General features: G+C 41.5%; 52 protein-coding genes and 2 tRNA genes (1 of these 54 running past the window's edge). 7 read left to right on the forward strand and 47 right to left on the reverse strand.

All coding sequences use genetic code 11. The features are described from left to right. Positions 1-145: 145 nt before the first annotated feature. The 8 genes from M2273_RS26490 to M2273_RS26525 form a co-directional block, all read right to left on the reverse strand. Complete coding sequence (locus tag M2273_RS26490) at positions 146-2,131, reverse strand: M1 family metallopeptidase (RefSeq protein ID WP_429400794.1); 1,986 nt, start codon at positions 2,129-2,131, stop codon at positions 146-148. Positions 2,132-2,335: 204 nt separating this feature from the next. Next, positions 2,336-2,686: a Spx/MgsR family RNA polymerase-binding regulatory protein gene (locus tag M2273_RS26495; protein ID WP_429400795.1), complete on the reverse strand. Its 351-nt coding sequence runs from the start codon at positions 2,684-2,686 to the stop codon at positions 2,336-2,338. Positions 2,687-2,756: 70 nt separating this feature from the next. After that, complete coding sequence (locus tag M2273_RS26500; protein ID WP_429400796.1) at positions 2,757-3,473, reverse strand: SDR family NAD(P)-dependent oxidoreductase; 717 nt, start codon at positions 3,471-3,473, stop codon at positions 2,757-2,759. A gap of 103 nt (positions 3,474-3,576) precedes the next feature. Beyond that, the gene (locus tag M2273_RS26505; protein WP_429400797.1) at positions 3,577-6,033 is read right to left on the reverse strand and encodes a TonB-dependent receptor domain-containing protein; all 2,457 of its coding nucleotides are present in this window, start codon (positions 6,031-6,033) and stop codon (positions 3,577-3,579) included. A 109-nt stretch (positions 6,034-6,142) separates the two neighbouring features. Next, positions 6,143-6,703: an aminoacyl-tRNA hydrolase gene (pth, locus tag M2273_RS26510; RefSeq protein WP_429400798.1), complete on the reverse strand. Its 561-nt coding sequence runs from the start codon at positions 6,701-6,703 to the stop codon at positions 6,143-6,145. Positions 6,704-6,844: 141 nt separating this feature from the next. Beyond that, the gene (locus M2273_RS26515; RefSeq protein ID WP_429400799.1) at positions 6,845-7,429 is read right to left on the reverse strand and encodes a 50S ribosomal protein L25/general stress protein Ctc; all 585 of its coding nucleotides are present in this window, start codon (positions 7,427-7,429) and stop codon (positions 6,845-6,847) included. A 72-nt stretch (positions 7,430-7,501) separates the two neighbouring features. After that, positions 7,502-8,446 carry a ribose-phosphate pyrophosphokinase gene (locus M2273_RS26520; protein WP_429400800.1) on the reverse strand — a complete coding sequence of 315 codons (945 nt, stop codon included), beginning with the start codon at positions 8,444-8,446 and terminating at the stop codon, positions 7,502-7,504. A 163-nt stretch (positions 8,447-8,609) separates the two neighbouring features. Beyond that, positions 8,610-8,680 (reverse strand) — tRNA-Gln (locus M2273_RS26525). Positions 8,681-8,896: 216 nt separating this feature from the next. On the opposite strand from M2273_RS26525, the gene M2273_RS26530 reads away from it, so the two are divergent. Further along, positions 8,897-12,034, forward strand: coding sequence for a protein O-mannosyl-transferase family (locus M2273_RS26530; RefSeq protein ID WP_429400801.1), 3,138 nt, complete (start codon positions 8,897-8,899; stop codon positions 12,032-12,034). 137 nt (positions 12,035-12,171) lie between these two features. Here M2273_RS26530 and M2273_RS26535 read toward each other — a convergent pair whose 3' ends face one another. From M2273_RS26535 to M2273_RS26555, 5 genes are all read right to left on the reverse strand, one after another. Continuing rightward, positions 12,172-12,321, reverse strand: coding sequence for a hypothetical protein (locus tag M2273_RS26535; RefSeq protein WP_429400802.1), 150 nt, complete (start codon positions 12,319-12,321; stop codon positions 12,172-12,174). Between the two features lie 67 nt (positions 12,322-12,388). Further along, on the reverse strand, positions 12,389-12,478 hold the full coding sequence (locus M2273_RS26540; protein WP_429400803.1) for a GIY-YIG nuclease family protein: 90 nt from the start codon (positions 12,476-12,478) through the stop codon (positions 12,389-12,391). A gap of 236 nt (positions 12,479-12,714) precedes the next feature. Then, positions 12,715-13,671, reverse strand: coding sequence for an acetyl-CoA carboxylase carboxyltransferase subunit alpha (locus tag M2273_RS26545; RefSeq protein WP_429400804.1), 957 nt, complete (start codon positions 13,669-13,671; stop codon positions 12,715-12,717). A gap of 47 nt (positions 13,672-13,718) precedes the next feature. Further along, positions 13,719-14,222 carry a hypothetical protein gene (locus tag M2273_RS26550; RefSeq protein ID WP_429400805.1) on the reverse strand — a complete coding sequence of 168 codons (504 nt, stop codon included), beginning with the start codon at positions 14,220-14,222 and terminating at the stop codon, positions 13,719-13,721. A 71-nt stretch (positions 14,223-14,293) separates the two neighbouring features. Then, positions 14,294-16,051, reverse strand: a complete 1,758-nt coding sequence (locus M2273_RS26555; protein WP_429400806.1) for a family 43 glycosylhydrolase — start codon at positions 16,049-16,051, stop codon at positions 14,294-14,296. Between the two features lie 237 nt (positions 16,052-16,288). On the opposite strand from M2273_RS26555, the gene M2273_RS26560 reads away from it, so the two are divergent. Continuing rightward, the gene (locus M2273_RS26560; protein ID WP_429400807.1) at positions 16,289-18,373 is read left to right on the forward strand and encodes a beta-galactosidase; all 2,085 of its coding nucleotides are present in this window, start codon (positions 16,289-16,291) and stop codon (positions 18,371-18,373) included. Positions 18,374-18,596: 223 nt separating this feature from the next. Here M2273_RS26560 and arsB read toward each other — a convergent pair whose 3' ends face one another. The 18 genes from arsB to M2273_RS26650 all read right to left on the reverse strand — a co-directional run bounded on the left by arsB (position 18,597) and on the right by M2273_RS26650 (position 37,404). Further along, positions 18,597-19,670, reverse strand: coding sequence for an ACR3 family arsenite efflux transporter (arsB, locus tag M2273_RS26565; RefSeq protein WP_429400808.1), 1,074 nt, complete (start codon positions 19,668-19,670; stop codon positions 18,597-18,599). Positions 19,671-19,716: 46 nt separating this feature from the next. Further along, the gene (locus M2273_RS26570) at positions 19,717-20,046 is read right to left on the reverse strand and encodes an ArsR/SmtB family transcription factor (protein WP_429400809.1); all 330 of its coding nucleotides are present in this window, start codon (positions 20,044-20,046) and stop codon (positions 19,717-19,719) included. 46 nt (positions 20,047-20,092) lie between these two features. Further along, positions 20,093-20,506 (reverse strand): arsenate reductase ArsC, encoded by a 414-nt coding sequence (locus M2273_RS26575; RefSeq protein ID WP_429400810.1) that lies wholly within the window; start codon positions 20,504-20,506, stop codon positions 20,093-20,095. A 2-nt stretch (positions 20,507-20,508) separates the two neighbouring features. Next, entirely contained in the window at positions 20,509-20,940 is a 432-nt protein-coding gene (gene arsN2, locus M2273_RS26580) for an arsenic resistance N-acetyltransferase ArsN2 (RefSeq protein ID WP_429400811.1), read from the reverse strand. A gap of 12 nt (positions 20,941-20,952) precedes the next feature. Further along, positions 20,953-21,516: a DUF6428 family protein gene (locus tag M2273_RS26585; protein ID WP_429400812.1), complete on the reverse strand. Its 564-nt coding sequence runs from the start codon at positions 21,514-21,516 to the stop codon at positions 20,953-20,955. Positions 21,517-21,694: 178 nt separating this feature from the next. Then, positions 21,695-23,410 (reverse strand): ATP-binding protein, encoded by a 1,716-nt coding sequence (locus tag M2273_RS26590; protein WP_429400813.1) that lies wholly within the window; start codon positions 23,408-23,410, stop codon positions 21,695-21,697. Position 23,411: 1 nt separating this feature from the next. Beyond that, positions 23,412-24,542 (reverse strand): sensor protein KdpD, encoded by a 1,131-nt coding sequence (locus M2273_RS26595; protein ID WP_429400814.1) that lies wholly within the window; start codon positions 24,540-24,542, stop codon positions 23,412-23,414. Between the two features lie 182 nt (positions 24,543-24,724). Beyond that, positions 24,725-25,774 carry an outer membrane beta-barrel protein gene (locus M2273_RS26600; protein WP_429400815.1) on the reverse strand — a complete coding sequence of 350 codons (1,050 nt, stop codon included), beginning with the start codon at positions 25,772-25,774 and terminating at the stop codon, positions 24,725-24,727. 139 nt (positions 25,775-25,913) lie between these two features. Next, the gene (locus M2273_RS26605; RefSeq protein ID WP_429400816.1) at positions 25,914-26,480 is read right to left on the reverse strand and encodes a K(+)-transporting ATPase subunit C; all 567 of its coding nucleotides are present in this window, start codon (positions 26,478-26,480) and stop codon (positions 25,914-25,916) included. Positions 26,481-26,502: 22 nt separating this feature from the next. Then, on the reverse strand, positions 26,503-28,533 hold the full coding sequence (gene kdpB, locus M2273_RS26610; RefSeq protein ID WP_429400817.1) for a potassium-transporting ATPase subunit KdpB: 2,031 nt from the start codon (positions 28,531-28,533) through the stop codon (positions 26,503-26,505). 13 nt (positions 28,534-28,546) lie between these two features. Further along, complete coding sequence (gene kdpA / locus M2273_RS26615) at positions 28,547-30,262, reverse strand: potassium-transporting ATPase subunit KdpA (RefSeq protein WP_429400818.1); 1,716 nt, start codon at positions 30,260-30,262, stop codon at positions 28,547-28,549. Positions 30,263-30,273: 11 nt separating this feature from the next. After that, positions 30,274-30,351: a K(+)-transporting ATPase subunit F gene (gene kdpF, locus M2273_RS26620; protein ID WP_169611101.1), complete on the reverse strand. Its 78-nt coding sequence runs from the start codon at positions 30,349-30,351 to the stop codon at positions 30,274-30,276. A gap of 260 nt (positions 30,352-30,611) precedes the next feature. Next, complete coding sequence (locus M2273_RS26625; RefSeq protein ID WP_429400819.1) at positions 30,612-31,958, reverse strand: sigma-54-dependent transcriptional regulator; 1,347 nt, start codon at positions 31,956-31,958, stop codon at positions 30,612-30,614. A 132-nt stretch (positions 31,959-32,090) separates the two neighbouring features. After that, positions 32,091-32,294, reverse strand: coding sequence for a YqaE/Pmp3 family membrane protein (locus M2273_RS26630; RefSeq protein WP_310102883.1), 204 nt, complete (start codon positions 32,292-32,294; stop codon positions 32,091-32,093). A gap of 75 nt (positions 32,295-32,369) precedes the next feature. Next, entirely contained in the window at positions 32,370-32,909 is a 540-nt protein-coding gene (locus M2273_RS26635) for an acyl-CoA thioesterase (RefSeq protein WP_429400820.1), read from the reverse strand. 220 nt (positions 32,910-33,129) lie between these two features. Continuing rightward, entirely contained in the window at positions 33,130-34,386 is a 1,257-nt protein-coding gene (locus M2273_RS26640) for a type IX secretion system plug protein domain-containing protein (protein WP_429400821.1), read from the reverse strand. 125 nt (positions 34,387-34,511) lie between these two features. Next, the gene (gene abc-f, locus M2273_RS26645) at positions 34,512-36,434 is read right to left on the reverse strand and encodes a ribosomal protection-like ABC-F family protein (RefSeq protein WP_429400822.1); all 1,923 of its coding nucleotides are present in this window, start codon (positions 36,432-36,434) and stop codon (positions 34,512-34,514) included. Between the two features lie 199 nt (positions 36,435-36,633). After that, positions 36,634-37,404, reverse strand: coding sequence for an SGNH/GDSL hydrolase family protein (locus M2273_RS26650; RefSeq protein WP_429400823.1), 771 nt, complete (start codon positions 37,402-37,404; stop codon positions 36,634-36,636). A 169-nt stretch (positions 37,405-37,573) separates the two neighbouring features. On the opposite strand from M2273_RS26650, the gene M2273_RS26655 reads away from it, so the two are divergent. Beyond that, entirely contained in the window at positions 37,574-38,617 is a 1,044-nt protein-coding gene (locus tag M2273_RS26655; protein ID WP_429400824.1) for a quinone-dependent dihydroorotate dehydrogenase, read from the forward strand. A 228-nt stretch (positions 38,618-38,845) separates the two neighbouring features. On the opposite strand, the gene M2273_RS26660 is transcribed toward M2273_RS26655, so the two are convergent. The 3 genes from M2273_RS26660 to M2273_RS26670 form a co-directional block, all read right to left on the reverse strand. Next, positions 38,846-39,019: a spore protein gene (locus tag M2273_RS26660; protein WP_429400825.1), complete on the reverse strand. Its 174-nt coding sequence runs from the start codon at positions 39,017-39,019 to the stop codon at positions 38,846-38,848. 33 nt (positions 39,020-39,052) lie between these two features. Next, a tRNA-Cys gene (locus M2273_RS26665) sits at positions 39,053-39,123 on the reverse strand. A gap of 50 nt (positions 39,124-39,173) precedes the next feature. Beyond that, entirely contained in the window at positions 39,174-39,923 is a 750-nt protein-coding gene (locus tag M2273_RS26670; protein ID WP_429400826.1) for a TrmH family RNA methyltransferase, read from the reverse strand. Here M2273_RS26670 and M2273_RS26675 point away from each other — a divergent pair. Continuing rightward, complete coding sequence (locus M2273_RS26675) at positions 39,914-42,265, forward strand: BamA/TamA family outer membrane protein (protein ID WP_429400827.1); 2,352 nt, start codon at positions 39,914-39,916, stop codon at positions 42,263-42,265. The two genes, M2273_RS26670 and M2273_RS26675, sit on opposite strands and share 10 nt — an antisense overlap. 163 nt (positions 42,266-42,428) lie before the next feature. On the opposite strand, the gene M2273_RS26680 is transcribed toward M2273_RS26675, so the two are convergent. Continuing rightward, positions 42,429-42,962: a hypothetical protein gene (locus M2273_RS26680; RefSeq protein WP_429400828.1), complete on the reverse strand. Its 534-nt coding sequence runs from the start codon at positions 42,960-42,962 to the stop codon at positions 42,429-42,431. 62 nt (positions 42,963-43,024) lie between these two features. Next, complete coding sequence (locus tag M2273_RS26685) at positions 43,025-43,522, reverse strand: TspO/MBR family protein (RefSeq protein ID WP_429400829.1); 498 nt, start codon at positions 43,520-43,522, stop codon at positions 43,025-43,027. A 193-nt stretch (positions 43,523-43,715) separates the two neighbouring features. Here M2273_RS26685 and M2273_RS26690 point away from each other — a divergent pair, with 193 nt between their 5' ends. Continuing rightward, on the forward strand, positions 43,716-44,087 hold the full coding sequence (locus M2273_RS26690; RefSeq protein WP_429400830.1) for a hypothetical protein: 372 nt from the start codon (positions 43,716-43,718) through the stop codon (positions 44,085-44,087). Between the two features lie 2 nt (positions 44,088-44,089). On the opposite strand, the gene M2273_RS26695 is transcribed toward M2273_RS26690, so the two are convergent. Beyond that, on the reverse strand, positions 44,090-44,494 hold the full coding sequence (locus M2273_RS26695; protein WP_429400831.1) for a hypothetical protein: 405 nt from the start codon (positions 44,492-44,494) through the stop codon (positions 44,090-44,092). Between the two features lie 141 nt (positions 44,495-44,635). Between M2273_RS26695 and purU the strand changes: the two genes are divergently transcribed. Beyond that, positions 44,636-45,460 (forward strand): formyltetrahydrofolate deformylase, encoded by an 825-nt coding sequence (purU, locus tag M2273_RS26700; protein ID WP_429400832.1) that lies wholly within the window; start codon positions 44,636-44,638, stop codon positions 45,458-45,460. Between the two features lie 106 nt (positions 45,461-45,566). Here purU and M2273_RS26705 read toward each other — a convergent pair whose 3' ends face one another. The 5 genes from M2273_RS26705 to M2273_RS26725 form a co-directional block, all read right to left on the reverse strand. Then, the gene (locus M2273_RS26705; protein ID WP_429400833.1) at positions 45,567-47,027 is read right to left on the reverse strand and encodes a glycoside hydrolase family 30 protein; all 1,461 of its coding nucleotides are present in this window, start codon (positions 47,025-47,027) and stop codon (positions 45,567-45,569) included. A 572-nt stretch (positions 47,028-47,599) separates the two neighbouring features. Then, on the reverse strand, positions 47,600-47,980 hold the full coding sequence (locus M2273_RS26710; protein ID WP_429400834.1) for a chorismate mutase: 381 nt from the start codon (positions 47,978-47,980) through the stop codon (positions 47,600-47,602). A gap of 112 nt (positions 47,981-48,092) precedes the next feature. Continuing rightward, positions 48,093-48,455, reverse strand: coding sequence for a hypothetical protein (locus M2273_RS26715; protein WP_429400835.1), 363 nt, complete (start codon positions 48,453-48,455; stop codon positions 48,093-48,095). 26 nt (positions 48,456-48,481) lie between these two features. Next, complete coding sequence (locus M2273_RS26720; protein ID WP_429400836.1) at positions 48,482-49,087, reverse strand: DUF998 domain-containing protein; 606 nt, start codon at positions 49,085-49,087, stop codon at positions 48,482-48,484. Positions 49,088-49,360: 273 nt separating this feature from the next. Continuing rightward, positions 49,361-49,774, reverse strand: a complete 414-nt coding sequence (locus tag M2273_RS26725) for a pentapeptide repeat-containing protein (protein WP_429400837.1) — start codon at positions 49,772-49,774, stop codon at positions 49,361-49,363. Positions 49,775-50,034: 260 nt separating this feature from the next. On the opposite strand from M2273_RS26725, the gene M2273_RS26730 reads away from it, so the two are divergent. Beyond that, positions 50,035-50,277 carry a hypothetical protein gene (locus M2273_RS26730; RefSeq protein ID WP_429400838.1) on the forward strand — a complete coding sequence of 81 codons (243 nt, stop codon included), beginning with the start codon at positions 50,035-50,037 and terminating at the stop codon, positions 50,275-50,277. 56 nt (positions 50,278-50,333) lie between these two features. Here M2273_RS26730 and M2273_RS26735 read toward each other — a convergent pair whose 3' ends face one another. From M2273_RS26735 to M2273_RS26755, 5 genes are all read right to left on the reverse strand, one after another. After that, a complete protein-coding gene (locus M2273_RS26735) occupies positions 50,334-51,845 on the reverse strand; it encodes a RagB/SusD family nutrient uptake outer membrane protein (protein WP_429400839.1) in 1,512 nt (503 codons plus the stop codon). A 75-nt stretch (positions 51,846-51,920) separates the two neighbouring features. Beyond that, the gene (locus M2273_RS26740) at positions 51,921-55,019 is read right to left on the reverse strand and encodes a SusC/RagA family TonB-linked outer membrane protein (protein ID WP_429400840.1); all 3,099 of its coding nucleotides are present in this window, start codon (positions 55,017-55,019) and stop codon (positions 51,921-51,923) included. A gap of 212 nt (positions 55,020-55,231) precedes the next feature. After that, positions 55,232-56,530, reverse strand: a complete 1,299-nt coding sequence (locus M2273_RS26745; RefSeq protein WP_429400841.1) for a hypothetical protein — start codon at positions 56,528-56,530, stop codon at positions 55,232-55,234. Between the two features lie 428 nt (positions 56,531-56,958). Then, positions 56,959-57,381, reverse strand: coding sequence for a DUF4267 domain-containing protein (locus M2273_RS26750; protein WP_429400842.1), 423 nt, complete (start codon positions 57,379-57,381; stop codon positions 56,959-56,961). A 76-nt stretch (positions 57,382-57,457) separates the two neighbouring features. Further along, positions 57,458-57,671 carry the 3' end of a Crp/Fnr family transcriptional regulator gene (locus M2273_RS26755; protein WP_429400843.1) on the reverse strand. The gene runs 362 nt beyond the window's last position, so 214 of the gene's 576 nt are visible here — the last part of the coding sequence; its start codon lies off the right edge, out of view — the gene reads right to left on this strand; its stop codon occupies positions 57,458-57,460.

A 57,671-nucleotide genomic window follows, 5' to 3' on the forward strand; every position in this document is an offset into this window, starting at 1 on the left:
ATTCCGTTTCAGGGTGAGGTCGTTCGTGTTGATGCGCATAGCTCTTAATTTAGCTATTCTTGTCCTCGAATTATCTGACCTTTACAGCAATGACGATGTTTTTTTTGATTCAAACAAAAAACCCGGCGTTAACCGGGTTTTGTATTTATTTTTTCCAAACGTTATTGTCAGGGTTATAATCAGGCAATACATTGTCAGGATCATAAGTAACCGATTCAATTTCTTCGGTTGATGGGTACTTAAATGTCCATGAAGCATAGCGCTCCCAAATTTCTACCGGTAATTTAACGCGTTCGGTTTTGCCGCTTTTGGTTTTTATCTCCAATATAACCGGCATAGCCATTTTACCCAAATTATCCAGGGTTATCAATGCTCCTTTTGATGCGATATTATCTACATATTTAACATCACTAACGGCAACATCCAGGCGCCAGTCGTTCACAAACCAACCTCTCCAAAACCACTGTAAGCTTTCGCCTGCGGCATTTTCCATCGTACGGAAAAAATCCTCGGGAGTTGGGTGTTTAAATGCCCATCTGTTGATATAGGTTTTAAAGGCAAAATCAAAACGCTCAGGGCCTAATATCTGCTCGCGCAGTAAAACAAGGCCTGCACTTGGTTTTATATATAATAAAGTTCCTGTATTTCTTTCTTTTAAATTATTCGGCTGGCTCATTATCGGCTCCAGTTCGGGCTTGGTAAAAAAGTCGCCAGAACGGTGCATATCTATAGTACGCCTATTTTTATACTCACCATTATTAAAATCGGCGGTTGAAAGCGTATTAATAAAAGTATTAAAGCCTTCATCCATCCAACCATATAAACGCTCGTTTGAACCTACTATCATCGGGAACCAGGTGTGCCCAAATTCGTGATCATTTACTCCCCACAGGCTTGCATTTTTAGCTTTGAATCCGCAAAAAACAATACCCGGATACTCCATACCACCTACTACGCCGGCAACAGCTGTAGCGGCTGGATAAGGGAATTCAAACCATTTTGCCGAATTATATTCAATTGATTTTTTTACATATTCGGTTGAGCGGCCCCAGGCACCATTGCCATCGCTCTCAACCGGGTAAGCCGATATAGCCATAGATTTTTTGCCGCTTGGCAGATCCATTTTAGCTGCATCAACAATAAATGCGGCCGATGAAGCCCAGGAAGCATCTCTCGCGTTTTTTATTTTAAAGTGCCAGGTAAGCTCAGTTTTGCCAGCCGGACGTGATGCCGGGTTGGTAACCTCTGATGCCGTACGGATCATTACCGTTTTTTCGCTTTTTTCGGCTTCGGCCCAGCGTTTTTGCTGTTCAGGGGTATATACTTCCTGCGGGTTTTGCAACTCGCCCGATGCTACCACAATGTGATTGGCTGGCGCGGTTATGCTCAGGTCAAAATCGCCGTATTCCAGGTAAAACTCACCTGGCCCGGTATAAGGCAGCGTATTCCAGCCCATTACATCATCGTACACACACATACGCGGGTACCATTGCGCAATGGTGTAAATTCTGCCATTTTTAGTGTTCAGGTACCCCATACGGTCTGATCCGTAATTTGGCGGGATAAATGAATATTCAATTTTAAGCTTAACCTGCCCGCCATTTGCCGTTACCTCTTTGGGTAAAAAAACCTGCATACGGGTATCGTTGATGATAAATTTAGCTTCGGCAAATTCACCTTTAGCGCTTGCGTATTTTACTGATTTTATTTTGTAGCCTGCATCAAATGCCTCACCACGGCCCCAGTTGCGGCTGCCTGACGGTGGCACTATGGCTGTTCCTCTTGAATCTAACTTAAAAAGGTTTTGGTCAAGCTGCATCCATAAAAAACCCAGGTTTTGCGGACTGTTATTTGTATATGTTAATACTTCAGAACCAGTAATTTCATTGGTTTGATCATTTAGTTTTGCGGCCAGTTGATAATCGGCCCGGTTTTGCCAGTATTTAGGGCCCGGTTCGCCACTTGCAGCGCGATACTCTGTTCCATTTTTAGTGTAAAACAAGGGCCCAAAAGTTTCGTGGTAGTTGTAATCAGAAGCGGGCGCATTAGTTGGAGCCGCTTGCTGCGCATCACCTACACTAACTGCCAACATAAAGGCCATGCTGAAACCGGCCATCAGTTTTAAATTCATTTCAATATTTTTTGTATGTATAAAGCAAGTATACTACAAAAAACACGCATGAAAGTTCTGGTAAAACGATTGTTACGCGAATATTAAATAATGATTTAGTGTGTTGTAGATTAGGAGTCAATTATACACAAAGCCTATAAATCAGGTAGATATACAGGATTTACAGGCTTTGTTTATGGCGGTTGGTATTACCCAATCAGGCTGCTATTTATTCAAAAAGTGGTTTTCATAAACCTTTTCGTCAAAACCAAAAAACAGGAAATCGCCATCCTCAATTACCGGTCTTTTTATCATGCTGGTTTTTTGCTGCAGTAAAGTAAGGGCATCGGTATTGGTTTTTACACTTTCTTTTACCTGTGGGTCAAGCTGTTTCCAGGTAAGCCCCTGCTTATTCATGAATTTTTCGTAGCCGGCTTTGCTGTCCCATTCCTGTAATTTTTCGGTACTTACACCCAGTTTTTTAAAATCCTGGAAATTGTAATCAACCTTATTTTCCTTTAACCAATCGAGCGCTTTTTTAACAGTATTGCAATTGGTAATTCCGTAAACTTTCATCTATCCGTAATTTATTAATGAATAGCCGAAAGTAAATCTTCTTAACTGTTTTTCATAAAATAATTGGCTGTTATAGCCGGTTATAAAAAACAGCAGGCATCAACCTAATGATATAAGCCACTAATCGCCAGCGCCTGGTAATATATACTACCTTACATTTGTTTTCAATGGCGGTATAAATTTGCATGGCCGCCTTTTCAACAGGCGCTACCCAAAACAAACCTTCGCCCTTTGCCATGGGCGTATCTACAAAACCTGGCCTGGCATCGGTTATATAAACCGGGATCTTCAGGTTTGCCGCTTTTTGTGTTAACCCTTGCAGATAATTAACCTGGTAAGCTTTTGAAGCATTGTATGCAGGAGAATGCCTGCCACCGCGGATACCGGCCACAGAAGTTATAGCTGCAAAATGTCCGGATCCCTGTTGTTCAAAAAACGTAAATGCCCAATCAGCGACAGCGGTAAAACCGGCTACATTAATAGCCACGGTCTGCAGTTCAATATCAGGGTTGAGTGATGGGTTTAGTTCACCCGTGCCGGAGCTCATGATCAGCAGGTCGAGCCCCCCCAGTTCATCGGAAAGTTTTTTTAGTTGTATTGGTATTTGAGCAATGCTGGTTACATCAAATGCTGATGCAATAAAGTTACCAGGCTTTAAATGTTGTAATTCGGTTAAAAGTTGCCCGCGCCTGCCGGTAATGCCCACCATATATTGGTTATTGGCCAGTAAAAGAGCAAGTTGTCTGCCTATGCCAGATGTGGCGCCTACAACTATTGCTTTTTTCATGGTTTATTAACAGGTTTAGATTTTAGCAAATGATCAATTAGTTGTTGTAAGGCAGGTCATTATGGCATAGTAAAATTACTATAGTTAACTATACATACAACTATTATTGATTTGTACCACTGCTTTTACCACTGTTCTTGGTATCGTCATTATTTATACTGCGCTGGTTCTTTTTAATATCGCCGTTAAGCTTGCCAAATTTATAATTAAGCCTGATGGCAAAATGACGGTAAGGGTTTTCCCTGCTCGTGATCTGGGTAAAATCAGGGGTACGGGTAGTGTTGCTAAAAGCCCTATATTTACTATAAGGATTGTTGGCCACTAATGTTACAGTGAACTTTTTATTGAAAAGATCTTTTGCAACCGTATATGAATTATAAATAAAATTGCTCGAACTGCCCTGCAAATTCACATCGCCGCTAAAGAAACCGGCGTTAAGACCTAAACGGTAGGTATCACCTAATTTATAGGTGAGGCTGGCAAATGAATTGCCTATGTACCCGTCATTTTTATAGAACTGCCCATTGTAAGTACCTTTTAACCAAACGTGTGAAACTTGTCCGTTTAAACTAATGGTAAATGCTTTGGTGACAGAAAAATTGGTATTAATATTTAACCCCAGGGTGCGGTTACTGCCCAGATTTTGGTAGGTGGTGTATGTTACCGTATCCAGCGATGTATTATCAACCTGCAGGTGACTTACATTTTGAATAGAGTTGTTGGAGAATGCATAGCTTACACCCACAGTGATCGCAGCCTTTTTAAAATTGCTGTAGGTAAGCTCAAAAGTATTGTTCAGTTCAGGGCGCAGATCTGGATTACCGGTGGAGATAAACTTGGGATTCGACCGGTCAATAAACGGGTTTAGCTGGTAAATACCAGGGCGTTGTATACGCTGCGTAAAACCCAGGTTGATACTGCTGCTTTTAAGGCTGCGCTGTATGGATACCGAAGGGATGAGGTTGTTATACCCCCTATCAAGCGGGGTACCCATAAAATCGGCACTGATTTTGGTATGTTCAATACGCAAGCCAGCTTTAGCTGTCCATTTGCTTAACTTTAACTGGTATGAGTTATAAAAGCTGGTAACATCCTGATGATAATCAAACGTGCTGGTTTGCCCGGTATCTATCACGAACTCATTAGTGGTTGGATCAAGATCCTCACGCCTGAAATCGCTGAAGTTATTACGCAGGATAGCTTTTGCGCCAGCCTCGATATTTATTTTTTTAAGCGGATACACATAATCAAGCTGAAAGGTATGCTCCCTGTTACCGGCGTTATTACGCTGACGAAAATCGGGATTGTTAACATCATCATAATTAAACCTTTCGGTAAATGAATTGCTGTTAGATTGGTCGCTTGGCGAATAACTGTATTTATACGATACGGTTAGTAACTCGTCTTTATGGTTTTTGAAACTCCGCTGGTAATTGATCGCTGCATCTGCCCCTTTGTCTTTGCTGTTGTTAGTAACGGTATTACGGTAGGCCTGATCAACTGTCCCTATGCTATTAGCCAGGTTTGATTGCTGCACACCATTCTGGTCAAAATGACCCTGAAAGATCTCAAAAGATCCGGTAAGCAGGTTCAGGGTATCAATCTCATAACTTAACTCGGCATTGGCATACTTATATTTACCTGAAAAGGTATTAGTGCCGTTTTGTGTTAATACCGATTGTGATGCTAACTGCGTGAGGTTATTATATGTTGCTGCGGTTACCTCTTTTTGCGTACCAAAACCTGCATAGCCCGAAAGACCGAACTTACCCTGTTTTACGGTACCGTTAAGGTTGTAACCCGGCCCCCATACCGTATTATAACGCATATTGATGCTACCGTTATAACCTTGATCGGCATTTTTTTTGGTAATGATATTGATGATACCCGTTAAGCCTTCGGCATCATACTTTGCAGGTGGGGTGGTGATCACCTCTATTTTTTCGATATTGGTAGCGGGCATGGCTTTCAACACATCCGACGGATTTTTGGCCATCAATGCCGATTCTTTTCCGTTTATTAATATCTTATAATTCCCGCTTCCTTTCAGCCTTATCTTATCATCGCCATCAACTGATAAAAGCGGAACTTTACGCATCATATCCAGCGCGGATACTGCCTTGCTTTCAGGATCGGCCTGCACGTCATAAGTAAGGCGATCCACCTCCTGTTTCATAACCGGCCGTACAGCTGTTATAGTAACTTCTTTTAATTCTTTACTTGCAGCAGCAAGCAAAATTTTACCCGCGTTAAATTCAGTCCCGGTAGGCTTTACAGGTAAAACCTTGGTAACATAACCAATAAAAGCGATTACCAGCTGATAGGTTTTACCTTCGGGTGCCTTTATTTCAAAACTGCCATCGTCTTTAGCGAGGGTACTTTTTACGGGGGTGCGGGTAGCTGAATCCTGAAGCGCAACGGTAACATACCCTAAGGGTTTGTTTGCTGCAGAGTCGATCACAGCCCCCTTTACCGTTATATTAGTTGGAGAGTTTTGTGTTTGTGCCATAGCTAACGCCGACAAACAACAGCAAAGCAGGATAAGTAAAAGTTGTTTCATAAGGTATTTGGCTCATAAGACGCTACAAGATAGCTAACTGTTGCACGCGCCGAAAAATATTTAACACTTTTTAACTAAAAAATTAGTTTTAGGTGATTTTAGCATATAACTACTTGTTATACCGCGTCATAGTGAGTTCTGTACCAATGGTAGTAAAGCTCTTTATCATCTCAATAGAGCGATCTATCAGGGCAGGGAGTTCTGGTTTTTCATCATCATCAAACCCGCTCAGCACGTAATCAACCTGGCGGCCTTTTGGAAAATTGTCGCCAACACCAAAACGAAGGCGGGCATAGTTATTATGGCCCAGGGTTGCTTCAAGATGTTTTAACCCGTTGTGGCCGGCGGCACTGCCCTTTGGCTTTAATCGTATGGTACCCAGTGGCAGTGCAATATCATCTACAAGCACCAATACATTTTCAAGGGGGATCTTGAGTTCCTGCATCCAGTGGTTCATTGCTTTACCGCTTAAGTTCATATAAGTAGTTGGCTTAATGAGGTGCAGTGTACACCCCTTGAACGATACTTCGCTGTAATAGGCCAGGCGCATGTGATAAAATTTGGCCCCCTCCTGTTTGGCTAATTCGTCCAATATCATAAAACCGATGTTATGCCGGGTATCGGCATACTCGGGCCCTATATTTCCTAAACCAACTATCAGATATTTCATGCCCCCTAACCCCCTGAAGGGGGAATTTTTTGATTTGTTTAAATTGAATGCGAAGATATTGTTTTTATACAAAAACAGCGATAGGTAAACCTATCGCTGTTTTAATTACCCTTTTATTCCCCCTTCAGGGGGTTAGGGGGCTTACTTTTTACCTGAAGCAGCTTCCTGCTCAGCCTGACGTAATGCACGTGAAGTAGTTACCGATACAATGGTATCTTCAATAGCATTGGTGATGATCAGTTTTTCAAGTTTCAAATCTGAAACTTTTACTGATTTACCAACCTCAAGGCTTTCGATGCTTACTTCAATAGCATCCAAATGATCTTTAGGTAATGCTTTGATGCGCAGTTTCCTTAGTTTTTGAACTAATTTACCACCCACTTTAACACCAGGAGAAGTTCCGGTTAATTTAACAGGGATCTCGATAGTGATTGGCTTTTTCTCGTCAAGCAACAAAAAGTCAATGTGGATAATTTGTTCAGTTAAAGGGTGAAACTGAATATCTTTAATAATAGCCTGTGATTTAGCACCGGCAACATCAAGATCGATGAAATGAACAACCGGAGTATAAACTACGGCTCTCAAATCAGCTGCGGACACTGCAAAGTGGGTTTGTGTTGGCCCACCGTAAAGTACTGCAGGCACTAAGCCTTGATAACGCAGTTCTTTAGCGTCTCTTTTCCCTACGTTCTCTCTTGGAGAACCGCTAATAGCAATTGATTTCATTATTTATATTTATTTATTTGTTAAGCCTCACTCTAACCAGTAATGGTTTTCATAAGATTTTCTTTATTCTATTTAATCAACCTTAAACAGCTGACTTATTGAGCCATGTTCATTTACATTACTGATAGCCCTTGCAAACAGTTCGGCAGTTGATAATACCTTAATTTTAGGGCTTTCATATTTTAACGGTATAGTATCGGTAACTATCAATTCGGTTAAAGCCGAGTTTTCAATAGTTTCATAAGCCTTGCCCGATAATACCGGATGTGTACAAACCGCACGTACGCTGCGTGCACCACGCTCCATAATCAAACCTGCCGCTTTAGCCAGTGTACCCGCTGTATCGCATATATCATCAATCAGTACAATATCCTGATCGGTAACATCACCAATAAGCGTCATGGATTCAATTTCGTTAGCGCGTTTACGGCGCTTATCGCATATTACCACTTCGGCATTAAAAAACTTGGCAAAGCTGCGTGCCCTGTATGAACCGCCCATATCCGGCGAAGCAATAGTTAAACTATCTAAATTCAGGCTTTTTATATAAGGCACAAAAATGATAGAAGCATCAAGGTGATCAACCGGGATATCAAAAAAACCCTGTATCTGCGCGGCGTGCAAATCCATGGTCATGATACGGTTAATACCCGCTGCAACCAATAAATTGGCTACCAGCTTTGCACTTATAGCCACACGTGGTTTATCCTTCCTGTCCTGACGGGCCAATCCAAAATAAGGAATAACCGCGTTTACATAATGTGCTGACGCGCGGCGGGCGGCATCAATCATCATCAGTAATTCCATCAGGTTATCAGTAGGCTGGTGGGTTGATTGTACCAGGAACACATCGCATCCCCTTACTGATTCATTAAAGTGGGGCTGAAACTCGCCATCACTAAAACGTGAAAGCACCACATCACCTAATTCGCGGCCATAAGAATCAGCAATTTTTTGAGCAAGCGCTTTTGAGCCTGATCCTGCAAATAATTTAACCGGATTAAATTGTAAGGGCATTTTTTATTTCGGATTTAGGGTTTTCGATTTCGGATTTATTAACCCTACAATTTAAACCTTTTTACACGTATTACAGATAGTATAAAAAAACAATTTCGGATTTCGATCTTTTAAGCCGGATAAATCCGAAATTGAAAATCCAAAATCCGAAATTGAAATCTTGTTGCCCGACCAGGATTCGAACCTAGACAAACGGTACCAAAAACCGTCGTACTACCATTATACTATCAGGCAATCTCCTTTGGTTTGTTTTATACTCCCCGAAAAGGAATGCAAATATAAGACGATTTTTTAACTCTCAAAACAGAATTTGAAAAAAGTATTTTTCGCCTCATTTTATGACCAAATATGGGCTAAAAAGTGTTAATGCAAAGGTTTTGGTTTCAACATCATAATACTTTTATTAATTTCGGGCTGCATTAAGCCTTTTTTCTATCGTAAAATTCAGACATGAGCTACAATAAGATCAACAATATATTCGGCTGGATAGCCTTTATCATTGCCTCGCTAACATATATTTTAACCCTGGAGCAATCCTCAAGTTTTTGGGATTGCGGCGAGTTTATTGCCTGTATTTATCGTTTGCAGGTTGCACACCAACCGGGCGCACCCCTGTTTACCATCATAGGTAAGGTGTTTACACTCCTGTCCCTTGGCGATGTTACTAAAGTGGCTTATTGGGCCAATATGGCTTCGGCACTGGCCAGCGGGGCAACTATCATGTTCCTGTTTTGGACAGTTACCGCCCTGGCAAAAAAATTACTAATTAAAAAAGCCGAAGATCTTAATCAGGCAAACCTGATTCTTATTATAGGTGCCGGCCTGGTGGGGGCCCTGGCTTATGCCTGGTCTGATACCTTTTGGTTTTCGGCGGTCGAGTCTGAAGTTTATGCACAATCATCCTTGTGCACTGCTATTGTGTTTTGGGCCATACTCAAGTGGGACGCCCATGCCGATGAGCAACATGCCGATAAATGGATAGTATTTATTGCCTATGTAATGGGCCTTTCTATAGGTATACACCTGTTAAACCTGCTGGTAATACCTGCCATAGCGCTGGTAATTTATTTCCGCAAGGCAAAAACCATTACTACAAAAGGCACTTTCTGGGCATTTTTTGCCGGTATTGTAGCCGTAGCCTTTGTGCTTTGGGGTGTTATTCAATATACCGTAAAAGGCGCCGCTTTTTCTGATCTGCTTTTTGTGAATACCCTGGGCATGGGCTTTGGCAGCGGGGCAGTTATGTTTTTTGTTTTACTGTTAGCCACCATAGTTTCGGGCATATATTATACAGTTAAACCTTCACAACCGGCAATTATAGTATCTGCGGTGTGCTTTATACTGGTATTAGGCATCAGTGCGGGTATAGTTGGGTTTATTGTTGGTCTGGCAGTATTGGCCTTTTTGGAGTATGTAGTTAAGATACGTGAACGACGTTTTGCTCTTAATACCTTTTTAATTTGTTTACTGTTCATCCTGTTTGGCTATAGCTCCTTTGTAATGATAGTGGTTAGGGCCAAAGCAAATCCTAATTTAAATAATAGCGATCCTGAAAATGCCTTCGCGCTGAACGGCTACCTGAACCGCGACCAATATGGGGATACCCCATTGTTGTACGGTCAGTTTTTTGATTCGCAGCCTACAGCACAAACCGAAGGTGCAAACATTTATCGCCGTGGCGAAACCAAATATGAAATTGCCGGCAAAAAGCTAACTACCGTTTATGACCGCAACACCCCCTTTCCGCGTATGTTTAGTGATAAGGCCGGGCACCCGGAATTTTACCGGGCGTGGTCAAAACTGGGCCAAAGCGAGCAGCCAACCTTTGCCACCAACCTGGGCTTTTTTGCCAGCTGGCAAATTAACCAAATGTACACCCGCTATTTTTTATGGAACTTTGTTGGCCGTACTAATGACCTTGATGGTCAAACCAGTAACAGCGGTATTGATGGTAACTGGATAAGCGGATGGAACTTTAACAAACCGTTACCCTACTCCGTTACCGAAAGTAAAAGTTATAACCGCTTATATTATTTACCGCTCATCATTGGTTTGATCGGGCTGTTCTTCCACTTCATCCGCGATCAGCGGAATGCCGGGGTTGTTGGTGTATTGTTCTTTTTTACGGGTATTGCCATTGTACTATACTTAAATCAGGACCCCTTGCAGCCGCGTGAGCGCGATTACGCTTATGCAGGTTCGTTTTATGCCTTTGCTATATGGATAGGTATTGGGGTACTGGCCATTGCCGATTTTTTAAGTAAAAAGCTCAATCCCAAAATAAGCGCCATTATTGCTACGGTGGTTTGTTTGCTGGCGGCCCCCGTATTAATGGCCAACCAGGAATGGGATGATCATGATCGTTCAACCAAGCTTACCCCGCATGATATGGCTTACAACTACCTCAACTCCTGCGCGCCAAATGCTATTTTATTTACCTATGGCGATAATGACACTTACCCGCTTTGGTACATACAGGAGGTTGAACAAGTACGCCCCGATGTGCGTATTGTAAATTTAAGTTTGCTGGGTACCGACTGGTACATACGCGGTATGAAAAACAAAATGAACCAATCGGAGCCATTGCCTATCAGTATGCCGAATGATAAGTTTAAGCCTGGTGTGCGTGATGTTATTTACTTTAACGACCAAAAAGTTGCCGGAACAACCGAATTAAAGGAGGTTTTTGATTTTATTACCTCAGATGATAAAGCAACCATGGTAGAGTATAACAATGGCGATGTTGCCAATTACCTGCCTACCAAAAACTTTAAACTTACTGTTAACCCCGACGAAGTGGTGCAAACAGGAACAGTGTCGGCTGCCGAAAAAGCCAAAATAACCCCTGAAATGGACTGGACATTTAATGGCCGGTATGTTACCAAGGATGTTTTGGCCATGATAGATATATTATCGCACAATAACTGGAAACGGCCAATTTACTTTTCGGTAACTGTACCAAACGAGAACATGATAGGCCTTGATAAATATTTATATAATGAGGGTTTTGCTTACCGTTTGCTGCCATTTAAACCTGATACGGCTGCAAGTCCGCTGGAAACCAGCCACACACCAGAAATGTATCATAACATAATGACCAAGTTTAAATGGGGCAATATGAAAAATGCCCGTTACCTTGATCATGAATCAATGACGATGTTTTATCCTTTAGTTACCCGGCTTTATTCCAGTTTGGCTGATAACCTGATGAAAGAAGGGCATCTTGATCAGGCAAAGGGCGTTCTTAAAAAATATGACGACGTTATGCCTGGCATCATACCATCAACCGAGGTGGCGGTGCGTAAATACTACATGACAGAAAGCGCTTACCGCCTGGGCGATATTGCACTGGCCAATAAACTGGCAAACCAGGTAGATGATTATGTAACTAATTTGCTCGATTATAACTATGCCCTTTTGCAACGCAGTGAAACCGAGCTCGACAACCGGGATATACAATACTCCATGTCGATACTGAGTGGTTTGGCAAGCTTTACCAAAGATTTTAAACAGACCAGCTTGAACACTAAATTCAACGCGCAATTAAAGAATTACGAAGGCAAATTTGGAACCGCGCCGAAGCAGTAGACAGAGAATTACTTGCATCAATATAAAAAGGGAGTTGTTTTTTTAAACAACTCCCTTTTTATTCCCCCCGCTACCCTCACCACGCGTCATTGCGAGGAACGAAGCAATCTCTATGCTATACAGAGCGAATAAGAACTTCATTCGTCTTTTAGTTCGTCATACAGATCCTTCCAATCAGGATTTAAGGAATTAACCAATTGCTTTTTATACTCCCTGCTGCTTCCTTTAATTAGTTTTTCCGCAGCAATGGCTTCTTCTATATGGGTGTAGAAAAAATAATAAACCAACTTGTCACAATTATATTTTGAAGTAAAGCTATTAGGATATGTTTTGTTTTTATGCTCCCAGATGCGGCTAATATATATCTGAGGTAACTCCTGTGTATAAAACTTTGTTTAATTTGTTAGTTACGATATAAACGCAACCTCCTCTTTGAAATACCATATGATAAGATTATTAATCAAAGTTAACCTTTCTTGTTTTCTCTGTATAGCATAGAGATTGCTTCGTTCCTCGCAATGACGCGCGGGGAGGGGCGGCCTGTTACAGTGTTCGGGGTTTTGATTGGGTATGTGGCTTATTTATCAAAAAAATATTTGCCTTGCCCCTCAGAATGACAAGCAAAAAAAAAGCCGCCTTTATTTAAGACAGCTCTCTTTTTTATGTGAATCAGCGTAAAATTATTCTTCAATAACAACACCCATATTGCAGAATTTATCAATACGTTCGGTAACCAGTTCATTGATATCGCGCTCGGTAAGTGTTTTCAGATCTTTTAGCAGTTGCTTTTTCAGTATGGCAGCCATGGCTACCGGGTCTTGATGAGCGCCACCAAGGGGTTCTTTTATAACACCGTCAATCAGTTTGTTTTTCAGCATTTCTGTCGAAGTAAGTTTTAATACTTCGGCAGCACGTTCTTTATTTTCCCAGGTTTTCCAAAGGATAGTTGAGCAGTTTTCTGGTGATATTACGGAATACCAGGAATTATCCAGCATCAATACTCTATCACCAATACCTATACCCAATGCTCCGCCAGATGCGCCTTCGCCAATGATCACACAGATCACCGGAACTTTAAGTATTGACATTTCAAGCAGGTTACGGGCTATAGCTTCACCTTGTCCGCGTTCTTCAGCTTCCAAACCTGGGAATGCTCCGGGAGTGTCAATCAGGGTAACTACGGGTTTGTTGAATTTTTCGGCCATTCTCATCAGCCTTAGTGCTTTGCGATATCCTTCAGGGTTGGCCATACCAAAATTACGGTACTGGCGCTCTTTGGTGTTACGTCCTTTCTGGTGACCAATAAACATTACTGTTTGACCGTTCAGCGTTCCGAAACCGCCTATAATGGCTTTATCGTCGCCAACTGTTCTGTCGCCGTGCAATTCAATAAAATCATCGCACATTAACTCTATATATTGCAGGGTATATGGTCTTTCGGGATGGCGTGAGATCTGTACTTTTTGCCAGCCGGTAAGATTGGAATATATTTCTTTTTTAGCAGCCTCCAGTTTTGCTTCCAGTTCTGCTACTGTTGCAGACATGTCAAGCTTGTTTTTATCCTCAACCTGCTTCACCTTTTCAATCTGCTGTATCAGCTCAGCCAACGGCTTTTCAAAATCAAAAGTTATCTTCATACACTTTATTTGGGGCTGCTAAATTAAATAAATCAAACGGTATATCATCAATTACGATTTTGTAAAGTTTCAAGCTTCTTAATTTGCTGTGGTGCAAGTAAATCACCTGTACTTAAGCAAGCCTGTAAAATGGCATTTCTGAGCTCTCCGTAATATAAACCAGAACGGGTGGCGTAAAATATAACATCACCATTGTTCAATCTCTGTTTACGAAAAAGTTTATCAAGGGTTTCCTCATTAGTAATAATAAATGTGCCCATCTCTACCCTTTTGCGATGCAGTTCTGTAGCTATCGCCCCAATTTTTGTGATTTGCGCCGGGCTAAGATCAAGTTCCTTTTTATATTTAATAACCTTATCTGGCATCGGGAAATGATTAAGCTCGGCCACTACGGGCATACCATAAAGGTCCTCCCCTTTTAACAAAGCATTGTACTGTTTATCTGTCAGCGATTTTACTGTCGATCTTTTCAGTGTGCTGTCTGCCTGCTGCGCGTTAACTTTACAATAAAAAAGTAAGCAGGTTATTAGTACGGGTATTGATTTAAGCATAGGTCGCATTTTACAAAAAAACATTAACTATTGAGCCATCAGGTATTGTAAATGGAATGAAAACTTAATTTTCACTCCACCTTTACCACTTTGGTACGCTGCGAAATTCCATTTTCATTAAACGCTTCTATCTGGAAATAGTATGGCAGATCCTTATCCATTCCGCTAAAATAAAATTCATTTTTTCCATACACCATAATATTATTGTACAGCTTATCGGGCGCTATACCCATATAAATGGTGTAACCGGTAGCATTATCAATAGGCTTCCATTTAAGCCATGAGTTGCGCCGCTCACTGTCACCACGTAATATGATCAGGTTTTGAACCGTATCGGGCTTTGTCCCCGCTCCCTTGCCAAACACCCTGAAACCGGATAGCGCGAACTTTCCTGTTGGCATGTGCAGGTTTACCATTTTAAGGTAACGCGCCTTCGCCGGGTTTTTCAGCTCTACATAATCATGCGGCACATCAGTTTTGTTTTTACTTTTATCAATCAAGGGCTTCCAAGTTTTTCCATCCAATGACGAATAGACCATATATTGATGAAAAACATCCAATGATTTCCCCAAAAAAGTAGCGTCCTGATCGGCATAATTGATCTGGACGGCATTTACCGTACTGATGGCGCCAAGGTCGGTCTTGAACCATTCGCCTTTATTGGCCGTTTTAGCACTCCAATAGGTCTTAATATCCTCGTCAACGGCATTGTTTGGTTCGTATGCACCCAGGGTCGATGAAACTTCGACCGGTTTATTATAATTCAGGATCATCCATCCGGTAAAATCACTTTTCAGGTGATCTTCAGGGCCCGATGCCAGATACTGCGGATAATCGCCATAGGCGGTATTACAATAAAGCACCCCATCATTGTCAAACCCGGCCGGCCAGAAACCTATACGGCGTTCAAAATTATTTTTTACGGAGATACCCATGGTAGAGATATGCCAGTAGTTGCCAAACTTATCCTGGTAAGTGGCCCCATGCCCAGCCCCTTTGGCAAAGCCACCCAGTTTATAAGAGAATGGGTTATGCTTTTGATAAGTGAACGGCCCCAGCGGTTTATCGCCAATAAAAACACCATCGCCATAACCGCTTTGTTCGGTGCCGGGTGCGCCAAACTGCAGGTAATACTTGCCGTTGTGCTTGTTCATCCACGAGCCCTCGATAAAGGGTAGTAGAAACACGTTATCGTTATGCTCGCCAAAACGCTCCCAGCCGTATTTTTCAGGGTTTAACTTTACCATTTCTTTTTTAGGGCCGATGGGTTCAAACGTTTTGCGATCAATCTCCTGCCCGTAAAGCGGCAGCGTATTGCTGGAGCCGTGGTAAATATAAACCCGCCCATCATCATCAGCAAACATACCTGGATCCCAGGCGCCAACTTTAAAATAATCTTTGGCGGCTTTCCAGTCGTCATGAGTTGGGTTGGTGCTCATCCACAGGGTAAAATCTTTATTGTAGGTGGAACCAATCACCAGTAAAGTATCGCCTAAAACCAGTGTAGCCGGGGCACAAAGCTCATCGCCCTTTACCTGATTGTAGGGCCGCACAAATTTGCGGGAAACAAAGTTCCAGTGCAGCATATCATCGCTCCACCAGTAACCAAACTGATTGGTACTAAACAGGTAGTATTTGCCTTTAAACAAAGTCATGGTTGGATCGGCCGTTGCACGGTGTTTGCCCCAGGCAGCAAAATCAGGAAAAGGGGTATAACCATAATCCAAATTAAGCGGATTGCAGTAGGTGAGTCTTTTGTTTTGCGCATTTCCCTGAAAAAGGCAAAAGCAAAACAGTAGCAGCATTAAAGTACGTGTAAATATTTTCATGGTTTATAAGCAGGTTATAGTTGTACAACCGGGGGCTAATATCTGTTTTTATATATTAATAAAAATGCCGGTTACTACTACATTTATTTCACAAATACCACTCATTTAACTTACAAAATAGCTTTAATGCAAATACTATCCAACGTGTAAATTAAAACTTATACTCATTGTGTGTTAAAAACACAATTAATTTGTAAATTCATCACCTGAACCAATTCATCCTTAAAAAACCATTTTATGAAGAAGAAATACCTGCTGCTTTTACTGGTACAATTATTTTTTAGTGGATACTCTTTTGCGCAGTACCCTAAAATGGATAAACTGCTCTACGGCGTAGCTTATTACGATGAATACATGCCTTACGAAAGGCTTGATAAAGATGTGCAAATGATGAAGGACTGCGGTATTAACGTGGTGCGTATTGCAGAATCGACCTGGAGTACGGTTGAACCGCAGGACGGCGTATTTGATTTTACACATATAGACCGCGTACTCAATGCCATGCATAAGGCCGGTATCAGCGTGATCATTGGCACACCAACCTATGCCGTACCTACCTGGATGGTGAAGAAACATCCCGAAATACTGGCTATTACCCCATCGGGTCCAAGCCATTATGGCGCAAGGCAAAACATGGATATCACCAATACCGATTACCGTTTTTATGCCAACCGGGCGATCAGGAAGATCATGGAGCATGTAAAGGATAACCCGGCCGTTATTGGTTATCAGGTTGATAACGAAACTAAATCATATGGTACATCGGGGCCAAATGTACAGGCCCTGTTTGTAAAGTACATGCAGGCAAAATACAAAACGCTTGATAATATTAATAAGATCTTCGGGCTTGATTATTGGAGTAACCGCATCAATAACTGGGATGATTTTCCGTCGATGACCGGTACCATCAATGCCAGTCTGGCTTCGGAGTTTGCCAAATTTCAACGGCAACTGGTTACTGATTACCTTGCCTGGCAGGCAGCTATTGTGCGCGAGTATAAACGACCCGAACAGTTCATTACCCATAATTTTGACTTTGAATGGCGGGGCTACTCATTTGGTATACAGCCCGATGTTGACCATTTTGCCGCTGCAAAAGCATTGGACATTGCCGGGGTTGATATTTATCATGCCAGCCAGGATAAGCTTACCGGTGCCGAAATTTCTTTTGGCGGTGATGTAACCCGTTCCATGAAAGGTGGGAAAAATTACCTGGTGATGGAAACCGAAGCACAGGGCTTTCCGCAATGGATCCCTTACCCGGGGCAGCTTAGGCTGCAGGCTTTTAGTCACATTGCTTCGGGTGCCAATATGGTTGAATATTGGCCCTGGCACTCCATCCATAACTCGGCCGAAACCTATTGGAAAGGTTTATTAAGTCACGATTTTGAGCCTAACCCGGTGTATAACGAAGCTAAAACCATAGGGAAGGATTTTGCCAGATTAAGTCCGCAGCTCATCAACCTGAAAAAGAAAAGCGACGTGGCCATACTATTCAGTAATGAGGCACTGAGCGGCTTTAAAGCTTTTGGCTTTGGCTGGGGTGTACGCACAGGATATAACGATGTGCTGCGCCAGCTATATGATGGCCTTTACCACATGAATGTAAGCTGCGATTTTGTTGACCCTACAAGCCAAAACATCGAAAATTATAAACTGTTGATAGTACCGCTGCTATACGTAGCACCGGATAGTTTGCTACAGCGTTTGAACCACTTTGTAAAAAATGGGGGGCATATTATTTATACTTTTAAAAGCGGTTTCTCTGACGAGAACGTAAAGGTACGTACCAGCCATCAACCCGGTATTATTGAAGAAGCTTGCGGCATATACTACAGCCAGTTCACCGAACCACAAAATGTGTCCTTAAAAGGTGACAACTTTGATTTGAAACCAGAGGACAAAAAAGCTAATACCTGGATGGAACTGATCACCCCCACAACTGCAAAAGTGCTGGCTTATTATGATCATCCTGTTTGGGGCAAATATGCTGCTATTACCGAGAATAGCTATGGTAAGGGCCTGGCCACCTACATAGGCTGCCTCACCAGCAGCGCTGTAACCGATAAAGTATTAGCTGATGCGGTTAAAAAAGCAGGATTATGGGGTACCGATCAGCAGATCGCGTTCCCGATCATCACCAAATCAGGAGTTAACAAAAACGGCAAAACGGTTCATTATTACTTCAATTATTCGGATAAGGAAACCAGTTTGAATTACCCTTATGGTAATGGGAAGGAGTTATTATCGGGTAACAACATCGCATCAAAATCAACTTTACAATTGGCGGCATGGGATGTTAAGATCATTGAAGTGAATTAGATCTTTTTATCCATTATCTAATTAAGCTTTTCCATTCCCTCCCGTGGGGAGGGGTGCGGCTGGTTTGTGTGCAGAGGCTGGGAGGGGTTTATACGTGCAATATACACCTGCAAAGTTTACTAAACCCCTACCTCCCCTTCCCCAAGGAAGGAATCGCACTACCCAAACTTTTTTAGGCGATGCAATCCGATAGCTGCCTTAAGAATATAGGCAGCATGACTCATTATTTTGAGAGTATAGGCATATAATACCTTTTCCTCAACCAAAAGGCCACATTAACCAACGCTATTAAAGCAGGAACCTCCACCAGCGGACCGATCACCCCGGCAAAGGCTTCACCACTGTTAATGCCAAATACACCGATAGATACAGCTATAGCCAGTTCAAAATTATTACCGGCGGCAGTAAAGGAAAGCGCGGCGTTTTGGGCGTAATCCGCGCCCAGCCATTTGCCGGCCATAAAGGTAACCAGGAACATAATGGCGAAGTAAATAACCAGGGGAATAGCGATCCTGATCACATCAAATGGTATCTGCACAATCAGATCGCCTTTAAGGCTAAACATGACCAATATGGTAAATAACAACGCGATCAATGTTATCGGGCTTATTTTAGGGATGAAGTGATTGGTGTACCATATATCTCCTTTTATCCTGCGTAAGATGTAGCGTGTTAAAAACCCTGCAAAAAACGGGATCCCGAGATAAATAAACACACTTTGCGCTATTTGCCCTATACTGATATTCACCTGTAAGCCTGTAAGCCCGAAATATGGCGGTAAAACAGTAACAAATATCCAGGCAAACAGGCTGTAAAATAGTACCTGGAAAATGCTGTTAAAGGCAACCAGCCCGGCGGCATATTCGCGGTTACCATCAGCCAGTTCGTTCCACACTATTACCATAGCTATACAGCGTGCCAGCCCGATCATGATGAGGCCAACCATATAAGCAGGGTGATGTCGCAGGAAAATGACCGATAGTAAAAACATTAACACAGGCCCGATGAGCCAGTTCATGACCAATGAAAGAGAAAGTATTTTAACATTACTGAACACCCGCCCCAATTGCTCAAACCGTACTTTAGCAAAGGGAGGGTACATCATGAGCATCAGTCCTATTGCAATAGGTACATTAGTAGTGCCTGATTGAAATGAATTTATAAAGTTTTTGGCCGATGGTACAAAATAGCCTAAAGCCACCCCTGCACCCATAGCTATAAAGATCCATAAAGTAAGGTACCTGTCTAAAAACGACAGCTTTTTCCGTTGTGTAGGGTTGCAGTTATTGGCACTCATATAAAATTGTATATTGCAATAAAACAATAATTGGATTCAAAAAAAATCAACAGCAGTTTTCAGGGAAATCTACCGGTACAAAGAAAGCGTTCAACCTGTCGGCGTACTGTTTCCATTTCACCTGGTTAATGCAGTAGTTCATGGAGGTGCCTTCGATAGTGCCTTTTATTAAACCGGCTTCTTTAAGTTCGCGTAAGTGTTGCGAGGTGGTGGGCTGGGCCAGTCCAAGTACTTCAACCAAATCGCCGCCAATGCAGGCATTGGCTTTTATCAAATGCTCAATAATAGCTATGCGAGCGGGATGCGCCAACGCTTTCAGCATTTTGGCCAGCTCATTTTGAGCTTCGGTAAAGTTTTCTGTTTTGGTTAAACCCATTGTACGCAATATTACGATTAAAGCGATTAATAATCAACGATTCGTTTTAAACGTACTGCTTTACAAAATCAGCAGCATATACTTTTATCATATCCCTCACCCGTTTAAACTCTTCCATCACCTCCTGCTCTGTTCCGGTAGCTTTGGCCGGGTCAGGAAAATTTTGGTGGAAACGTTGTGCTTTTGACGGAAAATACGGACAGTTCTCTTTGGCATTATCACAAACCGTAATAATATAATCAAAGGAGATATCCATATACTCATCCACATTATTGGAGGTATGGTTACTTATATCAACACCGTCGTCGGTCATAATTTTTACAGCTTTAGGATTCACACCATGAATCTCCACACCTGCGCTGTACACCTGAGCCTTGTTGCCGGCAAATTGTTGTAAATAACCATGCGCTATTTGACTGCGGCAACTGTTACCTGTACATAGTACTAATACTTTTTTCATATTTAAATCAATTCTTTTTTCATTACGATGGCTGAGACAGGGCACACGTGGCTAAATTCCGAAGATGCCTGGACTACCTCTGGTACATCGGCACGCGTAATTCTCGCATACCCTTTCCTGCTAAAATATTCAGGTGCTGTTTCTGTAAGCAGGCAAATGGCCTTTAAGTTATTCAATAGGGCGAGGCTTTCCACCCTCTCCAGCAATTGGTTCGCTATTCCCTGATTCCGATATTCAGGTAAAATAGCCAATGAACGCAGCAGGCCGTAGTCACCATAAATTTCCAGCCCGGCTACACCAATTACTTCATTGCTGTTATTCACTACTACATAAAAGTTCTCCAGCGATGAAGGCAGATCTTCCACAGGTAGTTTTACAGTGGTAAGCAATTGTGTCACGTTTTCCCTGTAATTTCCGGCTTTTGTTATCAGCATATTATTGTGCTTTTAGCAACAGCCCGAACCCGGTGTACAGCATTCAGCAGCTACAGCTAAATTTTTTAATTCGATTTTAGGCTTTACACTGGCGGGTGTGCAGCATTCCTCGCCTGTAGCAGTAGTACCGCAGCTGCCACCCCTTTCAATGGCTTTGCACTGCACCGAATCGGGCCGAAGATCAACGATCAGGTTATCACCATCAGCTATTATTTTGTTGGGGAACATTTGCCTGGTATCAAACTCCGAATTTCCAAACTCTATTTTAACCGTAGCCAGTGGATTTAACGGTAACGTTTTTTCAACCAGTTCAATAATGGATAAGGCTTTCCCTACTTTCATGGCCCTGTCCTGTTGCTGAGCCACAGGCTCCCATAACTGTACAATAATTTCAGTCCAACTGTTCATTTTACCGCCGCAGTCAACCGATACAATGGGTGCCTGTTTAATTTCGGTAATATGGTACGATGCATCAACCCACTTGTTTTCGGCATATTGAAATTGCAGATCCTGACCGGGGTGCATGAGTAATTGCTCTTTAAAGCTTATCCAGTTTATTGCTTCCTGATTGTTCATATTCAAAATGATTAAATACTATATTGCAATATTACGATTAATAAATTTAAATGCAAATGAATTTTCATAAAATATCCAACCCGTGATTGCACGAAGCAAGAAGCCCCCTCCTTTGGAGTGGGTTGGGTGAGGCTTCTTGCTTCGTACAGCAATGACCCGAGAAGAGTAATGTTTCGTTTTAACCTTCTCTTTTTAGCGTAAAAGTAAATCTGCTCCCCGCTCCTAATTCGCTATTAACCTGTATTTTGCCCGATTGCGCTTCAATAAAATCTTTGGCAATGGCAAGGCCCAGGCCGGTTCCGGTTTGGTCGGCGGTAGCATTTGGTATTTTGAAATAGCGCTCAAATAAGCGCGATAAATATTTTTCTTCGATACCCTTGCCATGATCCTGAACCGAGAACTCGATCTCATAGCTATGATGTTTTTTAACCACCAATTCAACTGTCGACTTTTCGTGGCTATATTTTATAGCGTTCGATAGCAGGTTGATCAGCACCCATGTGGTTTTATCCAGATCGGCATGAACGTCGGGCAGGCTTTCATCGCATTGTACTTTAATTTTAACCTGTTTTTGGTCGGCCGTAAATTTAATGGCCTTCACGGCATAGTCAACAATATTTTTAGGATGGGTGCTGCCAAAATTAAGCTGCAGCTTGCCCGTTTCTACCTGTGCCATATCCAGCAATTCGCCGGTTATTTGCAGCAGTCGGCGGGCATCATCATCAATATTTTCAAGCAGCTGTTTTTGCTCGGTATTCACGTTACCTATGCGGTCGTCCTCCAGTAATTTCAGGCTCATTTTTATGGACGAGATAGGCGTTTTTAACTCATGCGATATGGTTGCTATAAAATTGGTTTTAGCCTCATCCAATTGCTGGTATTCGGTTATATTTTTTAATATGATCACCTTACCTATCACTTTGTCCTTACTGTTTACAGAGAGTGATTCGCGCGAATAAAAGCTTTCGCGGTTATCGGCAAATATTTTTAGCCGGGGTTGGTCGTTTACCAACAAGTTACGCAGCAGGTCGTTCTCTAAAGCAACATCCGGAGCATACCTGCCATTGAGCTGCTCAGCCGTCATACCAATCAGGGTACAGGCCACCTCGTTGGCAAATATGATAATAAGCTTTTCATCCAAACCCAAAATAGCATCGTGCATAGAATTGATGATGGTTTCTATCCGCTTTTTCTCGAACAGGATACTGGCCAGGTTGCTGTTCTCAAACTCATCCAATTTTTTGGTCATGATATTGAAAGCTTGCCCCAGTTCGCCAAACTCATCATCTGATCTGAAATCAATTTGCTGATGATAATTACGGTTTGATACCTCTTTTATCCGGGCGGTTAACTCCTTAAGCGGATTAGCTATATAACCAGGAAAATTTACCGCGAAACTAAAGGCGACCAAAAATAAAAATGCCGTGCAAAAAGCAACCAATATGGTGGCCTTGTTAGCAGTGCCTTTAGCAATATCATTCTTGTGCCCTATAGCATTCATGTTTAACTGCATAATACCGTAAACCAACTGCCTTGCCTGCACACGTAACTGCGTTTGATGGCCTGCATCCTGGTTAGGCAGCAGTTTAATTTTATCGTAAACGGCGCTTAAGGAGTCGGTGAGTTTTCCCTCGCCTGGTTCTGTAACATTATGTTGCTGCAGATTAAGGTTAACATCAATTACCTTTAATTGTGCTTTACTTAGCGGACCGCTATTTGCATCAATTGCCGACAGTATTTTTTGCGCATACTGCAGTGTTTTATAATTATCCTTTAATATCACCCCGGCATCGGCCGAAAGGCGGTTTAAATAGTACACGGATAATCCGCAGCATATAAGGGCCAGCACAAACAAAAAGCCAATGCCCGTACGGAGTTTATTTTTAATGGTCATGTTATGATAGTATTACAAGGTCAATATCTGTTTTAGACATTTTATTTAATAACTGGGTAAACACAGCGGTTTTCATGATCACCTGGTAAAATTTAAACCGCGGCTTGCCTAAGCAAATAGTTGTGATATCATATTTTTCGGCCGTTTCCCAAATGGATTTGGCTATCTGGTCGCTTTTTACTTTTAGCACCTCGCCACCTAACTGCGTGGCCAGTTTCATATTATTGATCAGGTGGCGCTGCGAAGCCAGGTTTATTTTATCGCTGCTCTCCCTTGATGTTTGTACATATAGCAGATACCATTTGGAACGGTAATAGGATGCCAGCCTTGCCGTTTTACGTATAATTACTTTTGCCGACGCGTCATTGGTGCTGATACAAGCCAAAAAAAGTTCGGGCCGCAGCTTAATGTTCTTAGGTATCTCGGTGTCAATTTTACGTTCAACCTGGTGGGCTACCTCGCGCAGGGCCAGTTCGCGCAGCTGTAATATCCTGTCGGCCTGAAAAAAATTATTGAGCGCCAAAGGGATCTTTTTTTCATCATATATCCTTCCTTCCTTTAAGCGGTCTATCAATTCATCTGCGGTAAGGTCAATATTCACTACCTCATCGGCCATTTGCAAAACCTTATCGGGTATGCGTTCATTAATGGTAGCTCCCGTTATCCGTTCCACCTCTTCGTTCAGGCTTTCCATGTGCTGTATATTCACCGCGCTGATCACGTTGATACCCGCATTTAAGATCTCCATTACATCCTGCCAGCGCTTTTCGTTACTGCTGCCTTCAATATTGGTATGTGCCAGTTCATCAACAATCACTACCTCGGGACGCAGGCTGATGATGGCCTTCAGGTCCATCTCTTCCAGTTCCTTGCCTTTATAAAACAATTTACGGCGGGGTATTACCGGCAAACCTTCCAGTTGTGCCACTGTTTCTTTACGGTTATGGGTTTCAACATAGCCTATTTTAACATCAATGCCATTACGCAATAAAGCCTGGGCCTCCAGCAGCATACGATAAGTTTTACCTACACCTGCGCTCATGCCTATGTAAACCTTAAATTTACCTCTCCGCGAACGTTTTATCAGTTCCAGAAAATGCTCAACGGATTGCTCTTTATTTTCTTCGCTCATTTAAGTTTCTGTTATAAAGTTCCTCTCTTGAGAGAGGGTGAATCACACCACCCCATGCTTAAATAAAACTAATAAAAGGAGATCCCGAAAAATCCCCTTTTATAGTATAGATGTTCATCAAACTAAATTTATAATTAACAACCAAAAATTAATTATAAAAACAATCCATACTTATCTTCATATCAAAACGCATACACTGCGGCTAAAACAAACTGTGAGGCGTTTTTAGATGGATCACCGGAGTGATTGGTAAATGCCTCTGCCGATCCGTTATCAAACCTAACCTCTGGGATCAGTGACAGCGGACCTGCTTTGATGTTAGCTGTAAACGTTACCGCGGTTACATGTTCGCCTGCTGCAGGGCCTGCCAAAACAAAATCACCGGTTTTGGTTTTAAAATACTCACCCCTTAATCCCAGGGTTACATCTTTTGATACCGCTATCTGTGGGTATAAGGCCACGCCTGTAAAACCGCCGGTTACGCCATTGGTGGCTTTGTAATCAGCCGCGTTTAAACCCAGTTTAAAGGCATCGGTGATCTGGTAGGCGGTGGTCAGGTCAAACTCGGTACCTGCTGTGCCACCAGTGATCACGTTCAGATAAGCGGTCCAGCCTTTTACCGGTACCACCATCAGTTGTGCACCAAAGTTGTTTACACTGTTGGCTGATTTATAGGCATTCCACTGGTCGTTAAATATACCGGCCATTAAGCTCACCTTGTCCGAGAAAGCATAAGTGGCTTTAAAGCCTGCATTCTGGAACGGACCATTGGTGAACATGTACGAGGTGGAATAGTTAAAGTTACCTACCGGGCTGATCACCTCATAACCGATAAAGGTTGACATGTAACCACCGGTCAGTACAAGCTTATCGGTCACATCGTATGACATGTATAAGTTCTGGATGTGGAACGAATCGCCATTGTCGCCTGCATTGGGGATAGACTGCCCCTGTCCTCTCGGACCAAAAGACAGTTCGCCTACAAATGCCGCCTTACCTACTTTTTTCTTTAGTCCCAGGTCTATCATACCTATGGATATGGAGTTATGGTCTGAGGCAAAGCTGGTGGGAATATTGCCTTTCTTGTTGGCAAAATCATATTTATAATACGCATCTACCGAACCGGTGATTACCAGTGGCGGATCAGGTGCTGCTGTTTTTGTAGTGTCCTGAGCTTTGGCCATCAGGGTGGTTATTAATAAAATTGCAGGTGTTAATGTAAAGGTCTTCATTGTTCTGATTAGGTTATTTTTTAATCTCCCCCTTTTGAGAGAGGCTGTATTGGCTTTGTGCGACGGCAGGGGTGTGTTCTTCTTAGTTTTAAAACAACACACCCCTACCCTCCCATGAGAGGAATCGCACAGTCCCGGTTCATTTCTTTAATTCGTCTAAAGCCACATTTAGTTTAAGCACATTTACTTTGGCCGGGCCAAATAAGCCCAACATTGGCTTTTCAGTATGTTCATCAACCAGTTTGGTTAATTGATCGGCTGATAAACCGCGTGCTTTGGCTACGCGGGCAACCTGTACCTGTGCTCCTGCGGATGACAAATCAGGATCCAAACCACTGCCCGATGCGGTAACCAGTTCGGCAGGGATCTGTGCACGGGTTACGCCAGGGTTGTGTTTTAAGAAATCCTGGATACGACCCTCTACCTGTTTCAGGTAATCGGGGTTTGAAGGACTTTTGTTTGAACCGCCTGAACCGGCCGCATTATAATCAACAGCCGATGGGCGTGACCAGAAGTATTCGTCTTTAGTGAACTTTTGGCCTTCGTTTGCATAGCCAACTACACGGCCTTTGTAAGATATGGTTTCGCCATCACCGTGACCGGGAGTTAATTTACCTACACCGGCTATGGCTAAAGGGTATATGCCTGCAGTTATTACAATCAGTATGAGCGTTAACTTTAATGAGGGCAACAAATATGTTTTCATTTTATTTAAGATTTTTAGATAATTATATAAAGAATGCTACCGCAAGGTCTATCAGTTTAATACCGATAAAGGGGATCAGAATACCGCCAAGTCCGTATATCAATAGGTTGCGGCGTAATAGTCCGCTTGCACCTATCGGTTTATATTCTACACCGCGCAAAGCCAATGGTATCAATAAGGGAATAATGATCGCGTTAAAGATCACCGCTGATAATATGGCTGATTGCGGACTGTGCAGGTCCATAATGTTCAATGCTTTTAAAGCAGGGATGGAAACCATGAACAAAGCCGGAACAATAGCAAAGTATTTGGCCACATCATTGGCAATGGAGAATGTAGTAAGTGTACCGCGTGTCATGAGCAGTTGTTTACCGATCTCCACGATCTCAATCAGTTTGGTCGGGTCATTATCCAGATCCACCATGTTACCGGCCTCTTTGGCTGCCTGTGTGCCACTGTTCATGGCTACGCCAACATCAGCCTGTGCAAGGGCCGGGGCATCGTTGGTACCGTCGCCCATCATGGCAACCAGTTTACCACCTTGCTGTTCTGCCTTAATATAATTCATTTTATCCTCAGGCTTGGCCTCAGCAATAAAGTCACCTACACCAGCTTTCTCAGCAATAAATTTGGCAGTTAAAGGATTATCTCCGGTTACCATTACGGTTTTAACACCCATTTTACGCAGGCGCTCAAAACGTTCGGCTATGCCAGGCTTAATAATGTCCTGTAATTCGATAACACCCAGGATCTGTTCATTTTGTGATACGACTAAAGGAGTACCTCCGTTTGAGGAGATCTTTTTAACGTTATCCTCCACTTCGGCAGGGAATTGATGACCGGCCTTGAGTGCAATGTTACGGATAGAATCAAAAGCCCCTTTGCGGATGCGTAAGCCGTCAGGCGTATCCAAACCGCTGGAGCGTGTTTCGGCAGTGAATTTAATAAATACGGAATCTTTTGGGACTTTTACAGATGGTACCGTTTTATCTTCCCCGGCCAGTTCCACAATTGATTTACCTTCGGGGGTTTCATCAGCCAGTGAACTTAAAACACAGGCGGTAACAAAGTCCTGCTGTTTAATACCATTAGCCGGATAAAAATTGGTGGCCTTACGGTTACCTATGGTAATAGTACCTGTTTTATCCAACAGCAAAGTGTCCAAATCACCGGCAGTTTCAACAGCCTTGCCCGATTTCGTAATCACGTTGGCACGCAATGCCCTGTCCATACCCGCAATACCGATGGCCGATAAAAGGCCACCGATAGTTGTAGGTATTAAACATACAAATAAGGATATAAAAGCAGCTATAGTTATGGGCGTATTGGCATAATCACCAAATGGTTTCAGGGTAACACATACAATCACGAAGATGAGCGTAAAGCCGGCCAGTAAAATAGTCAAAGCTATCTCGTTTGGTGTTTTCTGGCGTGATGCACCTTCAACCAGCGCGATCATTTTATCCAGGAAGCTTTCACCTGGCTGGGTGGTTACCATGACCTTGATCCTATCGGACAGTACTTTGGTACCGCCGGTCACGGATGATTTATCACCGCCTGATTCCCGGATCACCGGGGCAGATTCACCCGTAATGGCTGATTCATCAATGGTAGCAATACCTTCAATGATCTCACCATCGGTAGGGATGTTGTCGCCTGTTTCGCAGATAAACACATCCCCCTTTTTTAACTGGGACGACATCACCTTAGTTTCTTTGCCGTTAACCAGCAAACGGGCCGGTGTTTCTTCGCGGGTTCTGCGTAAGCTTTCGGCTTGTGCTTTGCCACGTGCTTCTGCAATCGCTTCAGCAAAGTTGGCAAACAATACGGTTAATAATAAAACGATGAACACGGTAAAATTATAAGCAAAGCTACCCTGACTTTTATTAGTAAAGGAGTATGCGCTTACTATGAGCATCACAAACGTTCCAATTTCTACGGTGAACATCACCGGGTTACGGAACAGGATGCGTGGGTCAAGTTTGATGAATGATTGCTTTAAAGCATCCTTCACCTGATCGCCCTGGAATAATGTATTTTGAGTTGATTTCATTTTTTTACGATGATTATTTTAAGGAAAAGTGTTCGGCAATAGGACCTAATGCCAGTGACGGGAAGAATGCCAGGGCAGCAATGATTATGATCACCGCGAAGATCATCACCCCAAAAGTTGAGGTATCACTTTTAAGCGTTCCAGCCGATTCCGGAATGAATTTTTTATTGGCCAGTAAACCGGCAATAGCCAGTGGACCAATGATTGGCAGGAACCTTCCCAGGATCATTACTATACCTGTAGTAACGTTCCAGAAAATATTACCATCGCCCAAACCTTCAAAGCCCGAACCGTTATTGGCTGCTGACGAGGTGTACTCATACAGCATTTCAGAAAAACCGTGGTTGCCCGGGTTATTCAGCCATGCCGATGGTTTTACTGCCCAATCTGCACCGGGCATATGTACCAGCACGTATGATGATATGGCTAAACCTACAAGTATGATAAAGGGGTGCAGCAAAGCGATCAGTGATGCGATCTTCATTTCGCGGGCCTCTATCTTGCGGCCAAAAAACTCCGGTGTTCGCCCTACCATCAAGCCCGAAATAAATACGGCTATGATGATGAAGATGTAAAAGTTTAAAAAACCTACCCCGCAACCACCATAAAAACAGTTCACCATCATACCCATCAGCATCATTGTACCGGATACCGGCATGGCACTATCGTGCATGGAGTTTACAGAACCTGTTGATATAATGGTGGTCATGATGCTCCAGTAAGCTGAGTTAGCCGGGCCAAACCTTACTTCCTTGCCTTCCATGGCACCGGTTGGCTGACTGACGCCCATATGTGCAATAGCCGGGTTACCATTCAGTTCGGCGTTCATGGTTGGGATAAGCAGTAACAGCATTCCGAGGGTCATCACCCCAAAAATCACGTAGGAGAACTTCTTTTTATTGAGATAAAAACCTAAAGCAAATACCAGGGCAATGGGTATTAAACATTGTGCTACCAGCTCGGTAGTATTGGTTAAATAGTTAGGATTTTCAATAGGATGAGCCGAGTTGGCACCAAACCAACCGCCTCCGTTTGTGCCCAAATGTTTAATAGCAACTAAGGCTGCAACCGGCCCACGTGATACGTGAACGGTATCGCCCTGCATACTGATAAAGGTATCTTTACCGGCATAGCTGGTAGTCATGCCGTTAAAAGCAAAAATAACAGCTATAACAAATGATATAGGCAGCAATATACGGGTAATGGATTTTACGAAGTAATCCCAAAAGTTACCCAGCTTGTCGGTCACTTTATCCTTTAATGCCCTGAATAACACAATGAGCGCGGCAATACCTGTTGCAGCCGAAACAAAGTGCAGGAACATAAACACAAAATGCTGTGTAAAATAAGTAGCGCCGCTTTCGCCAGAATAGTGCTGCAGGTTACAGTTCACTAAAAAGCTAATGGCGGTATTAAAGGCAGTATCTGCCGATTGACCGGCGTTACCATCGGGGTTAAGAGGCAGGTGGCCCTGGGCCATTAAACAAACAAATGCATAAATAAGCCACACGCTGTTAATAGTAAGCAGGGCAAATAAATGCTGTTTCCAGTTCATTTCTTTTTTGGTATCGATGCCGCTGAAACGGAAAATGAAACGTTCCAGAGGGGCCATAAAGTCAAGCCATGTTTTTTCGCCTTTAAAAACACGGGCGATATACCGGCCTAATAGAATTGCCAGGGCAAGCGTGAGCAGGTAGGTAAATACTACACCTGAAATTTCAGTGTTCATGGTTTTAATAATTAAAATTTTTCGGGTTTAAGCAGCACGTACACCATGTATATAAACACAGCTATGGCCACAATGAATAATGCGATCATGATGATTAGATTTTTTCGAAGTAATTAACTGATTTGAAGAAGAGCCAGAAGATGGCTATAAAGGCCACCACATAAATAATAACTTGTAAAACATCCATTGTATTAAGTTTTTACAGGATGCTTTACCAAGCAGATGCCATAAAAAGCAAAATCCAATTAAATAGCTGTTTTTCAGCTATTTAATTGGATTTTGGTAAATAAAATGAGGTTTATAATTAAAATAAGTCTATCATTTTGATAGGTGGTTATCAAAGTGGGAATTACTCCAATCCGTATTCTTTAAGCTTACGGTAAAGTGTGGCAACGCCGATATTCAAAAGATGGGCGGCTTCGGAACGGTTACCGCGGGTATGGTTCAATACGCGTTGTATATGGAGTTTTTCGACAGATGAAAGATCAAATGCAGAGATGGGGCTGCCTGCCTTTACCTGCTGTTGCTGAATTTCGTATGGCAGCAGACTTTCGTCCAATACATTACTATCAGCCAGTATTACGGCACGTTCAATAATATTTTTCAATTCGCGGATGTTACCGGGCCAGTCATAGGCTTCCAGTTTATTAACGAATGTATCACCTAACACATTTATTTGTTTTTTAACCTTTAAGGCAAAGTACTGCATAAAATACTCTGCCAGTAGTTTGATGTCCTTTTTACGCTCGCGCAGGGCTGGTAAAGTGATCTGGAAAACCGATAAACGGTAAAACAGATCGGAGCGAAAATGACCTTCGGTAATTTCGGTTTGCAGGTTGCGGTTGGTTGCGGCCAGTATGCGCACGTTAACCTGTGTGGGTTTGGTATCGCCAATTTTTAAAAACTGCTGTGACTCCAGAACCCGGAGCAATTTGGCTTGCAGATCATGATCAAGCTCGCCAATTTCATCTAAAAATATGGTTCCGCCGTTGGCTTCTTCAAACAGACCTTTCTTATCTTTTAGTGCGCCCGTAAATGAACCGGCTTTGTGGCCAAATAATTCGCTTTCCAACAATTCTTTAGTAAAAGCGCTGCAATTTACAGCCACGAATGATTTGGTGCTGCGGTTACTGGCCTGGTGAATGGCTTCGGCAAAAATTTCCTTACCGGTACCGGTTTCACCTAATAATAAAACAGTGGTATCGGTTAAAGCTACTTTTTGGGCCAGTTTGATCACATCACTGATGGCTGTTGATCTGCCTATTAGCCTGTCAAAACCAAATTTATCATTTAGCTTACTTTGCAGCTCTATCACCGTTTGCTGCAACAGTGCTTTATCCATGGCCTTGCTTACCAGCGGGATGATCTTTTCGTTATCATCGCCCTTGGTTATATAATCAAAAGCGCCTGCCTTTATCGCCTTTACACCATCGTTAATGGTGCCATAGGCGGTCAAAACAATAATTTCGGTAGCGGGATAGTTTTTTTTGATGGTTTCAGAAAGGGTAATACCATCAATATCGGGCAGCTTAACATCGCTCAATACAACCTGAATATTTTCCTGTTGTAATTTGCGCAGACCCTCTTTAGCATTGGCCGCGGTAAATACCTCATGCCCTTCCAATTGCAGGATACGGGCAAGCAGATTACGCAGCCGTTCTTCATCGTCAATTATTAATAGCTTACCTTTTTGCATCCTTCAGATGTGCAGATTTTAGATGTGCAAATGTGCAGATATTATTTCGGATGCACATATTTTAGGAATGCAGATTTCAAATAACTAAAATCATTACATATCCGCACATCTAAAATTTGCACATCTGCACATTTACCAAGCTCTTGCCCTGCGGGTTGCCCGCATCAGTTGGCGGTGCCTTTTGGCCTCGTAGTAATCATTGGTTACCAGTATGGAATGTATTACACCGGGTATCCAGAAAAACAGGGTTAAAAAAATATTCAATATAAATGCCCCGATCCTGCCGGTTGTTAAGATGGCCAGGGGAGGAAGTAAAAAACATAAAAAGTATCTCATGGCTATTAGTTTTATCAGCTGATACACCGTATCATGTACTGGTTAGACAATAAAGATAAATTTTTGTTACTGAAATTAATCGCGCAGGTTTAGCGGGAGTTGTTCACCAAAGAAAAGGGCTTTCAGTTCGGTTGCATCATTTGGCAACATTTTACCACCGAGGATCAGACGCAGCTGGCGACGACGCAGTGCACCCTCAAAAAGCGCGATCTCGTTATCGGTTTCGGGCAATAATGGCGGCACCTGTGTTTTTTGTCCGTCACCATCCAATGCTACAAAAGTATAATACGCCTCGTTACTTTTTACTTTAGTGCCCGACGGGATGTTTTGCGCCCATACATCCATCCTTACCTCAACTGAGGTAGTGAACGCCCGGGTTACCTTGGCTTCAATGCTGATCACATCGCCCAGTTTAATTGGCGACTGAAACGATACGTTATCAACAGATGCGGTTACCACAATACGGTTACAATGCTTTTGTGCCGATATAGCGGCGGCAATATCCATCCAGTGCAGCAGGCGCCCGCCCATCAGGTTATTTAATGTGTTGGTATCATTGGGTAATACCAGTTCATTCATGATGGTATATGATTCTTTGGGCGCTTTTCCTGTCATTGGGTATGATTTTTATGCAAAGATACATTTTTTAAGCTGAGGGTAAATCAAGGGCAATATAAACCGCAGACGACTCACCCTGGCTGAATTTTAGGGTAGAGGGTTGAGAGCTATTATAAAATTGTCATCCTGAGGAACGAAGGATCTATTCACGAACTATGCATGTTGGATAATAGATACTTCACTGCATTCAGCATGACAAACTATATCAAAAATCTATTTATTTCTTCACCGTATTCAATTCCCTGAAACCTACCAACTCATCCCAGCGGGCTGCGGGCGGGCGATAGTAAACCAGTACCTGGTAATCATTTTCGGTTTCAAAGTAACTTCCTTCCAATGATACGTCGTCGGCCTTTTTTGTTTTATTATCAACCCAAACGTACTCATAATCATATACGCCCTGTTTTAAAAGCAGGTTGATGTAATATTTACCATTTTCGCCAAAGGTCATTTTGCTGCGGTCATCCAGCTTGTAATCATTAAACTGGCCAACAATATAAGGGCTGCCCTCAGCTTCGGGTTTGTTGGCGGCCAGGCTGAAATATACATGGGCATAATCGGCATCAACGCGCGGATCGCGGCCATCCTGGTTCAGCACAAAAAATTTACCGTCGTTATCATAAAGCAAAATATAACCTGGACCATTGCGCACAGGATCTGTTAATAAAACCACGGTGTTTGAGGTATCCTTAACAATACGTGCAATATGCTGCGAGTTTAGTTTCAAGGTACGGGTATCAAACAGCCTGAACTCGTTACGGCCCGGAAAATCATTAATGGCAACATCATTATAAATGAGCTGCGACCCTCGAACATATGTAGGCTGGGTATTTAAAATGCCAGTTTCGGTACGGGCATTCTGCATAATAAAGGTCCGCACATCGGTAGATGGGTTTTGAACCGGAAGGCCAGTATAATCAATAGTAAAATTTATTTTTTGATTGGTTTGCCGTGTCTGCACATTTGGAGATGCTATCACATCGGCGGCTATGGCTACCCTTTTGCCTACCACATATAACCTGCGGGTAAGTACCAGTTTAGACTGGTCGCCATCCTCATAAACTTTGAGCACATAATTACCCGAAAGCTTAGGAGCAATGTTATTATTAGGTATTTTTAGTTCGTAATGGGTATATTTTTGAATGGTACCTGTGGAGTAGGTATAATCATACATGCGGTCGTCAGCGAAACTTTGCAGATACTCGGCCGGCGACAAGTTCGATGAGTTCCACCTGGTATCGCAATGCTCAATGGTGTATGAATAACTACGGCTGCCGCCCCGCAGATCATCAAAAGCCAGCTGTACTTTTTCGTCAGATCCTAAAGCTATTGCCGGGAACGAGCCTTGCTTTTTGGTGTTATAAAACTCCACACTTTTAATGGCAGAGTTATAAATGTTGTTATTGTATGGAGATTGGGCAAAGCTTTTCTGGAAGACGAATAGGAGAATAAGTAGATAGAAGTGTTTTCTCATATAGGACAGCTATTAATTCCATTTACTCATTATGTCTTTGCGAGCGTAGCAATCTCTTTACCCAAGTTCATCACTCATCATGTGAGATTGCTTCGTTCCTCGCAATGACATAGTATAGTTTTATACTACGCTTCCAATTCCAAAATCTGCTCGGCCAATGTTTCCCACTTTTGCTGAATTTGTTTCAGTTCGGTTTGTTTTTGGGTGTAGGCAGCGTTGGTTTCTTTTAGTTTGGCGCCGTCAGTATAAATTTTATCGTCGGCCAGTTTGGCTTCCAGTTGCTTTACTGTTTTATCAAGGTCGGCAATTTGCTCTTCCATTTTGGCCAGGTCCTGGTTCAATTTTTTAAGCTGCTGAAACTTATTTTCGCCTTGCTGTTGTTTAACCGGTTCGGGCTTTTTCTCTTCCTTTTTTGGCTGAGGTGCCGGTGCCGCTGTTTTAGGCTCTAACTTACGTTTTGATGCCCATTCGTCGTACTCGGCATAGGTACCCGGGTAAATTTTTATTTTTTGATCTTCAATAAACCAGATTTTGTTGGCCACATTGTCCAGGAAATACCTATCGTGCGATACTACAATAAAGGTACCTTCATACTGCTCCAAAGCCTGGATCAGGATGTTTACCGATTGCATATCCAGGTGATTGGTAGGCTCATCCAGTACCAGGAAGTTAGCATCGGCAGTAAGCGCCTTGGCTAAAGCAACACGTGATTTTTCGCCTCCGGATAATACCTTGATCTTTTTAAACACATCATCACCGGTAAACAAAAACGACCCTAATATGGTACGGAGCTCAGTATCTGTATGTTTTGGGGCAAATGCCTGCAGCTCTTGTAATATTTGGTGTTCCAGGTGTAATGATTCCAACTGGTGCTGTGCAAAAAAGGTAGTAGTTACGTTATGACCGGTGGTTACTTTACCTTTATAATCCTGATCGGCCGAGGCAATGATGCGTAACAGGGTCGATTTACCTTTACCGTTGGCACCAATCAGGGCAATTTTGTCGCCTTTTTCAATTACAGCTTCGCCACCATTAAGAATATCAATAGCAGGATATTTTTTAACAATATCCTCTAAAGTTACCACATGTCTGCCCGATTGTTTGGAGAAACGGAAGGCGAAGTTAACTGATGGATTATCATCATCCACATCATCAACACGCTCCATTTTATCAAGCATTTTGATACGTGATTGCGCCATTTTTGCTTTAGATGCCTTGGCGCGGAAACGTTCGATTAAACGCTCCTCTTGTTTTATTTTTGACTGCTGGTTTTTAAACTCACCACGCTGAATTTCTTCGCGTTGGGCTTTTTCTTCCAGGTAAAATGTGTAATTACCAGCATAAACAGTCAATTTACCTTTGCGCGATTCAACTGTGCGATTGATCACCTTATCCAAAAACCACCTATCGTGCGATACAATAATGATGGCGCCGTTAAAAGCTTTCAAATAATCTTCCAGCCATTGAATTGATGGTAAGTCAAGGTGGTTGGTAGGCTCATCCAGCAGCAGGATATCAGGCGCCTGCAACAGGATCTTAGCCAGCATCACCCGCATACGCCACCCTCCAGAGAAAGTGCTTAACTTACGCTGGCAATCGGCTTCGCTAAAACCTAAACCGGCTAAGATTTCGTGAGCCTTATATTCAATATTATAGCCATCAAGCAGTTCAAACTCGTGCTGCTTATCGCTAAGTTTATGTAAAAGATCTTCTGTATAGTCTGTTTCCAGCTTTTTAAGTAAAACTTCTATCTCATCATGTAATTGATTCTGGCGCTCAAAAGCCTCCATAGCCACGTGCACAATATTTTTATCAGATGAGTATGACAGCAAATCCTGGTTAAGGTAACCCATGGTTAGGTCCTTAGCCATTGATATGGTGCCCGATGTAGGTTTATAGTCGCCTACAATAATTTTTAAAAGGGTGGTTTTACCGGTTCCGTTGGCGCCAATAAGGCCAATTTTTTCTCCGGGTTTTATATGCCAGTTGGCTTCATCATAAAGGGCCCGCGCACCAATCTCAAACGTAAGGTTATTTATAGCAATCATTTGCGCGCAAAGATACAGTTTTGAGGTGAAATTTAGGTGAAAGGATAAAGGCAAAAGGTGAAAGGTGATGTCGAATAACGAATTTTGAATTTCGAATGATGAAATAGCACCGATTTTTACCTCATTATTCGAAATTCAGCATTCAATGCACGGCATTAAAAAACCTTTTGCCTTTTACCTTTTGCCCTTTACCTACAAACTATCCCAGCACTGCCTTAAGCCAGGTTTGCGCCATCAGGGCCTCGCCGGCAACGCTTGGATGTACACCATCAAGGCTCCAGTAAGTTGCGGGTGTAGATTCAATCGCTTTGTCAAAAGCTGATTGGTAAGGTACAAATATGGCCCCAAATTCAGTTGCAATATCACGGGCCGCTTTACCAAACTGGTTAAATGTGGGGTACCATTTATCGTCAACCGCCTTAACCCCTTTTGAGGCAAATGGCTCGCAGATCACCAGTTTAACATCAGGCAGCGCTTGTTTGGTGCGGGTAAGCAATTTTTTATAGTCCTCAATATAATTTTCAATAGTACCCTTGTAACTCCCGTTTAAAGTATGCCAAAAATCATTTACACCAATATGAATACTTAAAACATTGGGTTTTAAAGCCAGGCAATCAGTATCCCAACGGTCGGCCAGCTGATAAACCTTATTGCCGCTGATCCCCTTGTTGTATATCTGCAGGTTTTTATCAGCATGATCAATCAATAATTTAGATGCTGTTATCAAAGCATATCCCGATCCCAGGGAACTGGTTGTATTGGGTTCGCTTTTTTTATGATCGCGGCCCCAGTCGGTAATGGAATCACCCTGAAATAGCACTACATCACCTGCATTAAACCTTAACCGTGACGGCTTTTTTTCGGCAGCTAAAGCTGCTGATACTATTTGAGGGATGCCAACGGCGGCCAGGGTGCCTACTGAAGCTGTTTTGATAAAATTACGACGGCTGGGTTTAAATCTATTGAGCATAATTTAGTTTATAGATAGTTATAACAGAATTTTCGAATTTACTTATTTACCTGAATTTTTTAAACTTTGTTGTTTTTTGTATTATCAATTGAATGATTAATATAATAGCAGGTTAATAAATCATAAATTTCTGGTTTACACACATTAAGTAATGTGCTAACTTCGCAACATGTATTTTTTATTAAAACCCATCCTGTTCCAGTTCGATCCCGAAAAAGTACATTATTTTGTAACCCGCAATTTAAAGCGCTTTAACCGTTTTCCTGGTGGTGCGGCTTTAAACAGGGCTATATGGGATGTAAACAACCCACGGCTTAAAAAAGAAGTGTTCGGCTTGCAATTTAAAAATCCGGTGGGCCTGGCTGCCGGCTTTGATAAAAATGCCGAACTGATGGGCGAAATGGCCAACATTGGTTTTGGCTTTGTGGAGATAGGTACCGTTACTCCCCTGCCCCAACCTGGCAACCCTAAACCCCGCATGTTCCGTTTACCAGAAGATGGGGCTCTCATTAACCGCATGGGTTTTAATAATTTTGGCGTTGATGTTGCAGCAGAACGAATAGCTGCTTTCCGCAGAAATGCTAAAGGAGCCCAAAAGGATTTGATCATCGGTGGTAACATTGGTAAAAATAAGGTTACACCCAACGAAAATGCCGTTGACGATTATATTAAATGTTTTGATCGCCTGTTTGATGTGGTTGATTATTTTGTGGTGAATGTGAGCTCGCCGAATACGCCAGGGCTGCGCGAATTGCAGGAGAAAGAGCCGCTGATGAATTTACTCAATACCCTGCAGCAGCGCAATTCAAAAAACGGCATTAGCCGACCTATCCTATTAAAAATAGCACCAGATTTGACAGATTCGCAATTGGATGATATTGTGGATATTGTACAGCAAACAGGCATAGCGGGCATTATTGCTACAAATACTACCATCAGCCGTGAAAACTTAACTGCTGCCGAAAGTTTAAAAAGTGAAATGGGTGGCCTGAGTGGCAAACCCTTAACCAAACGCTCAACCGAGGTGATCGGGTATCTACATAAAAAATCAAACGGATCATTCCCTATAATTGGTGTAGGCGGCATCCACTCTGCCGATGACGCGATAGAGAAATTACAGGCAGGCGCATCGCTGGTACAGCTTTATACCGGTTTTATTTACGAAGGGCCGGGATTGATTGGCAGGATAAATAAAAGAATATTGTCTGAATAGTTTTTTGTCTGAACCGGGATTAAACAGATTGTGGGATTCTCAGGATTTTTAGAAATCGAGGAAATCCTTTAATCCTAAAAATCCCGGTTCAGACAAAATCAACGAAATCATTTAATCAAAAAAAATCAGCGGTCAAAAATATAGCGCATAAAAAAATCCTGCCGGTTTCTGAAACCAGCAGGATTTATAAGATCATTTAAGCGCTTATGCGCCAAAAAACAAATAGAATTATTTACCTGTAGCGATATCTAAAGCTGCATTGTTTTTAGCTATCTGGCTGTGTTTTGATTCAGCAGAACGGCTTCCGTACTCCAGGTTGGTAGCCAGCTTCAAAAACTGAACTTCTAAACGCGAAGTAGTTTTGTTTTTTCTATCTTTTCTTTTTAAACGTGTAACGCCCATGGTGTTGTTATTTTAAATTTTTTAATACCCTTGAGGTCGGGAGCGGATTCGAACCGCTGTAAAAGGTTTTGCAGACCTCTGCCTAGCCACTCGGCCACCCGACCCTGTTTTTAAGGATTGCAAAAATAGTAATTTATTTATTGGTAGCCAATATTTATTTCATTGAAATTCTTTTTATTTCAGAACACAGTATGGCAGTGGCTATGGCCACATTCAATGATTCGGCATTTCCAGCACGCGGAATGGTTACCGCACTGGTTATCAGCCGCTCAATATCCGGGCTTATTCCGTTGCCTTCGTTGCCCATAACCAGCAAACCTTCATTGCCAAAATTGGTATTATATATATTTTCTCCATTTAACATAGCGCCAAATAAAGGTAGTTCAATTTGGGGTAAAACATGTATAAGATTAACATAATGTATATTTACCCTTGCTAATGAACCCATGGTGGCCTGCACTACTTTGGGGTTATATACATCAACCGTATCTTCCGAGCAAATAATATCGTTAATGCCAAACCAATCAGCTGTGCGTATAATAGTGCCCATATTGCCCGGATCCTGTATGCTGTCAAGCACCAATGAGAACTTTTGTTTCAGGCTGTTATAATTTAATATTGGCCATATTGGTATTTTAACCAAACCAATTATCTCCTGCGGCGTTTTCAATGTGCTGATTTTTTCGAGTTCATTTAATGAAATCTCCTGAAAATTTATTTTTCGGGATAATTTCAGCAATTTTGGGGCAATTGCAGGGGTATGATAAATAGTATCTACCTGGTATGCAGAGTTTATAAATTCGGTAACTGATTTATAGCCCTCAACCATGAAAAGGCCATGTTCCCTGCGGAATTTTTTATGTTGTAAGGATGTTAATAAACTGATCTGTGATTTTGAAAGCATATAGTATACCTGCTGTTTACCGCCTTACAATATTAAGTATTTTGCTGCTCATTATAGGGTCGGGCTGCAGTATTACACGTGGTATTGATAAAAACCAGGCCCTGGTACGCAAAATTACTATTAAGGGGATAGATGAGCAGTTTGCCGAAGCTGCTGTAAACTATGTAGATAAAGAGCAGCAGCCTAACAACTGGCTCAACCTGCAATTTTATTACCTTTTCAGTAAAAAAGGCAAAAAGAACATTGGTGAGGCGCCTGCTATTCTTGATAGTAACCTGGTTGAATATTCGCGTTTTCAGATGGAAAAATATATTCAAAACCGTGGGTATCTTAAAGCCAAAATAACCGACAGCATTATCATCAAAAAACAAAAGGCCGAGCTGGTTTTTACAGCCCAGGAAGGCCCAATGTTCAGGATACGCAAGGTTACGGATAGCATTGCTGATAAAAACATTAAAAACCTGTTTAACCAAAACCGCAACAAAATATCGCACATTTCGCCCGGCGGCCGTTTTGATACCGATAGTTTGGCTCATGACCGCGATGAGCTTTACCTGTTGATGAAACGTAACGGCTATTATGATTTTTACAGGCAGTATATCAATTTCAATTACGATTCTACCTTTAACAATAGTGTGGTGGATGTTAAAATGATCATTGACAATCCTGCAGGCAAAACCGAGCATCCGGTTTATACTATTAATAACACCCTGATCACTATTTCAAAAAGTAACGGGCGCACCCCCGGAAAAGCTGATACCCTGCAAGTTGATTCACAATTCAGGTTTGTTGACTTTTCGGGCAAGTTTAAACCACGAACAGTAATTGATTATACTTTTCAGAAAAAAGGACAGATATACGATATTGATAAACAAACCCTTACTACAACACGTCTTTCGGAATTAAACGTATTTCGTAACGTACCCAACCCTACTTACGAAAAACTGCCTGACAGTACCCACCGTTTAAATACCAAAATAGATATTGTACCGCTCAAACAAATGTCAGACAGGGTTGAGGGCGAGTTCCTGTTTAGCTCGGGCCGTTATGGGTACAACGTTGGTAATACTTTTACAGATCGTAACGTATTTAAACAGGCGGCCATACTACAGGTAAAACTTAACTGGAGCGTTTTATTTGATAATGGACCAAGCGGCAATACAGGTATTCAAAACCAGGAATTCAGGGTGGGTGTTAACCTTATTTATCCCCGTATTTTAACGCCATTCTCCTTCCCGCTTTTGGGTAAATATGGTGTACCGCACACTACCTTCTCCAGTAATTACTCCTTGTTTTTTCAAAAGGGGCTGGTTAAACGCGAAAGCTTTATTAACTCAATAAGTTATGACTTTTTTGAAACCGGCCGCAAACAGCATACCATTACACCCATTAATATTGAGTTTTCAAGAGGTGTAATTGATCCGGCAGCCAAAGATTCCCTGCTAAAGCAAAACAGATACTCTTATGTGTACCTCATTGGCCGTACAACTTTCACTACCGGTAGTCAATATACATTTCAGTATAATGCAATCGAGTTAAACTCTTACAAAAATTTTACCTATTTCCGTGGAAGTTTAGATGTGGGTGGTAATTTCCTTAGTCTCCTTGGCAACACGTTTAATGCACCGAGAGACACAGCCGGGCAACGCAAAATTTTTGGCTATGCCTTTTCTCAATATACCAAAACTGAGCTCGATCTGCGTATTTATCGCAGCCTGGGTGGTGAACGACAGTTTGTATTCCGTATAAATCCGGGGATCGGTATTCCTTACGGTAATAGTAACGCGCTAATATTTGAGAAAAACTTTTATACCGGCGGTGCCAATGATATCAGGGCCTGGCTGCCACGTACCCTGGGCCCGGGGCAATTTAACCGCGGCACCTATTATGGAACTGATACTACTAACCGCTCCCGGTTAAAATACCTGGATCAATTTGGCGAAATAAAAATAATTGGGAACGCCGAATACCGCTATAAACTGGCCGATAACTTTTTTGGAGCCAAGCTAAAAGGCGCCGTATTTATAGATGCTGGTAACGTATGGCGTTTAGGTAAAAAAACCGAAAACCCTAACGGCGAATTCAGGTTTGATAACATTTTACAATCAACCGCTGTAGGGATAGGCACAGGTTTACGCTTCGATCTGAGTTTCTTTGTTTTCAGGCTTGATGCAGCGTTTAAATTTAAAGATCCGCAGTTCAACGGATCAGACCAATGGGTATTATTTAAACATGCCAATGAATTATTTAGCACCGGCCCGTTTAAAAGAGCCTACCTTCAAAGTAATGGTGAAAGCTATAATTTTATGCAGCTGAACTTTGGTATAGGGCTGCCTTTTTAATTTTGAATTATTGGGTTAGTGAATTAACACAACCGCTAAACGGCCTGTCAGTCTGAGCCTGTCGAAGACTCGTAGGCAAAGGCCTCTGTGCGCTACCCTTCGACAGGCTCAGGGTGACAGGCCAATACCTTTAAGCCTTATGCTTTTCCGCTTTAAGCTTCCCTTAAAACATTCCCTTCAAGCCATCAATTATACTCTCAAAAAAGGTGGGAATGCTTAGGCCATTATGGTAATTAAAATACAGGAATATACAGAATATAATTACTGCAATTATGATGAACCGCTTAAACATATAAGCCAGTAATACCAAAGCCAGCGGTATAGCCAGCAGCAATATCCAGCTGATATGGAAGGGACTTAGTTTGCTATCGTGTTTATAGATATAGTACAAGATAGAGTGTGTACCGCTATCATTCATGTGCTTGGCATATAAAAAACTGGAGCGGTCAAGCTTATGCCTGTAAAAGGCGGTACCCTTTTCAAACTTTAATTGCTCCTGAAACCCGTTCATTACAAATGTAAATACGCCGTTTACATTTTCCTGTATTACACCGGCGGTATCAGTTGCAACAACAGCCACCTCATCAACAGCAAATGGATTTTCTTTTATTACAAAGTGATTTATAGCAATTGCATCTGCAAAAACAAAGCTATGAGCGGCCATAACAAGGCAGAATAAGAGTAATAGTTTTTTCATTTTTTTTATAAACCAATTCAATTCTGTACAAAATGCACGCAATAAAAATAGTGTTTTTTGGGCTATCTGTTCAAGAAATATATACTTGCATTTAGCACGCCCGCAAAGCTTACCCACAGCAAATAAGGTATAAGCAACCAGCCCGCAATTTTATTGAACTTATTAAACCAGTTAATGGTTATACCAATACTTATCCACAGTAAAATAATAATAACAAGAGCTCCAAATATTTCATGCAAACCAAAAAACACTATGGACCATAAAAAATTCAAAAATAACTGTATAAAGTAAATTGCCCGGGTAACTTTATAAGCTGGCTTGCGGCTCCTGTGTTTCCAGATCAGGTAAGCGGCTATGGCTATCAATATATACAAACATGTCCATACGGGTGCAAATAACCACGGTGGCGGATTAAACGATGGCTTTTTAAGGGTACTGTACCATCCCGGTATTTCGGGCCGGGTAACAAGTGAGGCCACAAAACCAATGGCCAGCACGATCAATAAATTGATAATAAATGGAAAGAACTGGAATTTCCTGAGTGAAACGGCTGAACTCATAAATTATATCAACCAATTAAACGCCGGTAAGTTTTAAAATAGGGGAATCTGCGTTTTATTAAAAGTATAACTTATTAAAATACAGACAGATATACCACTGTTCCAATTAATTTACAATGCCATTATGTAAGCCTCATTGCTAAAATATATAAATATCTTAGCTTAGCCGCACTGCTTAATTGGGGGTTATAAAATGATAAAAGCTTATAAATTATTTACAGGTTCTGATGGTAATTCGCACATACAAACCGGTACCGTGGCCGAAGGGCAGTTTAATCAGGCTACATCCATCAGGTTTCAGGAATCGCCGCCTCATTCGTTTTATGAATGGCATAATGCACCTGTGGAACAATATGTGATCAACCTATCGGGCACACTTGTATTTGAAACCCAAACTGGCGAAACTTTTATTTTGAAACCGGGTGAAATATTAATTGCTACCGACACAACCGGCACTGCCCACAAATGGCACCTGATTGATGATGAGCCATGGCGACGCGTTTATGTGGCATTTGATCAACCTAACCAGATAAACTTTATCCCTGATGAGCTGCCCAATAGTTAATACTACTTTACCCTCACATATGCAGTGTTAAAACCATCACTTATAAATATATCACTAACAAAAAGACTATCGTTCCTGATAACGAACGCCAGATCATCCGGACCTCCCGTTTTTAGTACATCAATGGTTTCTGTTGATGCGTATTTATAATTACGGACTATTGAAAACTTGCCCTGAGCTATTAAGGAATCGTTTTTAAATCTTTTAAATGTACTATCAGCCTTAAACTCTTCGCTCAAGTTATACCCTGTGCTTTGAGGTGTTACGGTAGATCCGGCTATGCCGCCAACTGATTTTACCCAGCGCCATTTGCCAATTATGGAAGTTGACGTTGGCATCTTATCCTTATTGCAGGAGCTCACACTGCACAGGGTGATCATTGCAAAAATCAAAGTAAAACATTTCATACTATAAGGTTTATATATAAGCCTTTACGCAGGTAATTAGCGCTTTGATACAAAGCATCACCCTTATTTTAAAACCTATAATTATTTGCATAAATAGTGCCTGTTTGTAAATTACAACAAAATTCTTTGTATCATTAAACTATGATTATTGTTATTCAATGTAAGGACCAGGTTGGTTTGGTTGCCTCTATATCTGCCATATTAGCCAAACATCAGCTAAACATTGTTTCGATGCGCGAACATGTTGATAAGGCCGAAAATGTATTTTTTATGCGCCTGGAAGTTGAGGATGGAGATGGGCACCACCTTGAAGGAACATTAAGAGAAGTACTGCCTGCCGACGCCATTATTTCTGTAAACCCCATTCCTTATAAAAAAGTGGTGGTATTGGTCACCAAAGAATATCATTGCCTTGCCGATATACTCATACGTAATCACTTTAAAACACTTGGTGCTACGGTACAATGCGTAATTGGCAACCATACTACGCTGCAAAACATTTGCGAGCGCTTTGATATGCCTTTTTACCACATCTCGCATGAGCAGATTAGCAAGGCTGAGTTTGAACAGCAAATAAACAATGTGATAGCGCAATACGCTCCCGATTATATTGTGCTGGCTAAATTCATGCGTATTTTATCGCCTGCTTTTGTGACAAAATTCCCTATGCGGGTTATTAATATACACCACTCCTTTTTACCGGCATTTATTGGGGCCAACCCTTATAAACGGGCCTTTGAACGTGGGGTAAAACTCATAGGTGCTACTGCCCATTTTGTATCAGACGAGTTAGACGAGGGGCCTATCATTGCCCAGCAGATCATCCCGGTAAATCATTCTTTTACGGCAGCTACCATGGTAAAAGCCGGTCAGGAAATTGAAACCGCTGTGCTGGCAAACGCGCTTAAACTGGTATTTGAGGACAGGGTTTTTGTTTACAAAAACAAAACAGTGGTTTTGGGATAAGTTCGGACATAGGTAACAAAAAACAAATCACTTTCCCTGAAATGATAATGGCGGACCATAAATGATCCGCCATACCTGAGATTTAGTTGATTAGTATAAAAACTTTTTATTCTACTATTAAAGTAGCGATAGAGTGTGGCAGGCTGGTTGTTTTTGCAGCTTTGCCTTTTATCCACAGGCTGTACTCTATTTTTTCGTCCGTTTTATTCATCACCACAACGGCAAGTTTACCATCGGGGTTGATGTAAGCTGTAGTTAATAGCTTATCCCTGCTGGCTACCGCACTAATGCGTTTAGCACCGGGATGAATAAATTTTGAAAAATGACCCAGGTAATAATATGAACTGGTATAGATCAGGTTGCCGGTTTTGGTATCGGCATGTATAGGTGCAAAGCAAAAGTTGCCAACATGGTTGGGGCCGCCTTTTTCATCAAGCAGGATATTCCAGTCGGTCCAGGCTACAGTACCTGCATTAAAATCATTGATCATGGATAGGCCATATCTTTCGCCAAGCGACCAATCATTGACCTTAGCGAGATCAAACTTTTCAATGCAACCTTCAGTAAATATCAGGTTTTTATCAGGGAATGACTCATGTACGCGCCTGGTACTTTCAAACTGCTGGCCTGCACCGGTCCAGGTTTCGTACCAATGGAAACCAACACCCCATACATATTTTGCGGCTTCAGGATCTTCCAATACGGTGCTGGCGCGCTGATAAAGCAAATCGCGGTTATGATCCCAAATGATCAGCTTTTTATCGGCAAGGCCTTGTTTGTGTAAAGTTGGACCTAAAAAGTTTTTTACAAAATCGCGTTCTTCTTCGGCAGTAAACATACATGATTCCCAGGTTTGCTTAGCCATAGGCTCGTTCTGTACCGAAAGCCCCCATACCGGGATACCTTCCTTTTCGTATGCTTTTATAAACTTCACAAAAAAATTGGCCCAGCTTTGGTCAAATTCAGGTTTAAGTTTACCGCCGTGCAATACATCATTATTGTCTTTCATAAAAGCCGGCGGGCTCCAGGGCGAAACAAACAGGTTTAATTTGCCACCAGCGGCAGCCATAGCGGCTTTTATAAATGGTATACGGTAAGTTTTATCATGGGCGATGTCAAATGTTTTGAGGTCGGCGTCGCCTTCTTTAACATAGCTGTAGCTTGCACTCGAAAAATCGCAGCTTTGAATATTGGTACGGGCCATGGTATAACCAATGCCTTTGTCTTTATCGTAATACGCGGTTAAAAATTCTTTTTGTTTATCTTTTGGCAACTTGTAGAACACCTCGGCCGAGGCATCGGTTAAGGCGCCACCCACGCCAAGCATGGTTTGGAATGTTTTAGCTGGATCAACAAAAACTGAAACATCGGTTTCGGCGGGCTGTGGTTTATCAGAAAACTGAAGCGTTTCGGTTGAAGTAAACTTATACCCTGCTTCTTTCTCAGAAACAATTACCTTAACCGTTTTATTATTTATAGAAAAAGGTGAGGCACCCTGGGCATTTACAAAACCAGCCTTTGCTAAGCCACCTGCGATTAAGCAGGCAATTAAAAATTCTTTCTTCATGATTTATTGTAATAGGAAGCCGGGGCTTGAACATCGCTTATATTTAGCGTTTCCGGCAATTCAAATTTATTAAAGTTAATCAGAATAAAGCAAATAGACTCGTATAAATAATTGATTTATAATTACTTGGTATAAAATTGATACGGTTTAATACCGGACTTATTTAGCGTCAAAAAATCTCATAATCAGGCTGTTCCGTCTGGAGCGGCCGGCTCTGAATTAAATTTTGATGCGGTTTAATACAAAATTCGATTGTGATTAAATTAGATCCTATTGACAGGGGGATCACATATATTTGAACCAATTATCAAGTAAAGTGTCATTCTCATATATTTCTATATCATAGCTGCCTTCACTGTCGGGGAATAACTGAAGACCGTTTCTATTACTCGAAATTCTTACTGCTCATGAAAATTCCATTGCGCAATTGACAGCAATAAGTTTGATAGAATTACCAGGCTCAACCCTAAATATAATTGCTTCAGGTTCTAACTGAATTTCCAGCTGATCGTCATTCTCCCATAAAAAAAACTCTATGATATGGTTGTTAGCGTTTTGGATCCTGGTACTCATTACTTTTGTGCCTTGATTTCCTCTTCTATCCGCAAGCTTTCTTTATGTATGGCATTCATTAATTCGGTAACAAAAGTTTCTGATAATCCTTCTTTTTTACCGGCTTCAATACTTTTTTGAATCACCTGCTTAAAGCGGTCGGCCTGAAGCGCCGGGATGTTGTTTTGGGCTTTATAAACACCTATTTCCTTTACCACTCTTTCCCGCTCGCCAAGTAGTGTTATCAGTGCCTTATCCAGGGAATCAATCTTCTTCCGGCTTATTTGCAAAGTTTGGTCGGTGCTTTTGGGAGTTTTCATTGGTGCTGATTGTGCGCTAACTAAGCTGTAACTAAACAGAGAGACTACAAATAATCCTAATACGCGGCTATAAAATTTCATATTCATATGTTTTTAACAGATTAAACCAGCTAAATATTATAGTTTTTTTTAATTATTTACAAAAAAAGCAGGTATTAATAATACCTGCTGCAACTAAAGGTTATATCAGGTTTTACCTACCATCAGCATTATGACCATGTTTAATCATATCCTTAACAGCCTGGGCCAAAAATTCCTTGCCGCCATCATCAAGCATGGTTTGTTTGCCGCCGTCATTCAGTTCATAAGTGATCCTGCCATGATAGTCGCTTTCGGCTATTAACTCCTTACCGTCCCTGGTATATTTTACATAGCCATTTGGCGAAATACTTTTAATGGCCGTACCTTCGGCATTAAAATAAGTTTGGCCAAGGTATTCTATCCTTACCTTTATACCATTGCCGTTCTCCACAATAGTGGTATGTCTTTTCCCTGTACCGCAGGCAGTTACCAGCGCTATTAAACCCATTGCAGCAATTAATTGTAGTTTTTTCATGATGTATGTTTTTTAAATTTTTAAAATTATGTTAATTGTTGTTGTTTTTGTTCTTGTACAGAGATGAGCTTAATTAAACTGGTGCTTAAAAACACGAACCAAACCGACCAGCCCAAATGAGCAAACCTTTGAATAAGGCCGGGATAGTTATTTTGAACTGATGGCACGAAGCGCAGAAATATGAGCAGCATAATTACAAGGCTTACCAGTGACAACAACCTGACCGATACCAACTCCTGTTTACCGCGCCATAAAATGATAACTAACAAGGTACCGAGATAAAGTAATAAAAAAACTGGCCCGGCAGTAGCGTGGAACCTGTTACCTGAATGAAACATTGCTGCCCAGCCCATCATTATAGTAAATGCGGGCAGCGTATATACCGGAATGGTGCTGAGCCCTAATTGCTTACAAGCTCCGTACAAGCCAATGATAAAAAAGATGCTTAATACTGCTCCAAACATGGTTAAGGTTGCCATTAATGGCTCAGATCTGGTACCTATGGCCCCTAACTCGCTGATGGTTCCGGTCAAATGGTTATATCCCCCATGAATAAAACCACATATAATGGTTGAAAGCCAAAAAACTACAGGAATAAGAATACCTGTGGATAATAAAGTTTTGGTGTTCATGATACTCTGTTATAATGATATAATATGGTGCGTTATAAAACCCATTACAAACATACACAAAACACAGTACTATACAATACATAGTACTATATTTTTTTATAAATAGATTCTGCACCATTTATCCATCACAGAAAAACCTGTGAAACGGAATTACTTTATTGTTTTTAGTGATGGGGAATATCTCATTAACCGCGGCAAATGAAGAAGAATAAAGTAGCCAAAAGCCTGAGCACTATAATGCTCAGGCTTTTGGCTTGAAAGAGATATAAGTATTTACTTGTGATAATTTTTAAGGAGATCTTCAACCAAGATACCATTGATGGTTGTTCCGGTCATGTTGCAATTATCAAATGTCGCACCTTTAAGATTGCAATTGGTAATGGTACTATTCTCCAGGTTACAGTCTTCAAACCGTAATGGCCTTTGTTTGGCATTTTCATCATACGCTGGGTGCCCCTTTGGCGGCATACCAATATTATGTATATAAGCGCCCCCAAGTTGTGCACCTTCAATTTCCAGATCGCTCAAATTGGCATTGGTTATTTTAAGCGTGGTCATGCACACATCATTAAAATAAGCGTTGTTCATTTTCATCATTCTAAAGCTTGAATCATCAAGAAGAGCATGGCTTACATCAAGTACTTTCTTTGTTTCACTAATAGTGATACGTTCGTTAGTATTTTCCATAATCGTAATTTTTTGTTTATTTAAATTTCAGTAAACGGTACAATAACAACAGGTTAAAGGACAATTTAGCGTTTTTTGCAATTAATAATTACAAGAAATATCATATATATCAAGGTTCAAAACCGAACAATATGTACGAATCTGAACATCCCGTGCAACAAAACTCAGAAATAAACATCTTTTAATCAATTAATTATATAATGGCACACATTTTATAATATAAATGCCGCTACCAAGAAAACCAACTGCCCAACATGAACATGGAAGATCACATCTTTAACCTGGCAACCAAAAAGTTATCTGATGAAGCTTCTGAACAAGACCTTCGGGAGTTGGATAACTTATTACTACAATACCCGGATATTTCCCTTAAAATAAAGCAGCTATTTAACTGGTGGTACTATGATGAAGAACAAAATAATATAGATAGAAGCCAGCTTCTTTTTAGTAAAATACAGGAAAAAATAAAACAAGCCGAAAAGAACAACCAGAAAAAAGAATAAAAAAAAGGACCGGTTTATTTAAACCGGTCCTTTTTTTTATTCATTACCTGCTTTAATTAAAAACCAGGGTTATTTGGTAATAATTTAGGATTAACATCTGTTTCCTGTTTTGGTAAAGGGAACAACAATTGTTTGTCGGCAAACGTAGCGTTAAATACAGTTTTATGACCTACAAAATTATCCCAGGCACCGGTAACATCATTATGTACCTTACGGGTACGCAGCATATCAAACCACATTTTGTTTTCAAAGCAAAGCTCATAATAACGTTGTATCCAAACCTCTTTCTCAAACGCATCCATACTCAATGCACCAATCGGAGCCAGATTAGCTCTGGCACGGATGGCATTTACGTATTGAATGGCATTTGCGTTTGGACCGTTACCAGCACGGTTTGAAGCCTCTGCATACATCAGGTAAACATCAGCCAAACGATAAACAGTGTAGTTTAAATCAGATTTGGTAGTATTGGTAACCGCGGTCACATCGAACCATTTGTAAATGTAATGGTTTTTAAATACTACGGTTTGACCTGGTGTTTTAGAACTTGGGTAGCTTGTGTAAAAGAATTGTCTTTCGGCTACACGTTTATCACCAGCCGGGAACGATGCAATGAATTGATCGGTTGGCCAAACTGATCCGTACTCATCAGAGTATTTTGATACTCCGGAAAAGTTAGGAATGGTTAGTGGCGTAAGCGGGTTTGTAATTGGAATAGCTGCTGCGTACTGTACCTGCAAAATAAATTCGCCGGTATTTTTATTGGCAGGATTTATCATATCGGTATAATTCGGGAACAGCGTATAGCCACCATTCTGGATTACTGCCAGTGAACGCTTGGCTGATTCTGCATAATTTGCAGCTCCTCCGTTTATGGCAGCACCTGCATAAGTTAAATATACATCGGCCAGAAGTGATTCTACAGCGCCCATTGATACTTTACCGGTAACATCTTTCCATGGCAGGGTTGATTTTTCGGCTGCCAACAAATCAGGGATGATCACTTCATCGTAGATCTGTTTGGCTGGCACGCGCGCAACCTGCAGATTAAGATCCTTAGCCGGCTCGATCACCTTAGGTACAGCACCATACATACGAACCAGGAAAAAATAATACAGCGCGCGCATGGTACGGGCCTCGGCTACCATGTTATTTTTAGCCTCATCAGTTAAGCCGGCTGCACTGATGGTAGGTATCCTTTGTATAGCCAGGTTACTTGCACCAATACCCAAGTACATTTGTTGCCACCAGGTATCAAAATAGAATGATGTATTGCTGTAAATAAGCGTCTGGAAGTTTACAAAACCGGTTTGTCCAAGATCGCTGTTTGCTTTACCGGTCATAAACTCCATCAGGTTCCAGGTGTTACCACCATATGAGCCCGGTTGGCCGGCCAGTAAACCAGAGAAATTTTGATAAGCACCGTTGGCCAGTGCCCTGGCTACTTTTGCACTTGAAAGGTTGGCATCCGGCGTCAGAACAGACTTTGGATGTTCTTCCAAAAACTTTTTGCATGAGCAAGTAAGTAATAGGCAGGTTACTACTAATATATTTTTTAATGTTTTCATTTTTAATGATTTTAGGTGGTTGTTATTAAATCCTTCGCTACTGTTTTTCTATCGTTTTTAATCATACCACAAGTTTTAAAATCCTACCTGCACACCCAGATTCCAGATACGCGGACGAGGGTTAGCAAAGAAGTCTATGTTCTGCGTAAAAGCCGGGTTTGAACCATAAGAGTTATTAAAGGTATCAACCTCAGGATCATAACCTGTATAATCAGTAATAACAAACAGATTTTGAACGCTTGCATAGATGCGGAAACGGCTCACATTCATACTTTTCAGTACAGAAGCAGGCAAATTATAGCCTAATACAAAGTTTTGACCACGTATAAATGAACCATCCTCTACCCACCAGGTATCAAAGTGCGAATCCTGTGCATATTTGTAGTTACGCACCTGCGAAATCATGGTGTTTTGGTTGTTAGGAGTCCATCCGTTTAATACAGTAGCTAAACTGTTGGAGATGGTTTGCCTGTCTTCAACGGAGTGTTTAAAGTTAGCAGCAGTATTTACACCCTGTACAAAACGGATATCAAATGAAAAATCCCAGTTTTTATACTTAATAGTACTGTTAAAGTTACCAGTCCATTTTGGGTTAGAACGACCAATGATACTATAATAGTTACTACCATCAGGGTTATAAATATATTTCCTGTCGCCAGATTTTAAACCATGCGCCGCAGCTTCGGCAATATCCGCAGCAGAGTTGCTGTACGTTCCTACACGGGTCATTCCGTAAAATGATCCTATTGGCGCGCCAACACGTATTACATAGTTTTGTCCCAAAAAGTTAGGGCCAGGGAATATATCAGCACCACCATCATTCAGTTTTGTTACTTTATTTTGATTGGCTGCAAATATAAAATTGGTTACCCATTCAAAATCATCGCTTTTAATATTCACAGTGCTCAGGCTTAACTCAACCCCTGAGTTTTTCATTGAACCTATGTTTTTATAAACATTAGATGTAGTGAAGCCTGCACTCCATGGAATCGGAGCCTGTAATAAAATGTCGGTAGTAGTACGCTGGTAGTAATCAGCATCTAAAGTCACACGTCCATGGAATAAGCCTAACTCGATACCAGCATCAATCTGCTTGGTTTTTTCCCATTTCAGATCAGGATTACCCAGGTAGCTCGGTAATAAGGAAATCACTGCCGCTCCGTTCTGAGCAGTTTGTGCTGTACCATACTGAGCCAGGGAGCGATAGTTACCAATTTCCTGGTTACCGGTGTAACCAAAACTTGCTCTTAACTTTAAGTTAGATACAGTTTCGCTGTTTTTCAGGAAATCTTCCTGAGATACGCGCCATGCAGCACCTACTGATGGGAAGAAAGCGAATTTATTTTTATCGCTGAACCTTGATGAACCATCATAACGACCTGTTGCAGTAAACAAATACTTTTCATCAATATTGTAACTGATACGACCGTAGTAAGAGTTTAAAGAACCTGGATATTGCGCTCCCGGTACGCTGGGATTTTCATCAGATCCGGCTTGACTTCTAACAGACCCAGCCCCGAGGTTATTAAACTGAAAAAAGTCATCAATGAAGTTTTGGGTTTCTACGTTTCCGCGTTCATACACTGAACGGCTAAAAGAGATACCGGCCAAAGCTGTAAATCTTTGATGATCATTGATCTTTTTGTTCCAGGTAAGGTAGTTTTCAGTTTGCCAGAAATAAGTTGTATTGGTATTGATACTTGCAACACCACCCTGGTCAGCAGACATGTGCTGTAAGCCTAAACCCGAATAGAAGTTATTTTTTTGCGCAGCAAGGTTATAACCGAAGTCAGTTTTAAAATCAAGTTCAGATGAGATCTTAAACTGAGCATAGATATTACCCAATACCTGCAAGGTATTGTTAATGGTATAACGCTCATTGGCAGTTTGTATTGGGTTAGGAGCACCTTCAAGCCCGGCTATATCATAGTTACCGGCCCAGGTTCCGTCTGGATATTTGATAGGCACAATTGGCACTTCTTCACTTACGGCACGCGGTACGTTCAAACCACCGTTACCATCAGATACCAAACGCTGGCGGCTGAAGATACCGTTGATGCTACCACCAATTTTCAACCACTTTTTAACGTCGTTATCCATGGTCATTTTAACTGAATAGCGCTTAAAGTTTGATGTTGGTGTTAAACCGTCCTGATTAAGGTATCCTAATGATAAGCTATAAATCGAATTTTCGCTACCACCCTGAACATTCAGCTGATGGCTTTGTGAAAAAGCGGGTTTGTAAGTTTCCTTTTCCCAGTTGGTATCATAAATAGGGTTATTGTTAGTATCAAACAACAAAGGAAAGTTAGTATGATTTAGCGCTTTTGCCGGTGTTTGAACGGCACCGGTAGGATCAAATTTTGCACCGTTGGCAAATGATTCATTATAAATTTGAACAAACTGTTTTGAGTTAAGGGTTGGCACGTGCCTGTAAAGCTCACTTACGTTTGCGTTGGCTTCATAACTAACAGTGGTGGCACCTTTTTTACCACGTTTGGTGGTTACCATAATTACACCATTAGCACCACGCACACCATAAATAGCAGTTGATGACGCATCCTTTAAAACCTCGATAGAAGCAATATCATTCGGGTTAATGGAGTTGGGATCAACACCAACCACACCGTCAACCACATAAATTGGGTCAACGTTAGAGTTGATAGAGCCGATACCCCTGATGCGTACTTTTGCTGCAGCACCCGGCGCGTTACTGTTAACACTTACATCAACACCGGCAACTTTACCTTGTAACGCCTGTGATAAGTTAGGAACAGGCTTATCAAGTAATTGCTCGGCCTTAACCGTAGTTACGGAACCGGTAAGGTCTGATTTTTTGGCCGTACCGTAACCAATTACTACTACCTCACTAAGAGCGCTTGATGATTCTTTTAATTGAACATTAATTACGCTTTTACCGGCTGCGCTTACTTCCTGTGTAGTAAAACCGGTATATGAAAATACCAAAACATTGTTGGCATCTGATAGCTGTATGGTATAATTACCATTAGCATCTGTAAGTGTACCAGCTGTGGTACCTTTTATTCTAATGCTTACCGCGGGTAAAGGTAAGTTGTCTTGCGAACTGGTAACCTTTCCGCTAATTTTAAGCTGGGCCATTACCTGCAGGGATAATAGCGAAAACAGGATTGAGTAGATAAGTTTTTTCTTCATAACATTATTTTAAAAATGGGAATTGATCTTTTAGATATATCACAATGGATATTTGAAACCATCGGTAATGATTACGGTGGCTGGCAGCAGTAAAGGCTTAATTGCTGCTTAAAAAAGAGCAAAGCCATTTGTGCTACCTTCATGGCATTAACTTTTTTCATTAAATTCATTTTTAAGTACTTGGTTTTTAAAGTTTTACACTAATAAGTAGTCTATTTATTTTTAATAGCCCATTGTTTTAAAACTGTAATTGCATCAAACAAAACACCTGCCTCACCTCTGAAATCACCAGAACCCTTGGGAGCGCCTGTTTGCACATCATACCATTCATAAAAGCCTTTGTTGGCAATTGCCCGGTTAACCATTGGTGTTAACTCAGCATAGGCTTCTTTTATTAAACCATTTGTAATTAACGCCCCTGTCATGCGTCCCCCAAACCATGTCCAATCGCCACCGTTTTGGTAGTGGTAAGGGTGCATGTTTGGATATTGTTCTTTTGGATAGGGTGGATAGACGGTTATACCAATGGTAGCATGTTTTTCTTTTGCTGCAGCAGCCAGCATTTGACTGTTTATCTCTTGAACTTCGGTATTGGTATTAAATCCGGCCAATATTGCGCATATTGAACCGCCTGTGTATAAAATTTCGCGCTCGTTAAAGTCCTTTGAAAATGGACTGCCATTTAAATAAATGTGAGGCAGATATTTTTGAGCTGCTGGTACCCATAAATGTTTACGTACGTTTTTTTTAATGTTAGCTGTTATGGTAGCCCAGTTTTCTTTTGTTTTATAATCTTTAGGCTTCATGGCCATGAAATCATGAATAGCTATTACATACATAGCATTATCATAAATGTCAATAGCCCATTTGGTTTTATCGTTAATGGCTACCCCCCAGCCTGTTTCTGATTGCACATCACCCCAATCAATAGTGGTAGCTCCGGTAACCAGTCCGTATTTTTCAGACCACCTGTCTTTGCGGATATAGGCAAGAGCATCCTCCATTCTTTGCAGAACCGTTTTAGCACCTATTACCTCGTTAAGAATTGACCTGTCGCCAGTAATATCAATATATTTTTTAACTGCTTGTATTAAAGAAGATTCCTGATCAGTTTCAACTGTATTCTTGTGCGCTGCCCAACCCGGCAGTAAGCGCGAGTAGCGGTATTTATAACCTACACCTGCCCTGGCACTATCAACCACCCCATCCACTATATTACCGTCATCGCCCTGAATTTTAAAAAACATCAGGAGCATTTCTTTAACTTTTTCTTTCGGGTGTACTTTTAATGACCCTTTTATGAATGTGTTAAAATCACGGATCCATACTTCATTATATGATGTACCGGCCGAAAAACCTGAAAGTAATTTTAAAGCCCTAACCTGAATGGTATCTAAATGGCTATCGGCAAGTATGGAGCTTGCCAGTGCATACTTGTCCCGTATCTGCGCTTTGGTGTTCAGATAAAATAGACATAAGAAAATAGAAACAGCAAGTACAGGTAGCTTCATGCAGTATAATTTAAGTATGGCAGATATGATTTAAAGTGGATTTTCATTAGGCAAAAACACACTTTGTAAAAAATTGGTTACGCTTGTATATGTACAAACATACATACATTCAATGTATTTCCAAATTTTTTTACCATTTAAATAATTAATTTTTCATGCCGCATTTCCCACGCATTGCGTTGAGGTTAATTATGTGTTTAAACGCTTTCCTGACACATATTTACTTAATCGTTTAAGGTATTTTTATTTAACATATGCGGTAGTTACCTATATGCCAATAAGCTTATTATGTATCTTCATATCAAATTTAGATAATACATAATTACAATATTATTTTCGAAAAGTTTCATTAAAATTAAACAAACATCGAATATTCTAAATATTCGATGTTTGTTTAACCATTATTACTTCTTTTCCCCTATTGTATATTATACAATTGTATTAATTGGCTGCCTGAATAATAAAATACTGTTAACTATCGCATACAGCGCGGTGCCTCCGTGTATCAGCATATGCGGCCAATCGGCAGCGCCATTGGCAGTATATACTACCAAACAGTCGCAAATGGGAATGATAATGGCTGCCGTAAATATTACCGCCATTATCCTTGGGTTACGGAGCCATAAAAGATAGCCCAAAACCAGGCCCGAAAATATATCGCGGATACCTTTTATACTTCCATATAAAGCTGTATTACCGGTAGGTAAAGGCAGGCCAAATCCAATTGATGCCGCAAAAGGCGATATAATGTAACGCAGACCAATAAAAGTAATACCAACTGCTATAACTAAAGTGAGCCAAAAAGATAAGGAACCGGGCCCCCAGGTTTGAAGATTTTGTTGCTTTTTCATTGCTTTGATTTTGTGTTATATATTAAACAACACAAAGTTCAGCAGCTCAAAAGCCAAATTGGTTAACCTCGGTTAACTAATGCCTGCCCGAAATTCTTTTACGGATACGCGACAGCGATTGTGGTTTAATGCCCACATATGAAGCAATATAATATTGCGGGATCCTTTGGATAAGATCAGGATAATGGGCTAAAAACTGCTGGTATCTTACCACAGGAGGGTCAGTGTACAAAGAATCCAACTGCTGTATGGCCGATAAAAACACTTGCTCAATAGCTAACCTGCCAAAC

Origin of the sequence: Mucilaginibacter lappiensis, assembly GCF_050433765.1 — a bacterium.
GTDB lineage: Bacteria > Bacteroidota > Bacteroidia > Sphingobacteriales > Sphingobacteriaceae > Mucilaginibacter > Mucilaginibacter lappiensis_A.

Excerpts from the sequence above, each read along its gene's own strand:
- M2273_RS26490 (WP_429400794.1), bottom strand. The coding sequence starts at position 2,131 with ATGAATTTAAAACTGATGGCCGGTTTCAGCATGGCCTTTATGTTGGCA.
- M2273_RS26495 (WP_429400795.1), bottom strand. The coding sequence starts at position 2,686 with ATGAAAGTTTACGGAATTACCAATTGCAATACTGTTAAAAAAGCGCTC.
- M2273_RS26500 (WP_429400796.1), bottom strand. The coding sequence starts at position 3,473 with ATGAAAAAAGCAATAGTTGTAGGCGCCACATCTGGCATAGGCAGACAA.
- M2273_RS26505 (WP_429400797.1), bottom strand. The coding sequence starts at position 6,033 with ATGAAACAACTTTTACTTATCCTGCTTTGCTGTTGTTTGTCGGCGTTA.
- pth (WP_429400798.1), bottom strand. The coding sequence starts at position 6,703 with ATGAAATATCTGATAGTTGGTTTAGGAAATATAGGGCCCGAGTATGCC.
- M2273_RS26515 (WP_429400799.1), bottom strand. The coding sequence starts at position 7,429 with ATGAAATCAATTGCTATTAGCGGTTCTCCAAGAGAGAACGTAGGGAAA.
- M2273_RS26520 (WP_429400800.1), bottom strand. The coding sequence starts at position 8,446 with ATGCCCTTACAATTTAATCCGGTTAAATTATTTGCAGGATCAGGCTCA.
- M2273_RS26530 (WP_429400801.1), top strand. The coding sequence starts at position 8,897 with ATGAGCTACAATAAGATCAACAATATATTCGGCTGGATAGCCTTTATC.
- M2273_RS26540 (WP_429400803.1), bottom strand. The coding sequence starts at position 12,478 with ATGGTATTTCAAAGAGGAGGTTGCGTTTATATCGTAACTAACAAATTA.
- M2273_RS26545 (WP_429400804.1), bottom strand. The coding sequence starts at position 13,671 with ATGAAGATAACTTTTGATTTTGAAAAGCCGTTGGCTGAGCTGATACAG.
- M2273_RS26550 (WP_429400805.1), bottom strand. The coding sequence starts at position 14,222 with ATGCTTAAATCAATACCCGTACTAATAACCTGCTTACTTTTTTATTGT.
- M2273_RS26555 (WP_429400806.1), bottom strand. The coding sequence starts at position 16,051 with ATGAAAATATTTACACGTACTTTAATGCTGCTACTGTTTTGCTTTTGC.
- M2273_RS26560 (WP_429400807.1), top strand. The coding sequence starts at position 16,289 with ATGAAGAAGAAATACCTGCTGCTTTTACTGGTACAATTATTTTTTAGT.
- arsB (WP_429400808.1), bottom strand. The coding sequence starts at position 19,670 with ATGAGTGCCAATAACTGCAACCCTACACAACGGAAAAAGCTGTCGTTT.
- M2273_RS26570 (WP_429400809.1), bottom strand. The coding sequence starts at position 20,046 with ATGGGTTTAACCAAAACAGAAAACTTTACCGAAGCTCAAAATGAGCTG.
- M2273_RS26575 (WP_429400810.1), bottom strand. The coding sequence starts at position 20,506 with ATGAAAAAAGTATTAGTACTATGTACAGGTAACAGTTGCCGCAGTCAA.
- arsN2 (WP_429400811.1), bottom strand. The coding sequence starts at position 20,940 with ATGCTGATAACAAAAGCCGGAAATTACAGGGAAAACGTGACACAATTG.
- M2273_RS26585 (WP_429400812.1), bottom strand. The coding sequence starts at position 21,516 with ATGAACAATCAGGAAGCAATAAACTGGATAAGCTTTAAAGAGCAATTA.
- M2273_RS26590 (WP_429400813.1), bottom strand. The coding sequence starts at position 23,410 with ATGACCATTAAAAATAAACTCCGTACGGGCATTGGCTTTTTGTTTGTG.
- M2273_RS26595 (WP_429400814.1), bottom strand. The coding sequence starts at position 24,542 with ATGAGCGAAGAAAATAAAGAGCAATCCGTTGAGCATTTTCTGGAACTG.
- M2273_RS26600 (WP_429400815.1), bottom strand. The coding sequence starts at position 25,774 with ATGAAGACCTTTACATTAACACCTGCAATTTTATTAATAACCACCCTG.
- M2273_RS26605 (WP_429400816.1), bottom strand. The coding sequence starts at position 26,480 with ATGAAAACATATTTGTTGCCCTCATTAAAGTTAACGCTCATACTGATT.
- kdpB (WP_429400817.1), bottom strand. The coding sequence starts at position 28,533 with ATGAAATCAACTCAAAATACATTATTCCAGGGCGATCAGGTGAAGGAT.
- kdpA (WP_429400818.1), bottom strand. The coding sequence starts at position 30,262 with ATGAACACTGAAATTTCAGGTGTAGTATTTACCTACCTGCTCACGCTT.
- kdpF (WP_169611101.1), bottom strand. The coding sequence starts at position 30,351 with ATGATCGCATTATTCATTGTGGCCATAGCTGTGTTTATATACATGGTG.
- M2273_RS26625 (WP_429400819.1), bottom strand. The coding sequence starts at position 31,958 with ATGCAAAAAGGTAAGCTATTAATAATTGACGATGAAGAACGGCTGCGT.
- M2273_RS26630 (WP_310102883.1), bottom strand. The coding sequence starts at position 32,294 with ATGAGATACTTTTTATGTTTTTTACTTCCTCCCCTGGCCATCTTAACA.
- M2273_RS26635 (WP_429400820.1), bottom strand. The coding sequence starts at position 32,909 with ATGACAGGAAAAGCGCCCAAAGAATCATATACCATCATGAATGAACTG.
- M2273_RS26640 (WP_429400821.1), bottom strand. The coding sequence starts at position 34,386 with ATGAGAAAACACTTCTATCTACTTATTCTCCTATTCGTCTTCCAGAAA.
- abc-f (WP_429400822.1), bottom strand. The coding sequence starts at position 36,434 with ATGATTGCTATAAATAACCTTACGTTTGAGATTGGTGCGCGGGCCCTT.
- M2273_RS26650 (WP_429400823.1), bottom strand. The coding sequence starts at position 37,404 with ATGCTCAATAGATTTAAACCCAGCCGTCGTAATTTTATCAAAACAGCT.
- M2273_RS26655 (WP_429400824.1), top strand. The coding sequence starts at position 37,574 with ATGTATTTTTTATTAAAACCCATCCTGTTCCAGTTCGATCCCGAAAAA.
- M2273_RS26660 (WP_429400825.1), bottom strand. The coding sequence starts at position 39,019 with ATGGGCGTTACACGTTTAAAAAGAAAAGATAGAAAAAACAAAACTACT.
- M2273_RS26670 (WP_429400826.1), bottom strand. The coding sequence starts at position 39,923 with ATGCTTTCAAAATCACAGATCAGTTTATTAACATCCTTACAACATAAA.
- M2273_RS26680 (WP_429400828.1), bottom strand. The coding sequence starts at position 42,962 with ATGAAAAAACTATTACTCTTATTCTGCCTTGTTATGGCCGCTCATAGC.
- M2273_RS26685 (WP_429400829.1), bottom strand. The coding sequence starts at position 43,522 with ATGAGTTCAGCCGTTTCACTCAGGAAATTCCAGTTCTTTCCATTTATT.
- M2273_RS26690 (WP_429400830.1), top strand. The coding sequence starts at position 43,716 with ATGATAAAAGCTTATAAATTATTTACAGGTTCTGATGGTAATTCGCAC.
- M2273_RS26695 (WP_429400831.1), bottom strand. The coding sequence starts at position 44,494 with ATGAAATGTTTTACTTTGATTTTTGCAATGATCACCCTGTGCAGTGTG.
- purU (WP_429400832.1), top strand. The coding sequence starts at position 44,636 with ATGATTATTGTTATTCAATGTAAGGACCAGGTTGGTTTGGTTGCCTCT.
- M2273_RS26705 (WP_429400833.1), bottom strand. The coding sequence starts at position 47,027 with ATGAAGAAAGAATTTTTAATTGCCTGCTTAATCGCAGGTGGCTTAGCA.
- M2273_RS26710 (WP_429400834.1), bottom strand. The coding sequence starts at position 47,980 with ATGAAATTTTATAGCCGCGTATTAGGATTATTTGTAGTCTCTCTGTTT.
- M2273_RS26715 (WP_429400835.1), bottom strand. The coding sequence starts at position 48,455 with ATGAAAAAACTACAATTAATTGCTGCAATGGGTTTAATAGCGCTGGTA.
- M2273_RS26720 (WP_429400836.1), bottom strand. The coding sequence starts at position 49,087 with ATGAACACCAAAACTTTATTATCCACAGGTATTCTTATTCCTGTAGTT.
- M2273_RS26725 (WP_429400837.1), bottom strand. The coding sequence starts at position 49,774 with ATGGAAAATACTAACGAACGTATCACTATTAGTGAAACAAAGAAAGTA.
- M2273_RS26730 (WP_429400838.1), top strand. The coding sequence starts at position 50,035 with ATGGAAGATCACATCTTTAACCTGGCAACCAAAAAGTTATCTGATGAA.
- M2273_RS26735 (WP_429400839.1), bottom strand. The coding sequence starts at position 51,845 with ATGAAAACATTAAAAAATATATTAGTAGTAACCTGCCTATTACTTACT.
- M2273_RS26740 (WP_429400840.1), bottom strand. The coding sequence starts at position 55,019 with ATGAAGAAAAAACTTATCTACTCAATCCTGTTTTCGCTATTATCCCTG.
- M2273_RS26745 (WP_429400841.1), bottom strand. The coding sequence starts at position 56,530 with ATGAAGCTACCTGTACTTGCTGTTTCTATTTTCTTATGTCTATTTTAT.
- M2273_RS26750 (WP_429400842.1), bottom strand. The coding sequence starts at position 57,381 with ATGAAAAAGCAACAAAATCTTCAAACCTGGGGGCCCGGTTCCTTATCT.